At 71.5% G+C, this 56,792-nt stretch carries 50 protein-coding genes and 1 pseudogene (2 of these 51 cut by a window edge); 16 read left to right on the top strand and 35 right to left on the bottom strand.

Translation table 11 applies throughout. From position 1 onward, the window contains the following. The 3 genes from ABZ939_RS24835 to ABZ939_RS24845 form a co-directional block, all read right to left on the bottom strand. On the bottom strand, positions 1-1,758 hold the 5' portion of the coding sequence (locus ABZ939_RS24835) for a protein kinase (RefSeq protein WP_361859190.1). It extends 972 nt beyond the left edge of the window; only the first 1,758 of its 2,730 coding nucleotides appear in the window; the start codon lies at positions 1,756-1,758; its stop codon lies beyond the left edge, outside the window. Between the two features lie 145 nt (positions 1,759-1,903). After that, positions 1,904-4,150 (bottom strand): serine/threonine-protein kinase, encoded by a 2,247-nt coding sequence (locus tag ABZ939_RS24840; protein WP_361859193.1) that lies wholly within the window; start codon positions 4,148-4,150, stop codon positions 1,904-1,906. Between the two features lie 267 nt (positions 4,151-4,417). After that, positions 4,418-6,124 carry a glycerol-3-phosphate dehydrogenase/oxidase gene (locus tag ABZ939_RS24845; protein ID WP_361859196.1) on the bottom strand — a complete coding sequence of 569 codons (1,707 nt, stop codon included), beginning with the start codon at positions 6,122-6,124 and terminating at the stop codon, positions 4,418-4,420. Between the two features lie 224 nt (positions 6,125-6,348). Here ABZ939_RS24845 and ABZ939_RS24850 point away from each other — a divergent pair, with 224 nt between their 5' ends. Beyond that, positions 6,349-7,590, top strand: coding sequence for a nucleotide sugar dehydrogenase (locus tag ABZ939_RS24850; RefSeq protein WP_361859199.1), 1,242 nt, complete (start codon positions 6,349-6,351; stop codon positions 7,588-7,590). Positions 7,591-7,680: 90 nt separating this feature from the next. After that, complete coding sequence (locus ABZ939_RS24855) at positions 7,681-8,172, top strand: hypothetical protein (RefSeq protein WP_361859202.1); 492 nt, start codon at positions 7,681-7,683, stop codon at positions 8,170-8,172. A 92-nt stretch (positions 8,173-8,264) separates the two neighbouring features. On the opposite strand, the gene ABZ939_RS24860 is transcribed toward ABZ939_RS24855, so the two are convergent. From ABZ939_RS24860 to ABZ939_RS24875, 4 genes are all read right to left on the bottom strand, one after another. Then, on the bottom strand, positions 8,265-9,389 hold the full coding sequence (locus ABZ939_RS24860; protein ID WP_361859205.1) for a GuaB3 family IMP dehydrogenase-related protein: 1,125 nt from the start codon (positions 9,387-9,389) through the stop codon (positions 8,265-8,267). Positions 9,390-9,495: 106 nt separating this feature from the next. Further along, the gene (gene guaB, locus ABZ939_RS24865; RefSeq protein WP_361859208.1) at positions 9,496-10,998 is read right to left on the bottom strand and encodes an IMP dehydrogenase; all 1,503 of its coding nucleotides are present in this window, start codon (positions 10,996-10,998) and stop codon (positions 9,496-9,498) included. A gap of 140 nt (positions 10,999-11,138) precedes the next feature. Next, entirely contained in the window at positions 11,139-11,714 is a 576-nt protein-coding gene (locus ABZ939_RS24870) for a sigma-70 family RNA polymerase sigma factor (protein WP_137993884.1), read from the bottom strand. Between the two features lie 273 nt (positions 11,715-11,987). Continuing rightward, positions 11,988-12,599 carry a response regulator transcription factor gene (locus tag ABZ939_RS24875; protein ID WP_003948568.1) on the bottom strand — a complete coding sequence of 204 codons (612 nt, stop codon included), beginning with the start codon at positions 12,597-12,599 and terminating at the stop codon, positions 11,988-11,990. 451 nt (positions 12,600-13,050) lie between these two features. On the opposite strand from ABZ939_RS24875, the gene ABZ939_RS24880 reads away from it, so the two are divergent. Continuing rightward, positions 13,051-13,392, top strand: a complete 342-nt coding sequence (locus ABZ939_RS24880; protein WP_361859211.1) for a WhiB family transcriptional regulator — start codon at positions 13,051-13,053, stop codon at positions 13,390-13,392. Between the two features lie 174 nt (positions 13,393-13,566). Here ABZ939_RS24880 and ABZ939_RS24885 read toward each other — a convergent pair whose 3' ends face one another. Beyond that, complete coding sequence (locus ABZ939_RS24885; protein WP_361859214.1) at positions 13,567-14,460, bottom strand: LysR family transcriptional regulator; 894 nt, start codon at positions 14,458-14,460, stop codon at positions 13,567-13,569. Between the two features lie 79 nt (positions 14,461-14,539). Between ABZ939_RS24885 and ABZ939_RS24890 the strand changes: the two genes are divergently transcribed. From ABZ939_RS24890 to ABZ939_RS24900, 3 genes are all read left to right on the top strand, one after another. Next, on the top strand, positions 14,540-15,220 hold the full coding sequence (locus tag ABZ939_RS24890; RefSeq protein ID WP_361859216.1) for an MOSC domain-containing protein: 681 nt from the start codon (positions 14,540-14,542) through the stop codon (positions 15,218-15,220). Positions 15,221-15,338: 118 nt separating this feature from the next. Further along, on the top strand, positions 15,339-16,853 hold the full coding sequence (locus tag ABZ939_RS24895; protein ID WP_361859219.1) for a multicopper oxidase domain-containing protein: 1,515 nt from the start codon (positions 15,339-15,341) through the stop codon (positions 16,851-16,853). 11 nt (positions 16,854-16,864) lie between these two features. Further along, positions 16,865-17,638, top strand: a complete 774-nt coding sequence (locus ABZ939_RS24900; RefSeq protein ID WP_361859222.1) for an SDR family oxidoreductase — start codon at positions 16,865-16,867, stop codon at positions 17,636-17,638. Between the two features lie 13 nt (positions 17,639-17,651). On the opposite strand, the gene ABZ939_RS24905 is transcribed toward ABZ939_RS24900, so the two are convergent. Further along, positions 17,652-19,181: a right-handed parallel beta-helix repeat-containing protein gene (locus tag ABZ939_RS24905; RefSeq protein WP_361859225.1), complete on the bottom strand. Its 1,530-nt coding sequence runs from the start codon at positions 19,179-19,181 to the stop codon at positions 17,652-17,654. Beyond that, positions 19,178-20,995, bottom strand: coding sequence for a DUF2264 domain-containing protein (locus tag ABZ939_RS24910; RefSeq protein WP_361859228.1), 1,818 nt, complete (start codon positions 20,993-20,995; stop codon positions 19,178-19,180). The genes ABZ939_RS24905 and ABZ939_RS24910 overlap by 4 nt, the downstream gene beginning before the upstream one ends. Before the next feature lie 176 nt (positions 20,996-21,171). Between ABZ939_RS24910 and ABZ939_RS24915 the strand changes: the two genes are divergently transcribed. The 5 genes from ABZ939_RS24915 (at position 21,172) to ABZ939_RS24935 (ending at position 26,561) form a co-directional block, all read left to right on the top strand. Further along, entirely contained in the window at positions 21,172-22,290 is a 1,119-nt protein-coding gene (locus ABZ939_RS24915; RefSeq protein WP_361859231.1) for a substrate-binding domain-containing protein, read from the top strand. 132 nt (positions 22,291-22,422) lie between these two features. After that, entirely contained in the window at positions 22,423-23,739 is a 1,317-nt protein-coding gene (locus ABZ939_RS24920) for a sugar ABC transporter substrate-binding protein (protein ID WP_361859234.1), read from the top strand. Between the two features lie 4 nt (positions 23,740-23,743). Then, positions 23,744-24,634, top strand: coding sequence for a sugar ABC transporter permease (locus ABZ939_RS24925; protein ID WP_361859237.1), 891 nt, complete (start codon positions 23,744-23,746; stop codon positions 24,632-24,634). Then, positions 24,631-25,494: a carbohydrate ABC transporter permease gene (locus ABZ939_RS24930; protein ID WP_361859240.1), complete on the top strand. Its 864-nt coding sequence runs from the start codon at positions 24,631-24,633 to the stop codon at positions 25,492-25,494. Before ABZ939_RS24925 ends, ABZ939_RS24930 begins: the two co-directional genes overlap by 4 nt. Positions 25,495-25,520: 26 nt before the next feature. Then, positions 25,521-26,561 carry a hydroxyacid dehydrogenase gene (locus ABZ939_RS24935; RefSeq protein WP_361859243.1) on the top strand — a complete coding sequence of 347 codons (1,041 nt, stop codon included), beginning with the start codon at positions 25,521-25,523 and terminating at the stop codon, positions 26,559-26,561. On the opposite strand, the gene ABZ939_RS24940 is transcribed toward ABZ939_RS24935, so the two are convergent. After that, the gene (locus tag ABZ939_RS24940; protein WP_361859246.1) at positions 26,538-30,098 is read right to left on the bottom strand and encodes a hypothetical protein; all 3,561 of its coding nucleotides are present in this window, start codon (positions 30,096-30,098) and stop codon (positions 26,538-26,540) included. The two genes, ABZ939_RS24935 and ABZ939_RS24940, sit on opposite strands and share 24 nt — an antisense overlap. Positions 30,099-30,173: 75 nt before the next feature. On the opposite strand from ABZ939_RS24940, the gene ABZ939_RS24945 reads away from it, so the two are divergent. Continuing rightward, positions 30,174-30,872, top strand: coding sequence for an ester cyclase (locus ABZ939_RS24945; protein ID WP_361859249.1), 699 nt, complete (start codon positions 30,174-30,176; stop codon positions 30,870-30,872). A gap of 166 nt (positions 30,873-31,038) precedes the next feature. Here the strand turns inward: ABZ939_RS24945 and groL are convergent, their stop codons facing one another. The 3 genes from groL to ABZ939_RS24960 form a co-directional block, all read right to left on the bottom strand. Further along, entirely contained in the window at positions 31,039-32,667 is a 1,629-nt protein-coding gene (groL, locus tag ABZ939_RS24950; protein ID WP_361859252.1) for a chaperonin GroEL, read from the bottom strand. Positions 32,668-32,784: 117 nt separating this feature from the next. Next, entirely contained in the window at positions 32,785-33,093 is a 309-nt protein-coding gene (gene groES / locus ABZ939_RS24955) for a co-chaperone GroES (RefSeq protein WP_016434667.1), read from the bottom strand. 402 nt (positions 33,094-33,495) lie between these two features. Beyond that, the gene (locus ABZ939_RS24960; protein WP_361859255.1) at positions 33,496-34,410 is read right to left on the bottom strand and encodes a polysaccharide deacetylase family protein; all 915 of its coding nucleotides are present in this window, start codon (positions 34,408-34,410) and stop codon (positions 33,496-33,498) included. 109 nt (positions 34,411-34,519) lie between these two features. Between ABZ939_RS24960 and ABZ939_RS24965 the strand changes: the two genes are divergently transcribed. Further along, a complete protein-coding gene (locus tag ABZ939_RS24965; protein WP_361859389.1) occupies positions 34,520-35,704 on the top strand; it encodes a class I SAM-dependent methyltransferase in 1,185 nt (394 codons plus the stop codon). On the opposite strand, the gene ABZ939_RS24970 is transcribed toward ABZ939_RS24965, so the two are convergent. The 8 genes from ABZ939_RS24970 to tsaB all read right to left on the bottom strand — a co-directional run bounded on the left by ABZ939_RS24970 (position 35,649) and on the right by tsaB (position 41,556). Then, positions 35,649-36,311: a hypothetical protein gene (locus ABZ939_RS24970; RefSeq protein WP_361859258.1), complete on the bottom strand. Its 663-nt coding sequence runs from the start codon at positions 36,309-36,311 to the stop codon at positions 35,649-35,651. The genes ABZ939_RS24965 and ABZ939_RS24970 overlap by 56 nt on opposite strands. Before the next feature lie 21 nt (positions 36,312-36,332). Then, on the bottom strand, positions 36,333-37,586 hold the full coding sequence (locus ABZ939_RS24975; RefSeq protein ID WP_361859261.1) for a sigma-70 family RNA polymerase sigma factor: 1,254 nt from the start codon (positions 37,584-37,586) through the stop codon (positions 36,333-36,335). 42 nt (positions 37,587-37,628) lie between these two features. After that, the gene (locus ABZ939_RS24980; protein WP_361859264.1) at positions 37,629-37,988 is read right to left on the bottom strand and encodes a YciI family protein; all 360 of its coding nucleotides are present in this window, start codon (positions 37,986-37,988) and stop codon (positions 37,629-37,631) included. A gap of 134 nt (positions 37,989-38,122) precedes the next feature. Next, positions 38,123-38,986, bottom strand: a complete 864-nt coding sequence (locus ABZ939_RS24985) for a polysaccharide deacetylase family protein (RefSeq protein WP_361859267.1) — start codon at positions 38,984-38,986, stop codon at positions 38,123-38,125. A 57-nt stretch (positions 38,987-39,043) separates the two neighbouring features. Then, positions 39,044-39,304 (bottom strand): hypothetical protein, encoded by a 261-nt coding sequence (locus ABZ939_RS24990; RefSeq protein ID WP_361859392.1) that lies wholly within the window; start codon positions 39,302-39,304, stop codon positions 39,044-39,046. A 14-nt stretch (positions 39,305-39,318) separates the two neighbouring features. Further along, positions 39,319-40,422, bottom strand: coding sequence for a tRNA (adenosine(37)-N6)-threonylcarbamoyltransferase complex transferase subunit TsaD (gene tsaD / locus ABZ939_RS24995; RefSeq protein WP_361859269.1), 1,104 nt, complete (start codon positions 40,420-40,422; stop codon positions 39,319-39,321). Further along, entirely contained in the window at positions 40,412-40,906 is a 495-nt protein-coding gene (gene rimI, locus ABZ939_RS25000; RefSeq protein ID WP_361859272.1) for a ribosomal protein S18-alanine N-acetyltransferase, read from the bottom strand. Before rimI ends, tsaD begins: the two co-directional genes overlap by 11 nt. Then, a complete protein-coding gene (gene tsaB / locus ABZ939_RS25005) occupies positions 40,903-41,556 on the bottom strand; it encodes a tRNA (adenosine(37)-N6)-threonylcarbamoyltransferase complex dimerization subunit type 1 TsaB (protein WP_361859275.1) in 654 nt (217 codons plus the stop codon). The genes rimI and tsaB overlap by 4 nt, the downstream gene beginning before the upstream one ends. Positions 41,557-41,662: 106 nt before the next feature. Here tsaB and ABZ939_RS25010 point away from each other — a divergent pair, with 106 nt between their 5' ends. Then, positions 41,663-42,226: a hypothetical protein gene (locus tag ABZ939_RS25010; protein ID WP_361859278.1), complete on the top strand. Its 564-nt coding sequence runs from the start codon at positions 41,663-41,665 to the stop codon at positions 42,224-42,226. 58 nt (positions 42,227-42,284) lie between these two features. Here the strand turns inward: ABZ939_RS25010 and ABZ939_RS25015 are convergent, their stop codons facing one another. The 10 genes and pseudogenes from ABZ939_RS25015 to ABZ939_RS25060 all read right to left on the bottom strand — a co-directional run bounded on the left by ABZ939_RS25015 (position 42,285) and on the right by ABZ939_RS25060 (position 52,142). Then, on the bottom strand, positions 42,285-42,464 hold the full coding sequence (locus tag ABZ939_RS25015; protein ID WP_361859281.1) for a hypothetical protein: 180 nt from the start codon (positions 42,462-42,464) through the stop codon (positions 42,285-42,287). Between the two features lie 110 nt (positions 42,465-42,574). Then, on the bottom strand, positions 42,575-43,078 hold the full coding sequence (gene tsaE / locus ABZ939_RS25020) for a tRNA (adenosine(37)-N6)-threonylcarbamoyltransferase complex ATPase subunit type 1 TsaE (protein ID WP_361859284.1): 504 nt from the start codon (positions 43,076-43,078) through the stop codon (positions 42,575-42,577). A 10-nt stretch (positions 43,079-43,088) separates the two neighbouring features. After that, positions 43,089-44,261 (bottom strand): alpha/beta hydrolase, encoded by a 1,173-nt coding sequence (locus ABZ939_RS25025; RefSeq protein WP_361859287.1) that lies wholly within the window; start codon positions 44,259-44,261, stop codon positions 43,089-43,091. 25 nt (positions 44,262-44,286) lie between these two features. Beyond that, positions 44,287-45,435, bottom strand: a complete 1,149-nt coding sequence (gene alr, locus ABZ939_RS25030; RefSeq protein WP_361859289.1) for an alanine racemase — start codon at positions 45,433-45,435, stop codon at positions 44,287-44,289. Between the two features lie 36 nt (positions 45,436-45,471). Beyond that, positions 45,472-45,834: pseudogene (locus ABZ939_RS25035) on the bottom strand (zinc ribbon domain-containing protein); the annotation flags it as partial. A gap of 12 nt (positions 45,835-45,846) precedes the next feature. After that, positions 45,847-46,719: a L,D-transpeptidase family protein gene (locus ABZ939_RS25040; protein WP_361859292.1), complete on the bottom strand. Its 873-nt coding sequence runs from the start codon at positions 46,717-46,719 to the stop codon at positions 45,847-45,849. A gap of 471 nt (positions 46,720-47,190) precedes the next feature. Then, a complete protein-coding gene (locus ABZ939_RS25045) occupies positions 47,191-48,624 on the bottom strand; it encodes an NAD(P)H-hydrate dehydratase (protein ID WP_361859295.1) in 1,434 nt (477 codons plus the stop codon). A gap of 505 nt (positions 48,625-49,129) precedes the next feature. Next, a complete protein-coding gene (locus tag ABZ939_RS25050) occupies positions 49,130-49,498 on the bottom strand; it encodes a holo-ACP synthase (RefSeq protein WP_361859298.1) in 369 nt (122 codons plus the stop codon). A gap of 4 nt (positions 49,499-49,502) precedes the next feature. Continuing rightward, entirely contained in the window at positions 49,503-51,350 is a 1,848-nt protein-coding gene (gene glmS, locus ABZ939_RS25055; RefSeq protein WP_361859301.1) for a glutamine--fructose-6-phosphate transaminase (isomerizing), read from the bottom strand. A 39-nt stretch (positions 51,351-51,389) separates the two neighbouring features. Continuing rightward, on the bottom strand, positions 51,390-52,142 hold the full coding sequence (locus ABZ939_RS25060; RefSeq protein WP_361859304.1) for a hypothetical protein: 753 nt from the start codon (positions 52,140-52,142) through the stop codon (positions 51,390-51,392). Between the two features lie 172 nt (positions 52,143-52,314). Here ABZ939_RS25060 and coaA point away from each other — a divergent pair, with 172 nt between their 5' ends. Both coaA and ABZ939_RS25070 read left to right on the top strand, forming a co-directional pair. Next, on the top strand, positions 52,315-53,319 hold the full coding sequence (gene coaA / locus ABZ939_RS25065) for a type I pantothenate kinase (RefSeq protein WP_361859307.1): 1,005 nt from the start codon (positions 52,315-52,317) through the stop codon (positions 53,317-53,319). 19 nt (positions 53,320-53,338) lie between these two features. After that, complete coding sequence (locus tag ABZ939_RS25070; protein WP_361859310.1) at positions 53,339-54,313, top strand: DUF389 domain-containing protein; 975 nt, start codon at positions 53,339-53,341, stop codon at positions 54,311-54,313. Here the strand turns inward: ABZ939_RS25070 and glmM are convergent. The 3 genes from glmM to rplM all read right to left on the bottom strand — a co-directional run. Further along, on the bottom strand, positions 54,310-55,668 hold the full coding sequence (gene glmM / locus ABZ939_RS25075) for a phosphoglucosamine mutase (RefSeq protein WP_361859313.1): 1,359 nt from the start codon (positions 55,666-55,668) through the stop codon (positions 54,310-54,312). The two genes, ABZ939_RS25070 and glmM, sit on opposite strands and share 4 nt — an antisense overlap. Before the next feature lie 163 nt (positions 55,669-55,831). Then, positions 55,832-56,350, bottom strand: a complete 519-nt coding sequence (gene rpsI, locus ABZ939_RS25080; protein WP_361859316.1) for a 30S ribosomal protein S9 — start codon at positions 56,348-56,350, stop codon at positions 55,832-55,834. 44 nt (positions 56,351-56,394) lie between these two features. Beyond that, positions 56,395-56,792, bottom strand: the 3' portion of a protein-coding gene (rplM, locus tag ABZ939_RS25085; RefSeq protein WP_225802478.1) for a 50S ribosomal protein L13. It continues 46 nt past the right edge of the window; the window shows 398 of its 444 coding nt (coding positions 47-444); its start codon lies off the right edge, out of view — the gene reads right to left on this strand; the stop codon is at positions 56,395-56,397.

A 56,792-nucleotide genomic window follows, 5' to 3' on the forward strand; every position in this document is an offset into this window, starting at 1 on the left:
GGCGGGCAGCGGCACGATTCCGAGGCCGGCCTCGGGCTCCGGGGCGGACCGGACGAGGGAGCGCAGCCAGCCGCGTACTTCCTCGAAGTCGGGGCGCTCGGTGGGGTCCTGACGCAGCAGGGACTCGACGACCGGGCGCAGCGGTCCGCACTCCTCGGCGAAGGCGGGGGGTTCGGCGCAGACGAGCTGGACGAGCTCGGCGGCGTTGTCCTCGGGGTACGGGGCGTGGCCCTGGACCGCGCGGTAAAGCAGCGCGCCGAGCGCCCAGAGGTCGGTGACGGGGCCGATGGGCGGGGCGAGCCGCCAGTTCTCATGAACCGGGCCGGCCTGTTCGGGTGCCCAGCGTTCGGTGACGGCGCCGACGACCGCGATACGGGCCTGGCGGGCACGCTCGCCCGCGAGTCGGGTGGCGGGGCCGCGGTAGACGCTCGCGGGGCCGCTTCCCTCCGCGGGATCGCCCCAGCCTCCGGAGGCGGGTACAGGTACCGGCACGGGCTCGGGGGTGGGCGGCGGGGCGGGCGCGGGGGTGTAGCCGGCCGGGAGGGCGGGCAGCGCCCGGCCGGGAGCGGAGCCGCCGCCCGCCGGGATGGGGCCGGAGCCGTCGCGCGAGGCATGGGGGCCGTCACTCCAGGATCCGGCGAGCAACGCGCGGGGCGGCCCGCCGTCTTCGTTCCCGTACCCCATGTTCCCGTACCCCTTCCGGTACTCGGCCGGGTACTCGTCGTCGGCGTCGTCCTCGTCCTCGTCGTCCGCGGCCTGGGACCACCAGTGCGGCTCGGGGCCGAGGCCCTGCGCGGGCGTGGACGGAGCGGGCACGGGCAGCGGGGGGCGCGGAAGAGAGCGGTCGGGTGCGGAGCCGGGCTCGGCTGTGTGCTCGGCCTCGGGGTCCGGGGTCGCGCGCTGCACCGGGACGGCCCCCGTGTCGCCGATCCGCGCCGCGGCGCGCGCTCCCGCCCGGTAGGCGGCGATGGCGCCCGCACGGGCCGCCCGTACGTCCGCGGCCGGGCTCGCCGCCGGCGCGCCGGGCGTGCCGCCCGCTCCCGGCAGTTCGGGCCGGGTACCCGCCTCGATCTCCGTACGCCCGCGCGGGCCCGGCACGGCCGGACCCGACCCGGATTCCTCCTCGACGGAGGCCCCGGCCGTGTGCCGTCGCTCGTCCTCCTCGGCGAACGGCACCGGTGCGTAGCCGCACAGGGCCTCCTCCGCCGCACCCGCCGCGAGGCCGGTCAGCACCACGCGACCGTCGTCGCAGACGAGCACGGTGCGGGTGGTGATGTTCCGGTGGGTCCAGCCGTGCGCGTGCAGGGCGCGCAGGGCGGTCAGGACGTCGGAGCCGATCTCGGCCGCGCGGTACGGGCTGAGCGGGCGCTCGTCGAGGAGCGCGGCCAGCGGCCTGGCCGCGATCAGTTCACTCACTATCCACAGCGAACCGGCCTCCGCGAACACGTCGAAGACCTGGTCGAGGCGCGGGTGGTCCGGGATCTGCGCGGCGGCCTGGGCCGCCTCGACGGCGCGCCGGACGGCGGGGTCGGTCGGCCTGCGGGTCGCCCCGCCCTGGCCTCGGTCCGGCCGGTAGCCGGACCCGTCGGCGTCGAGGAACTCGGCGTCGACCACCTCGGGCAACGGCACCTGCCGGACGCGGACTTCCTGCCCGCTGTAGGTGTCGAAGGCCCGCGTCTCCACGACCTCGTGCGCGTCCGAGGGAGGCAGGGGCAGGCGATAGCGGTCGGCGAGCACCCTTCCCGCGTAATCGTCCACGACGCCTCCCCACCGAGCGCGCTGTCCCCCGAGTCCCACCGACCCCATGGATCGTGCGAAACCGTCAATTCCGGTCCGGTCCCGTACAGTTAACGGCTCTTTCGGCTGCGTACGGTCCCGGACCTCTCACGATACGTGGCGCCGGTCAGTCCTTGGGGCTGAACGTGGCGAACGCCGTGTCCCGCAGCGTCTTGCACGCCGGGGCGTCCCACTCGCCCGCCTTGCAGCTGATCATGATCGAGTAGCCGTGTGTGGCGTCCACCTTGAAGCCGCGGTTCAGTATCCGGATCCGCATGCCCTTCTCGGTGCGCTCGAACTCCCAGTCGGCGACGGTCGGATATCCCTTGTACGAGACGGGCCTGATGCCGATGTGCCGGTAGTTGTTGCTGGTGGCGGCGACTCCGACCATGGCCGCGTTCCATGCGCTGGCCGCGTCGTCCTTGGGGCTGCTGTTGTAGTCGACCTGGACGCGGGGGTAGCCGCCGTCGGCGTTGAATATCCCGCCCGAGTTCCGGCCCGCGATGCCGTCGAGCCGGAAGGAGGCCGGCATCGCCATGGCGAAGTGGAACCGGGCGTTGGTCACCATCGTGTAGCCGGCGGGCAGCTGCGTGCCGCCCGCTCCGGGCGTCGCGGTGCCCGGCGCGCCGGAGGGGGTACCGCTCTGCTCGCCCGAACCGGAACCCGAGCCGCTGGGCTGCTGCTCGCCGCCTTGCTGACCGGGGTTGCTCGGCGGCGTGTCCTGGTCCTGGCTGCCGCCGTTCCCGGCTGTGGCACCGGCCGACGTCACCTTGTCCCCGCTGCCCTTGCCGCCGCCCTTGTTGTTCGTGTCGTCCCCTCCGCCGTTCAGCGCGACGGCCAGGATCGTGCCGAGGAGGGCCAGGACCACGACCGCGGCGATGATCACCAGGGTTCGGCGCGGCACCACGTCGGTGAGCGAGGCCCGCGGCTGCGCCGGCCTGTTCCCGCCCTGCAGCGGGTCGGGCTTCGGCTTCGGCTTCTGCTCGGGCCTCACCGCGGCAGCCGCGTTCCGTACGGACTTCAGCGCCCCGCGCACGCGTTCGGCGGCCACGTCGGTGGCCTTCTCCTTCGCGGAGGAGGACGGGGAGGCGAGCGGCGGCGTGGGCGGCACCGGCGGCAGCGGCACGACCCGGGTGGCCTCCGGCGACGGCTCGGGCTCGATCACCGGGGCGGGTGCGTCGAGCACGGCCCTGAGCAGCACCCGGGCGCCCGCGTCGTCGAGCCGCTGGCCGGGGTCCTTGGCGAGCAGGCCGTAGATGACCTTCTCCAGGAGGGGCCCCGCGTTCTTCGGCGGGTCGACGGGCTCGGTCATCACGGCGGTGAGCGTCGCGATCGCGGAGCCCTTGTCGTACGGCGGGCTGCCCTCGACGCTCGCGTAGATCAGTCCGCCCAGCGACCACATGTCGGCGGCGGGGCCCGGCTTGTGGCCGCGGGCCCGCTCGGGCGAGATGTACGAGGGCGCGCCGACGAGCATTCCGGTGGAAGTGATCGACGGGTCGCCCTCCACCTGGGCGATGCCGAAGTCGGTGAGGACGACCCGGCCGTCCTCGGCGATCAGCACGTTGGACGGCTTCACGTCGCGGTGCAGGATGCCCTCGCGGTGCGCGGAGCGCAGCACGTCGAGGATCGCGAGGCCGACCTCGGCGGCACGGTGCGGCGTGAGCGTGCCGTCCTCGCGCACGGCGTCGGCGAGGGACTTGCCCTCGACGAGCTCCATGACGATCCACGGCCTGTCGTCCTCGTCGACGACGTCGTAGACGGTCACGGCGCCGTTGTTACGGATCCGGGCGATGGCCTTCGCCTCGCGCAGGGTCCGGGTGATGAGGCGTCGCTTCTCGTCCTCGTCGATGCTGTTGGGGAACCGCAGCTCCTTGACCGCGACGGTCCGCCCGAGGGTCTCGTCGACCGCGCGCCACACCGTGCCCATGCCGCCGCGTCCGAGCACCCCGCCCAGCCGGTACCGGCCGGCGAGCAGACGCCCCTCGGCCGTCGCCGCCGCGCTCGCGGGCTTCTTGAGCTCCGGCGTCCGCCCCCTGGGCTTCGAGGCGGGCTCGGCCGCGGCCGGTGCCGCATCGGCCGGTTCAGCGTCCGCCGGTGCCGCGTCGGCCGACGATTCGGCGCCCGACGGCTTCTCGCCCTTGGGCACCTCGGCCTTGGCCGCCTCGGCCTTGGGCTTCGGGGCAGCCTCCGCCCCGGCCGTGCCATCGGTCCCGGTGGCGTCGGCCGCCGTGGCCGATTCCTTACCGGACTTCACCCCCGGCTCCGCCTCACGCGCCGCTGGAACCACACCTCGGTCGCCGTCGGTTCCGGCACCCGCTGCGGCGTCCCGCCGAGGGTCCCGCGCCGTGTCCCGCGACTGCTCCGCCTCCGACATGCGTCCCCTCTGCGATCCCTGATCTCCGCCCGCGTCCGCCGTTTCCCGCGCGATGCGGTAACCCGCCCTGGAAGAGAGCTCATTGTCTCTCACCCGGGGACCGATACCGATCCCGGGTCCGCACTCCGAGAGGACGGCCCCGGAGGAAAGCGCTCCCACCATGGCACCCGACGCCGAGGCAGCCCTCTCGGGTTCCCGGTCCGTACGAACAGGATGCCGCAACCCTCCCCCAACAGGCCCGGTAGGAGAACCACTTCCACCGGCGCGTCAGATCGGGACGATGTCCGGCGCTCCGAGCCGGGCCGCGTCCGCCGTCAGGTCGTCCGGCTGCCGCTGCGACTCGCGCTCCGCCTCCACCCGCTTCTCGTAGTGCTCCACCTCCTTCTCGACCTGGTTCTCGTCCCAGCCCAGCACCGGCGCCATCAGCTCCGCGCACTCGCGGGCGCAGCGCGTCCCCCGGTCGAAGGTCTCGATCGAGATCCGGGTGCGCCGGGTCAGTACGTCGTCCAGGTGCCGGGCCCCCTCGTGCGAGGCCGCGTAGACGATCTCGGCGCGCAGATAGTCGTCCGCCCCCGTCAGCGGTTCGGCGAGACCCGGGTCGGCGGCGATGAGTTCCAGGATCTCCTCCGTCAGCGACCCGTACCGGTTGAGCAGATGCTCGATGCGCACGACATGGAGACCGGTCCGGGCGGCGATCCTGGCCCGCGCGTTCCACAGCGCCTTGTAGCCCTCGGCGCCCAGCAGGGGGATGTCCTCCGTGACACAGGTCGCGACCCGCTGGTCGAGGGCGTGCACGGCCTCGTCCACGGCGTCCTTGGCCATCACGCGGTAGGTGGTGTACTTGCCGCCGGCCACGACGACGAGGCCGGGGACCGGGTGCGCGACGATGTGCTCGCGCGAGAGCTTGCTCGTGGCGTCCGACTCGCCGGCCAGCAGGGGCCGCAGCCCCGCGTACACCCCCTGGACGTCGTCCCTGGTGAGCGGCACCGCCAGCACGCTGTTCACATGTTCGAGCAGATAGTCGAGGTCGGCGCTGGACGCGGCCGGATGGGCCTTGTCCAGGTCCCAGTCGGTGTCCGTGGTGCCCACGATCCAGTGCCGCCCCCACGGGATCACGAACAGCACGGACTTCTCGGTCCGCAGGATCAGTCCGGTATTCGAGTGAATCCGGTCCTTGGGCACCACCAGATGGATGCCCTTCGACGCCCGTACATGGAACTGCCCCCGCTCCCCGATGAGCGCCTGGGTGTCGTCCGTCCACACCCCGGTCGCGTTCACGATCTGCTTGGCGCGGACCTCGTACTCCCCGCCCGCCTCCACGTCCTGGACACGCGCGCCGACGACCCGTTCGCCCTCGCGCAGGAAGCCGACGACCCGCGCGCGGCTGGCGACGTTCGCGCCGTAGCTCGCCGCGGTCCGTACCAGCGTGGCGACGAAGCGGGCGTCGTCCATCTGGGCGTCGTAGTACTGCAACGCCCCGACCAGGGCGTCCTTCTTCAGGCAGGGAGCCACCCGCAGCGCGTTGCGCCGCGAGAGATGCCGGTGGACCGGCAGGCCGCGGCCGTGGCCCGAGGAGACCGACATCGCGTCGTACAGCGCGACGCCCGAGCCCGCATAGAGACGCTCCCAGCCCTTGTGCTGCAGGGGATAGAGGAAGGGCACCGGCTTCACCAGATGGGGTGCGAGCCGCTCCAGGAGCAGTCCACGCTCCTTCAGCGCCTCCCGGACCAGCGCGAAGTCCAGCATCTCGAGATACCGCAGGCCGCCGTGGATCAGCTTGCTCGAACGACTGGAGGTGCCGGACGCCCAGTCCCGAGCCTCCACGAGGCCGGTGGACAGCCCTCTCGTGGCCGCGTCGAGGGCGGTCCCGGCGCCGACCACTCCGGCGCCCACGACGAACACGTCCAGTTCACGCTCGGCCATCGCCGCAAGCGCCTCGGTGCGCTCGGCGGGTCCCAGTGTCGCTGTCCTCACCGCTGCCTCCCGTCGTCCCCCGCGTGGTCGGGCTCACAGACTCGATTCTGTCCCGCCCCTCCGACTTCAGCCACCGCCTGTGGATAACACTCGGCGACCTTCGACCCCACAATGCGACATATCGGTCATATTTACGCCTAGTCTGACATTGCGCTCGACCCGTTCTGTCCACCGGGCTTGCGCGTCTCGTCCCCTCCGGCTACTGGGAAGGACGGCCCACCTTCATGCCCGCTGATCTCGCCGTCATCGGCCTCGGCCACCTCGGACTCCCGCTCGCCCAGGCCGCCGTCGCCACCGGCATCGACACCATCGGCTACGACACCGATCCACGCCCCGTCGCCGAACTCGCCGCCGGCCGCCCGCCCGTCGACGGCTCGCTGACCGCGTCGGAGATCCGCCGGATGCTCTCGGGGGGCTTCCGGCCGACCACCAACCCGGTCGAACTCGGCCGGGTCCGTACGGCGGTCATCTGCGCCCCGACCCCGCTCGGCCCCGACCGCACGCTCGACCTGACCGCCGTCGTCGACGCCGCCCGCGCACTCGCCGCCAAGCTGCGCCCCCACACCACGGTCCTGCTGGAGTCGCCCGTCCACCCCGGCACGACCGAAGGTGTGCTGCGCGACCTCCTCGAGGAGGGCTCGGGGCTGCGCGCGGGACGCGACTTCCACCTCGCGTACTCCCCGGGCCGCCTCGACCCCGGCAACCGCGCGCACGGCTTCGCCGGCACCCCCAAGGTCATCGGCGGACTCACCTCCGCCTGCACCGAGTCCGCCGCCGCCTTCTACGGCCGGCTCACCGACAAGGTGGTACGCGCGCGTGGCCCGCGCGAAGCCGAGACGGTCAAGCTGCTGGAGACCAACTTCCGGCACGTCAACATCGCCCTCGTCAACGAGATGGCGGTGCTGTGCCACGAACTCGGCGTCGACCTGTGGGACGTCATCCGGTGCGCCGAGACCAAGCCCTTCGGCTTCCAGGCCTTCCGCCCCGGCCCGGGCGTGGGCGGCCACGGCGTCCCCGTCGACACCATCGGCCCCCACCGGCCGCTCCGCATGGTCGAACTGGCCGGTCAGGTCAACGAACGGATGCCGCAGTACGTCGTCCAGCGCTGCGCGACCCTCCTCAACGAGCACGGCAAGTCGGCCCGCGGCGCCCGGGTTCTTCTGCTCGGCATCACGTACAAACCCGACCTCGCCGACCGCGAGAGCTCGCCCGCCGACGAGATCGCCCGCCGTCTGATGGACCTGGGCGCGGTGGTCAGCTACCACGACCCCCACGTCCTCGACTGGCGCGTCCGCGACCTCCCGGTCCCGCGCGCGGACTCCCTCTACGAGGCCGCCGCCCACGCCGATCTGACGGTTCTTCTGCAACACCACCGCACCTACGACCTCCAGGGCCTCGCGGTGAAAGCCCAGTTGCTCCTGGACACCCGTGGCGCGACGCCCGCGGGAGCGGCCCACCGCCTGTGAATATGCCCGGCGGGTGTCGGAGCGGACTGCTAGTCTCCGGGCTCTTCGATCGCACATCCGTGCGCACGTGTCCCTGGGGGGATCAGCAGCATGTCTCAGTCCGTTCCGCCGCCCGGCAACCCCTTCGCCGACGGCGCCGCGCCCACCCCGTACCCGCCGGCCCCGGCGCCCGCGCCGGCCCGCGACAACGTGGGTCTGGGCCTGGTGGCCGCGCTGGTCGCCGCTCTCGTCGCCGCCGGCGCCTACGGCGGGATCGCCGGAGCCATCGAGCGCGAGATCGGCTGGGCGGCCATCGGCGTCGGCTTCCTCGTCGGCTTCGCCGCCGCCAAGGTCGGCGGCCGGAACGCGGCCCTGCCCGTGGTCAGCGCCGTACTCTCCCTCGGCGCCGTCTACCTCGGCCAGATCATCGGCATCGCGATCATCGGCGGCAAGGAGCTGGACGTCCCGGCGACGGAGATGTTCTTCGAGCACTTCGACCTGCTGACGGAGGCCTGGGGCGAGGGCAAGGACTTCATGACGTTCGTGTTCCTCGCGGTGGCCGCCGTGGCCGCGTTCGCCGGAGCCAGGAAGGCCTCCCGCTAAGGCCCGCACACGTACAGAGGGGCCCCGCACCACCCGGTGCGGGGCCCCTCTTCGTACGAGACGGCGAAACGTTCGTACGGGACGGCGAAACGTCAGCGCTTGTGCTGCGCGTCCGCGACCGTGACCTCGACGCGCTGGAACTCCTTGAGCTCGCTGTAGCCCGTCGTCGCCATCGCCCGGCGCAGGGCGCCGAAGAAGTTCATCGAGCCGTCCGGGGTGTGCGACGGACCCGTCAGGATCTCCTCGGTCGTGCCGACGATGCCCAGGTCGACGAGCTTGCCGCGCGGCACGTCCTCGTGGACGGCCTCCATGCCCCAGTGGTGGCCCTTGCCCGGCGCGTCCGTCGCGCGGGCCAGCGGGGAGCCGATCATGACCGAGTCGGCACCGCAGGCGATCGCCTTCGGCAGGTCGCCCGACCAGCCCACGCCGCCGTCGGCGATGACGTGCACGTACCGGCCGCCGGACTCGTCCATGTAGTCGCGGCGGGCCGCGGCCACGTCGGCGACCGCGGTCGCCATCGGGACCTGGATGCCGAGCACGTTGCGCGTGGTGTGCGCCGCGCCGCCGCCGAAGCCGACCAGGACACCCGCGGCGCCGGTGCGCATCAGGTGCAGCGCCGCGGTGTACGTGGCGCAGCCGCCGACGATGACCGGGACGTCGAGCTCGTAGATGAACTGCTTGAGGTTCAGCGGCTCGGCCGCGCCCGAGACGTGCTCGGCGGAGACCGTGGTGCCGCGGATGACGAAGATGTCCACGCCGGCGTCGACCACGGCCTTGGAGAACTGCGCGGTGCGCTGCGGGGAGAGCGCGGCGGCGGTGACCACACCGGAGTCGCGCACCTCCTTGATGCGCTGCCCGATCAGCTCCTCCTTGATCGGAGCGGCGTAGATCTCCTGCAGACGGCGGGTCGCGGTCGCCTCGTCCAGCTCGCCGATCTCGTCGAGCAGCGGCTGCGGGTCCTCGTACCGGGTCCACAGGCCCTCGAGGTTCAGCACGCCGAGGCCGCCCAGCTCGCCGATGCGAATGGCGGTCTGCGGCGATACGACCGAGTCCATGGGGGCGGCCAGGAAGGGGAGCTCGAAGCGGTAGGCGTCGATCTGCCAGGCGATCGAGACCTCCTTCGGGTCCCGGGTGCGCCGGCTCGGTACGACGGCGATGTCGTCGAACGCGTACGCCCTGCGGCCGCGCTTGCCGCGCCCGATCTCGATCTCAGTCACGATGTGTGGCCTTTCCCTCTACGTCTGCGCCTACCAGTATCCCCGACACAAGCGTGAGGGGCGGTTCCGGCCACATGCCGGAACCGCCCCCACGCGTCGCGCTCTGTTACTTCCTGCTGTAGTTCGGCGCCTCGACGGTCATCTGGATGTCGTGCGGGTGGCTCTCCTTGAGTCCCGCGGACGTGATCCGGACGAAGCGGCCCTTGCTCTCCATCTCCTCGATGGTGGCGGCGCCCACGTAGCCCATGGTCTGGCGCAGACCGCCGACGAGCTGGTGCAGGACGTTGGCCAGCGGGCCACGGTAGGGCACCTGGCCCTCGATGCCCTCGGGGACGAGCTTGTCGTCCGAGGCCACTTCGGCCTGGAAGTAGCGGTCCTTGGAGTACGACCGGCCCTGGCCGCGGGACTGCATCGCGCCGAGCGAGCCCATGCCCCGGTACGACTTGAACTGCTTGCCGTTGATGAACTGCAGCTCGCCCGGGGACTCCTCGCACCCGGCGAGCAGGCTGCCCAGCATGACCGTGTCGGCACCGGCGGCGAGCGCCTTGCCGATGTCGCCGGAGTACTGCAGACCGCCGTCGCCGATGACCGGGACGCCGGCCGCACGGGCGGCGAGCGCGGCCTCGTAGATGGCGGTGACCTGCGGGACACCGATACCGGCGACCACGCGCGTGGTGCAGATGGAGCCGGGGCCCACGCCGACCTTGACGCCGTCGACACCGGCGTCGATCAGGGCCTGCGCGCCGTCACGCGTCGCGACGTTGCCGCCGATGACGTCGACGCCGACGCTGGACTTGATCTTCGCCATCCAGTTCAGGGCATTGCTGTTGTGGCCGTGGGACGTGTCGACGATCAGGAAGTCGACGCCCGCCTCGGCCAGGCCCTGGGAGCGCTCCAGCGCCTCGGGGCTGGCGCCGACGGCCGCGCCGACGAGCAGCCGGCCTTCCTTGTCCTTGGCGGCGTTCGGGTACTTCTCGGCCTTGACGAAGTCCTTGACCGTGATGAGGCCCTTGAGGATGCCCGCGTCGTCGACCAGCGGCAGCTTCTCGATCTTGTGGCGGCGAAGCAGCTCCATGGCGTCCACGCCGGAGATGCCGACCTTGCCGGTGACCAGCGGCATCGGGGTCATGACCTCGCGCACCTGGCGGCTGCGGTCCGACTCGAACGCCATGTCGCGGTTGGTGACGATGCCGAGCAGCTTGCCGGCCGGGTCGGTCACCGGGACGCCGCTGATGCGGAACTTGGCACAGAGCGCGTCGGCCTCGGCCAGCGTCGCGTCCGGGTGGACGGTGATCGGGTCGGTCACCATGCCGGACTCGGAGCGCTTCACGAGGTCGACCTGGTTGACCTGGTCCTCGATCGACAGGTTGCGGTGCAGTACGCCCACGCCACCCTGCCGCGCCATGGCGATGGCCATGCGGGACTCGGTGACCTTGTCCATCGCCGCCGAGAGCAGCGGGATGTTCACGCGCACGTTGCGGGAGATGCGGGACGAGGTGTCGACCGCGTTCGGGAGGACCTCGGACGCGCCCGGCAGGAGCAGCACGTCGTCGTAGGTCAGCCCGAGTGTCGCGAATTTCTCGGGCACTCCGTCGACGTAGACAGTCATGACACCTTCCCCAAATGGCCTTGATCGGTGCGGATGTCCATGCTAACGGGCCTCGACGGTGTCTCATTCCACGATCAAGATCAGAGAGCAGCTTTGGACGTTCGTACGTGTACGTGAGGGCTACCCGCCCTCGTCGACCCTTACTGCTCGGCCAGTGCGCGCAGCCGGCTGAGCGCGCGGTGCTGCGCCACCCGTACCGCTCCCGGGGACATCCCGAGCATCTGGCCGGTCTCCTCGGCGGTGAGCCCGACCGCCACCCGCAGCACCAGCAGCTCCCGCTGGTTCTCCGGCAGATTGGCGAGGAGCTTCTTGGCCCATTCGGCATCGTCGCTGAGCAGCGCGCGTTCCTCCGGGCCCAGGGAGTCGTCCGGCCGCTCCGGCATCTCGTCGGAGGGCACGGCCGTCGAGCCCGGGTGCCGCATCGCGGCCCGCTGCAGATCGGCGACCTTGTGGCCGGCGATGGCGAAGACGAAGGCCTCGAACGGCCTGCCGGTGTCCTTGTAGCGCGGCAGCGCCATCAGGACGGCGACGCAGACCTCCTGCGCGAGGTCCTCGACGAAGTGGCGAGCATCACCGGGCAGCCGGTTCAGTCGCGTACGGCAATAGCGCAGGGCGAGAGGGTGCACGCGCGCCAGAAGGTCGTGCGTGGCCTGTTCGTCGCCCTCGACGGCACGGTGAACGAGTGCACCGATCACCGTGGTCTCGTCGTCGCGCATCGCTCCATGGTGCCTTGACGCCTGAGGATTCGCGGCACCGCGTCCGTTGTTGTGCACTGAAGCGTTATGAGCAGGTGCGCCGGAACTCATCTCCTGCGCCCTCCCCTTCCGCTCGATCGACTCGTCCCCGAGGAACTCCACACCCTCAAGGATGCGGCATCCCGCGCGGAAGTGACACAAGCTGCTCCGCAGCGGGCACACGAGCTGCTCCCGCCGCGGGGCCACACAGCGCTGCCGCAGCGGGAACACGAGGGCCGCCGCGGCAGGGTTCGGCTAGCGGACCAGGCCCCAGCGGAAGCCGAGGGCGACCGCGTGCGCCCGGTCCGATGCGCCCAGCTTCTTGAACAGGCGCCGGGCGTGGGTCTTGACGGTGTCCTCGGAGAGGAAGAGCTCGCGCCCGATCTCCGCGTTCGACCGGCCGTGGCTCATGCCCTCGAGCACCTGGATCTCGCGCGCGGTGAGCGTCGGCGCCGCGCCCATCTCGGCCGACCGCAGCCGGCGCGGGGCGAGCCGCCAGGTCGGGTCGGCGAGGGCCTGGGTGACCGTGGCCCGCAGCTCGGCGCGCGAGGCGTCCTTGTGCAGGTAGCCACGAGCACCCGCGGCGACCGCGAGCGCGACGCCGTCCAGGTCCTCGGCGACGGTGAGCATGATGATGCGGGCGCCGGGGTCCGCGGACAGCAGCCGGCGGACGGTCTCCACGCCGCCCAGACCGGGCATGCGTACGTCCATCAGAATCAGGTCCGAGCGGTCCGCGCCCCAGCGGCGGAGGACTTCCTCGCCGTTGGCCGCGGTGGTCACGCGCTCCACGCCGGGCACGGTCGCGACCGCGCGGCGAAGCGCCTCTCGGGCAAGCGGGGAGTCGTCGCAGACGAGGACGGATGTCATGGCCGCCCTCCGCAGCTGATGCGCGTCACCTTGAGCCTCCAGGGCTGGTACGTATCGTCACCTGTGCGGTTGACGCCCTCGGACACCTGCCCGAGCGCTTCTTCCTTCAACCGCCTCGGCACTCTCAACGATGGTCACTCGAAAGAGTTACGGGTCGGACGGCCCCCTTCGGCACTCTACGTGAGGGCGCGTGCGCGGAGCAGAGCGACGCAGGTCATCCGCCCTTCACCGGAAGCTATGCCCCATTTAGCGGGTTTTCTTCCCTTTTTGCGGTGTCTGTGGCTAGATTCGCAATGAGTCATATTTACATCTACTTAGACAGGAGTTGTACGGTCGGGTCGAACCCGCGAGAGCGGGTACGCGAGACCCATGGGGGGCGAAGGGCCCCCGGTCCATCAGCCATCAACCCGCCCACCTATCCGTTCGACACGGTTTCAAGGGGACAAGCGCAATGGCAGATTTCTCCCGCCTTCCCGGACCCAACGCCGATCTGTGGGACTGGCAACTCCTCGCGGCCTGCCGCGGAGTGGACAGCTCCCTGTTCTTCCACCCCGAGGGAGAGCGCGGCGCGGCACGGAGTGCGCGTGAGAACTCGGCGAAAGAGGTCTGCATGCGGTGCCCGGTACGCGCGGAGTGCGCGGCACACGCACTCGCCGTGCGGGAGCCCTACGGCGTCTGGGGCGGCCTCACCGAGGACGAACGCGAAGAGCTCATGGGACGAGCCCGCAACCGCCTGATCACGGCAACGGCTACAGCATCGGCATCGAGTTCGGCAGGCGTGGGGCGCGCCTGAAGGTCTGAAGGAACGTTTCTGCACGTACAGGGAACGGGGCCGGGTCCGCACCCCACCCGGCCCCGACGGACCGTGCCGCACGCGGCCCGGGGGCGTGCGGCACGGAAGGATCGCCGCGCGTTCGCGGTACGACCGGCGTGTGGCCGCGAGAACGCCGCGGTACGTCCGCGGGAGCTACGCGCGCGTGGCCGCGCGGGTCAGTTCGTCCAGCGTGGCCGCGACGGCCGGGACATGGGCCAGGTCGGGCAGTGTGAGGGCGACGATCTCACGCTCCACGGCCGGCTCCACCGCCACGGTCCGCGCCCCCTTGGGGCGTACGGACTCGATGGCGAGCGCCGGCAGGACCGCGACGCCCAGGCCGGCACCGACCAGCCCCACGACGGCCGGGTAGTCGTCGGTCGCGAAGTCGATGCGGGGAGTGAACCCCGCCTCCTCGCAGACGTCCACGAGCTGGCGGCGACAGCGCGGGCAGCCCGCGATCCAGGACTCCTCGGCCAGTTCGGCGATGCCCACCGACTCGGCGCCGGCGAGCCGGTGCGCGTCGGGCACCAGGCCGACCAGGCGGTCGGCGAGCAGGGGCCGGACGACGAGGTCGTCCCACTCGTCCGGGCCCGCGCCGTAGCGGAAGGCCAGGGCCACGTCGCAGTCGCCGTCCCTGAGCATCTCCACCGAGCGCGGCGGCTCGGCCTCCACCAGCGAGACGCGGGTGCCCGGGTGCGCCGCGCGCAGGGCGGCGAGGGCGGTGGGGACCAGGGTGGAGCTGCCACTGGGGAAGGAGACCAGGCGGACCCGGCCGGCGCGCAGCCCCGCGATGGCGGCCACCTCCTCCTCGGCCGCCGTGAGGCCCGCGAGGATGCCCGAGGCGTGCCGGACCAGGGCCTCCCCCGCCTGAGTGAGCCGCATCTCGCGGCCGGTCCGGATCAGCAGGGGTGTTCCCGCGGAGGATTCGAGGGCCTTCATCTGCTGGCTCACCGCGGGCTGGGTGCAGCCGAGTTCGCGCGCGGCGGCGGAGAAGGAGCCGGTCGCGGCGACGGCGCGCAGGACGCGGAGATGGCGGGCCTCGATCATGAGTCGAGCATAAGCGAGACTTGGGCCTCGCGGCGAATATTCATTCCTGCCTTTGAGGAAGGTCGCCTAGGGTGCCCGTATGAAGCTGTTGAGTGTGAATGCCGGCCGGGCCAGGGCCGTGGGGTACACCGACTCCGCGTCGGGGACGACGGGGATCGACAAGCGTCCGGTCGAGGGGCCGGTAAGGGTCCAGGCGCCGGGGCCGCGCGGTGTCGGTGCCAGCGGGGTCGCCGGGGACGCGGTGTGCGACCTGCGGTTCCACGGCGGCGACGACCGGGCCGTCTACGCCTTCGCCCGTGAGGACATGGACCTCTGGGAGGGCGAGCTGGGCCGGCCGCTGGCCAACGGCTCCTTCGGTGAGAACCTCACCACGCTCGGGCTCGATGTGAACGGCGCTCTGATCGGCGAGCGTTGGCGGGTCGGGCCGGACGTGGTCCTGGAGGTGACGGGCGGCCGTATCCCCTGCCGTACGTTCGCCGGCTTCGTCGAGGAGAACGGGTGGGTCCGCCGCTTCACCCAGTCGACCGCCGGTCCGGGCGCGCTGCTGCGGGTGATCGTGCCGGGCGAGCTCAGGGCCGGGGACCCGGTGGAGGTCCTCCACCGTCCTGACCACGACATCACGGTCTCGGTGCTGCACCGGGCCGCCACCACCGAGCGCGCGCTGCTGCCGAGCACGCTGGTCGCGGCCGAGTGGATGGAGTCGGGCCTGCTCGAACTCGCCCGCACGTACGCGGAGAAGTACGCCACCGGCCCGTCGTAGCCCCAGCGCCGGAGCCCGGTATCGGGGACGCCCCTGAGGGGGAATCAGGGGCGGTTCGGGGGCGGCCCAGGGGCCGTCCCCGATGTGTGCGCCGGGGGCGGAACGCGACGCTGTTCGCATGTCTCGCCTCAAGCGCGTTCTCATCGTTCTCGGGTCGGTCGCCGCGGTACTGGTCTCGGCGATCGGCGGTGGTTTCCTGTGGCTCTACACGGACGCGAAGACGTCCACCGTCGGCTCGACGGAGTTCACCCGGGAACTGGAGATACCGCCGCTCGCGCCGTCGACCGTGCGCGCGGACGGGACGCGGGTCTTCGACCTGACGATGCGGGCGGGGCAGAAGGAGTTCCAGCCCGGGAGACGGACGCCCACCTGGGGCTTCAACGGGGACTACCTGGGGCCGACACTGCGCGCCGAGCGCGGGGAGAAGGTCGCGGTCCGGATCAGGAACACGCTCGACGAGGCGTCGACCGTGCACTGGCACGGGATGCACCTGCCCGCGAAGATGGACGGCGGTCCGCACCAGATGGTGGCACCGGGCGGGAGCTGGACCCCGAACTGGACGGTGGACCAGCCCGCTGCCACGCTCTGGTACCACCCGCATCCGCACGGGGCGACGGAGAAGCACGTGCAGCGGGGCCTCGCCGGGATGTTCCTCCTGGACGACGCACGCTCGAGGAAGCTCGCTCTTCCGAAGACCTACGGTTTCGACGACCTGCCGGTCGTCGTCCAGGACGTGACGTTCGACGGAGCGGCCTTCGACCACGGGCACGCGCTGATGGCGAGCGTCGGCTTCCTCGGTGACCGGACGATGGTCAACGGCACGCTCGCGCCGTACAAGGACGTCGGGGACGAGCGGATACGACTGCGCCTTCTCAACGCCTCCACCGCCCGGATCTACACCTTCGGCTTCGCCGACGACCGGCGGTTCGCGCTGGTCGGGACCGATGGTGGGCTGCTCGAACAGCCGGCGTCCATGGACCGTCTTCAGCTCTCGCCCGGTGAGCGGGCCGAGATCGTGGTGACGATGAGGCCCGGCGAGAGGACCGTGCTGCGCTCCTACCCCCTGGACGCGGGGCTGGACTTCTGGAACCAACGGTTCGGCGGCGGTGACGACTCCTTCGACGTGCTGCAGCTGAGGGCGGCGAAGATACTGCGGCCTTCGCCACAGGTCCCGGCGCGGCTCGGGGCGCTGGAGGTGCCGGACGGCTCGGACTCGGTCCGCGGGCGCCACTTCGATCTGCGGCTCTCCGGGATCAACGGGCGGTCGATGGAGATGGACCGAATAGACGAGACCGTCACCCGGGGAACGTCGGAGACCTGGACGGTGCGCAACGAGGACGGAATGCCCCACAACTTCCACGTGCACGACGTGCAGTTCCGGATTCTCGAGGTGAACGGCGAGCGGCCGCGACCGCATCTGCGCGGGGCCAAGGACACGGTGTTCGTGCCCTCGGGGACGACGGTGAAGCTGGCGATGCGGTTCGACGGGCCGGCCGATCCGAACACTCCGTACATGTACCACTGCCATCTGCTGTACCACGAGGACGCGGGGATGATGGGGCAGTTCGTGGTCGTGGAGAAGGGGCAGGGGCCCGGGAAGGTCCCTACGTCGCACGCTCACGCGGGGCACTAACGTTGCCGCGTATGACGACTGCACTGATTACGGGCGCGACGGCGGGGATCGGGGCCGCCTTCGCGCGAAAGCTGGCGGCGGACGGCCACGACGTGGTGCTCGTGGCGCGCGATGTGAAGAGACTGCGGGACCAGGCGACCGAGCTGCACGACCGGCACGGGATCGAGGCCGAGGTACTGGCGGCGGATCTGTCCGAGGAGAAGGGGATCGCGGCCGTGGAGGCCCGGCTCTCCGATGCGAGACAGCCGGTGGACCTGCTGGTGAACAACGCCGGATTCGGCAACAAGGGCCGGTTCCTGGAAGTGTCCATGGCCGACGAGTTGAAGATGCTGACGGTCCACTGCGAGGCGGTGTTGCGGCTGACGTCGGCGGCGGCCGAGTCCATGCGGACGCGCGGCCGGGGCGGGGTGGTGAACGTGGCCTCGGTGGCGGCGTTCGTTCCGCGTGGCACGTACGGGGCGTCGAAGGCGTGGGTCGTGCAGTTCACCCAGGGCGCGGCGCGGGATCTCGCGGGCTCGGGGGTGCGGCTGATGGCGCTCTGCCCGGGGTTCGTCCGGACGGAGTTCCACGAGCGGGCCGGGATGGGGACGGACAACATCCCGGGTTGGATGTGGCTCGACGCGGACAAGCTGGTGGCCACGGCGCTGAGCGATCTGGCGCGGGGCAAGACGCTGTCCATCCCGGATCCCCGTTACAAGGCGCTGATGGGTGTGGTGAAGCTGGCGCCTCGCGGCCTGCTCGGAGGGGTGTCCTCCAAGGCAGGCCGCAAGTACGGACCCAAGTGACGGGTGTCCGGGGTCAGCCGACCCCGGGTCCCTCGTAGGCCCCGATGTTGGGAACCGACGTCGCCGACACGTCGTTTCCGAACCAGTCCTTGCCGCCGTTGTCCGTGATCAGGGCCCCGGCGGACAGGGCCGGGGAGCCGGCGGAGAGCCTGAGGTCGGGCTGGAGCAGCGGGTCGGCGTGGATGCCGCCGGGGTTGGGGCGGGTGATGTCCACACCGTGGAAGAGGTTGTGGGAGAAGGAGAGCCCGGGGGTCGGGTTCTTGAACGCGTACCCGCCGCTCTGGCCCTGGTTGACGAAGATGTTGTTACGGATGGACAGCTCGTGCCGGGTGGTGGCGGGGCTGCCGGCGTCGTCCTGGACGAGGTAGCCGGGGACCGTGGTCCGGTTGACGAATGTGTTGTTGTAGATCTGAGTGTTGAGGATCGGGCCCCAGCAGTTCTGGACGAGGCGGGCGCCGTCGTCGCGGCTGATGTTGTAGCGGACGACGGTGTCCAGCGTCTTGGCCCCGCTGTAGGGGCAGATGAGCAGGAAGCCACCGGTGTTGTCGTGGCTGTAGTTGTACTGGAAGACGGTTCCCTTGGACGCTCCGTCCGCGTCGAAGGACATGCCGTCCTTGGTGTTGCCGCCGCCCGAGACCTCGTTGTACTCGATGACGGTGTCGTCGGTGTTGAAGGTCCAGATGCCGGCGTTCGCCGCCTTGGAGCGGAGCTGGAAGCCGTCGAGGCGGTTGTGGTCGATCCGGGCGCCACGGGTGGTGTCGATCTTGATGCCGTCGCCGGCGAGGGACGTCAGGCTGTTGTGGTGGATACGGACGTTCAGGCTGGGCGTCCAGGTGCCGGGGTAGGCGTTCGGGTCCTGCTGGTTGCCCACCAGGTCCCGTTTGGAGAAGCGGGACTTGAAGTAGATGCCCTCGCGGTCGACGTCCCTGATGTCGTTGTGGTGGATGTCCAGGCCGTCGTACCAGCTGGGAACGGTGGTGCCTTCGACGGCGATGTGGATGGCGCTGGATCCCGTGAGGGTCTTGAAGTCCCCGCCGCGCACGTCGTGGATCGAGAGGTGGTCGAGGGTGATGCCCTTCGCGGCGCCGTGGTCGGCGAGCCTCAGCCGGACGCCGTTGCGTTCGGTGCCGGGGGCGGCCGCGTTGGTGATCTCCAGTCGGGTGAGGCGGATGTACTGGGGGTTGGCGAGGAGGACGGCGTCGTGGGCGCCGTTGCCGTCGATCACGGCGCGACCGGCCGCGTCACCGTAGTCGGCGATGGTGAAGGGGTCCGTGGCGGAGCCGGCGCCCTGCGGCTCGAGGGTTCCGGTGCAGGTGGTGCCCCGCTTGAACAGGAGCCGGTCACCGGGGCCGTAGGGGTGCGCGTTGGCCTCGGCGAGGGTGGTCCAGGGGCGTAGGGCGGTGCCGTCGCCGGGTGTGGTGGCGGAGCAGTCGACGTAGTGGCGGTCCCCGGGCGGGGCCGCGGCCTGCGCGGGGGCGAGGGGGAGAAACGGGAGCGCCAGGGCCGCCGTGAGGACGAGGGCATGCGTACTGCGCTGGGTCACAGATCCTCCGGATCGAGGGTGAGGTGGGAGGTGGTTCCGTTCTTCCAGGTCACCTGGAGCGTGCGGCCGGTGACCTGGACGGTCGCGAGGGTGGTGACGGGCGCCGGGTCCGGTTCGGCGGTGAGGGAGGCGAGGGCCACGAAGAGGGTCTCGGGGCCGCTGGTGGCGCCGTGCAGGGCGGCGGTGCGGGTGTCCGGGCCGCCCTGGAGGGTGGCGCCGGTGGCGAGTTCGACGGGCTCGGTGGCCTGCGGATAGCCGTGGACGGGGTGGAGCTGGGCCGTGGGGCCTCCGGGGGTGGTGGCCCAGCCGGTCTGGCGTACGGGAGTTCCGTCGGGTGCTCCGAGGACGAGGTGGGCGCGGACCTCGGCGCGGCCGTGGGCCAGGGTCGCGGAGAGGATTCGGATGCCGGGGAGTGGGGTCTGGAGGGAGGCGGCCCGGTCGGGGCCGGTGCCCAGGGGTGTCGCGGGCCCGCGCCGGGTGACCCGGCCTTCGACGACCAGGGCGAAGTGGTTGTCGGGCTGGTCGGGCGGGGTGGTCGGGCCGGTGCGGGTGGAGTAGGCGTAGCGGGCGTAGCCGGAGTCGTCGTCGCCGGCCGGGTCGCTGCTCACGTGGTTGCTGCCGTGGTTGTGGAGGCGGACGAGTCCGTCGGCGGCGGTGGACTGGATGAGCAGGGCGGCCGGCGCGACGGGGCGCACGGTGTCGGCGCGCTCGGCGGGGAGGGGTTCTTCGGGGTCGGTCCAGGCCGGATGGTCGGCGGGGAGGAGGAGGCCGAGGAAGCCCTTGGCGGCCCAGTAGGGGGAGGCGGGTCCGGAGTAGCTCTGCACGGCCGGCTCGTACGGGCCGTGCCAGCCGAGGGTGAGAAGGCCGCGTTCGTCGGTGGCGCCCCGGTCGAGGAAGTACCGGACGGTGCCGGAGGCGAGGCGGCGGGTGGCTCCGGGGGTGAGCGGGGTGTGCCCGGTGAGGGCGCCGAGCCAGGGGGCGGCAGCGGCGGCGAAGCGGTAGGTGAGGGAGCGGCCGTACGGGAGGGGGGCGCCGTCGGCGTCGAAGAGGTGGACGTGGTCGTCGAGCTGGCGCCGCAGTCGCGGGCCGTAGCGGTCCAGGAGGTCCTGGTCGCCGGAGAGGTGGGCGTGCAGGACGGGGTAGAAGTGCAGGGCCCAGGCGTTGTAGTGGTCGAAGGCGCGGTTGTCGCCGTCGCTGTACCAGCCGTCGCCGAGGTACCACTTCTCGATGCGGTCGAGCGAGCGGCCGATCGTGACGGCGGCGCGGTCGGTCTCGATGCCCGCGTCCTGGAGGAAGCCGGCGACGGTGAGGCCGAAGAGCCACCAGTTGTTGTCGACCGGGGAGGGTTCGAGGGCGGGCAGCAGCCAGTCGACGGCGCGTTGCCGGGTGCGGTCGTCGAGGGTGTCCCAGAGCCAGGGGCGGGTCAGGCGCAGCCCGAGGGCGACGGAGGCGGATTCGACGACGGCCTGGCGTACGTCGGTGAGGAGGGGCCAGGAGTCGGGTCCGGCCGCGCCGGGCTCCTCGGTGCCGGCGGCGAGCCCCTCGGCGTATCGGGGCAGGTGGCCGTGCGGGTCCTCCCCTCGGGCGCCCGCCACGCGCAGCGCGGCGAGGAGGAACGTACGGGCATGGCCTTCGAGGCCGTCGGAGCGTGCGCCGGACCAGCTGGGGCGGGGGCCCGGCAGGTCGACGAGTCCGTGGCGGGGCGAGGCGTACGGCCGTACGGCGAGGAGGAGACGGTCGGCGGTGTCCTCCCAGTGGGCGCGGGTCCAGCCGGTGAACGGGCTGAGCTCACGGTTCTCGGGCGGCGTGGGCATGATGCTCCCTGAGGCGGACGTCTGCGTCGCCGGGAATCATCAACGCGCCTCGATCGAACGTCAATGGATCGGACCGAATGATCGAAACACCTTCGATTCGATCATTCGGCATGAGAAGGTCTGACCAGAAGGCCGGCGGACCGCCGGACCACCACACCGCAAGGGGGAGAACCGCCGTGCGCGAGAGTGCCGCCGAACGACACGACCGACTGCTGGCCCTGGTGCGCGAGCGCGGTACGGCCCGGGTCGCCGACCTGGCCACGCTGCTGGGGGTCTCCCCCGTCACCGCCCGCCGCGACGTCGAGGCCCTTGCCGCCAAGGGCCTGCTCGACCGGGTGCACGGCCAGGTCTCCTGGCCGGAACGGCCGGAACGGCCGGAACGCCAGGGCGACCCGGGAGCCCGGCGCTCTGGCGAGGGTCTCGTGCTCGGACTGCTCGCACCCTCCGCCACGTACTACTTCGCCGAGGTCATCCGGGGTGCGCACGAGGCTGCGGCGCGCGCGGGGGCCCGGCTCGTGCTGCGGATCTCGGACTACCGCCCGGAGGAGGACCGCGCGCGCACCGAGGGCCTGCTCGCGGCGGGCGCCGAGGGCGTGCTCGTCGCGCCCAGCTGGCGGGGGCCCGAGGACCGGCTCGGGTACGGGGACTGGCTTGCCGAACTGCCCGTGCCCGCCGTGCTCCTGGAGCGCCGGGCCGACCCCGGCACGCCCCTCGACGCCCTGGACCAGGTGGTCTCCGACCACGGCCACGGCGTCCTGCTCGCCCTGCGTCACCTGCTGGAACTGGGACACGGCACCCCGCTGCTCGTGGCCCGCGGCGACAGCCCGACGGCGCTCGCGGTGCGTGCCGGATACGCCGAGGCCCTGGGCACCCTGGGCCTGGAGGCGCCCGGCCCGGTGATCGATTCCGTACCGGCCGACCAGAACCCGGAGGGTTTCGAGCGAGCGGTACGGGCCCTGCACGAGGCGGTGACCTCCGGCCGGGTGAGCGCGGCCCTGGTCCACAACGACGTGGACGCGATCGAGATCGTCCAGCGGCTGGCGGACCTGGGAGTGAAGGTGCCGGAGGACCTGGCCCTGATCGCGTACGACGACGAGGTCGCCGCGCTTGCCGACACCCCGCTCACGGCGGTCGCCCCGCCCAAGCGCCAGGTGGGGCGCCATGCCACGGAGTTGCTGGTGGAGCGGCTGACGGAGGCCCAGGACGAGGAGGCCGCGCGGCGCCATCTGAGCCTGTTGCCGCGGCTGCGGGTGCGGTCCTCCTGCGGCGCTCCCCGAGGAGTCCACCACGCCTGAGAGGCACCCGCCTCACTCTGATCGATTCGATCTTTTTTCGATCAATCAATCTTTCGCTCTTGACTTCGGTCATGAACGGTCACAGGATCACGGCCACACACCCCCCGTGCCGCCGTCCTCAGGAGCTGTGCCGTGAGCCGCAGTTGGAGCAGAACATCCCGTGTCATAGCCGGAACCGCCACCGCCCTCGCCGTCCTCACGGCCTGCGGCGGCGGTGAAGGCGGTACCGACGCCGCGTCGAACGAGCCCGTGACCATCACCTTCTGGGGCTGGGCCAAGGGCTCCAAGGACGTGGTGGACGCGTTCAACGCCTCCCACAAGAACATCCAGGTGAAGTTCGAGGAGATCCCGTCCGGCACCGCCGGCGGCTACGCCAAGATCTCCAACGCCGTGAAGGCGGGCAACGCGCCCGACCTGGTCTCCATCGAGTACGCCTCGCTCCCCGAGTTCGTCAGCTCCGGCGCCCTCCAGGACATCGGCGGCGAGTTCACGGAGGCCGACCGGGGCAAGCTGCTGCCGCAGACGGTGGAACTCACCACCCTCGGCGGCAAGACCTGGGCCGTGCCCTTCGACGCCGCCCCGCAGGCCTTCTTCTACCGCAAGGACCTCTTCGCGAAGTACGGCGTCGAGGTACCGGCCACCTGGGACGCGTTCAAGGCCGCGGCGGAGAAGGTGAAGAAGGCCGACGCCAAGGCCAGGATCGCCACCTTCTTCCCCGACGACCCGACCACCTTCGAGGCGATGACGTGGCAGGCCGGCGCCCAGTGGTTCAAGGCCGAGAACGACACCTGGAAGATCAACACCACGGACGCGGCCACCACCAAGGTCGCCGCCTACTGGCAGGGCCTCGTCGACGCCGACCTCGTCCACAAGAACGCCTCGTTCAGCCCCGAGTGGACCGGGTCGCTCAAGAACAGCACGACCATCGGCTACCTCGGCGCGTCCTGGGGCGCGGGCGTCCTCAAGGGCACCCTCCCCGAGCAGAGCGGCAAGTGGGCCGTGGCGCCCATGCCGAGCTGGGACGGCAAGCCCGCCAGCGGCATGCTCGGCGGCACCTCCTTCGCCGTGACCAAGGACAGCAGGAAGAAGGCGGCGGCCGTCGAGTTCGCCGAGTGGATGTCCACCACCGAGGCCGGCGTCAAGGCCCGTATCGCCTCCGGCACCTCCAGCGCCTTCCCCGCAGCGAGCGCGCTGCGCCCCGTCGCCAAGGCCGCCTTCGACGCGAGCTACTACGGCGGCCAGGACATCTACGCCCTCTTCGAGCAGGCCGGCACCTCCATCAACCAGAACTGGGCCTGGGGCCCCACCACCGGCACCACCAACACGGCCATCAAGGACCAGTTCGGCAAGATCACCAAGGGTGGCCCGACGATCACCGACGCGATCAGGACCGGGCACGAAGCGACCGTCACCGAGCTGACCAAGCGCGGTCTGAAGGTCGAGGGCTGACCTGATGAAGGCCCGCACCCGTGCCGCAGCGTTCCTGCTGACCCCCTTCTTCGCCCTGTTCCTCGCGGTGATGGTGGTGCCGATCGGATACGCGGTCTGGCTCAGCCTGTTCACCGAGAAGCAGTCGGGGCTGGGCTTCGGCGGCACCGAGACCGTCTTCACCGGACTCGACAACTACACCGCGGCACTGGGTGACCGGGCCTTCCGCGAGGGCTTCGGCGTACTGCTCGGATACTGCCTGTTCTACATTCCGCTGCTGCTCGGCGGGGCCCTCGGCCTCGCCCTGCTGCTCGACTCGGCGCTCGCCCGCGCCCGCCGCTTCTTCCAGCTCGCGCTCTTCCTGCCGCACGCCGTCCCCGGCATCATCGCCGCGCTGATCTGGGTCTACCTCTACACGCCCCAACTCAGCCCGGTCGTCCAGGCCATGGAGGCCGGCGGCATCGGCTTCGACTTCTTCTCGCCCGAGGGAGCCCTGCCCTCCGTGGTCAACATCGCGCTGTGGGAGTGGCTCGGCTACAACATGGTGATCTTCTACGCCGCCCTGCAGGCGATCGACCGCTCCGTCCTGGAGGCGGCCACCGTCGACGGCGCCGGCTCCTGGCGCATCGCGTTCAGCATCAAGGTCCCGCTGATCCGCGCCTCGCTCGTGATGGTCGGCCTCTTCACGGTCATCGGCTCCCTGCAGCTGTTCACCGAGCCGCTGATCCTCAACAAGGGAACGGGCTCGGCCGTCACCTCGACCTGGACGCCGAACATGTACGCGTACACCGCGGCCTTCGACCGCAACGACTACGGACTGGCCGCGGCCGCGTCCGTCCTGCTGGCCCTGACGGCGGCGCTGCTCTCCTTCGCCGTCACCCGACTGACCGGCCGCCGGAAGGGGAAGACGGCATGAGCAAGCCCCGCAGCCCCCGCACACCATCCGTCTGGCTCTCGAAGACCGCGGTCAACGGAGCGCTCGTCCTCGCCGTCGTCTACATGCTCTTCCCGCTCGTCTGGCTGCTGACCGCCGCCACCAAGGACGCGGGCGGCCTGCTGGCCGGCAACGCCTTCTCCTTCGAGGGCTTCGACCTCGGCGGGAACCTCTCGCGCCTCGCCGCGTACAACGACGGCATCTACTTCCACTGGTACGCCAACAGCCTCCTGTACGCGGGTCTTGGCGCCCTCGCCTGCTCGCTGATCAGCGTCGCCGCGGGCTACGCCTTCGACAAATACCACTTCCGGGGCAAGGAGAAGCTCTTCGGCCTGGTGCTCCTGGGCGTGCTCGTCCCCACCACGGCGCTCGCCCTGCCCATGTACCTCCTCGCCAGCGAGGTTGGCATCGTCAACTCGTACTGGGCTGTGCTGATCCCCGTCCTGGTGAACCCCTTCGGGGTGTACCTCTCCCGGGTCTTCAGCGCCGGCTACATCCCGGACGAGGCGCTGGAGGCCGCCCGTATCGACGGCGCGGGCGAGCTCCGCACGTTCTGGTCGATCGGTCTGCGCATGATCATGCCGGGCTTCGTGACCGTCTTCCTCTTCCAGTTCACCGCGATCTGGAACAATTTCTTCCTCCCCCTGGTGATGCTCTCCGACCAGAAGCTCTTCCCGCTGAGCCTCGGTCTGTACGCGTGGAACAGCAACGCCCACGCGGAACCCGACTTCTACCCCCTCGTCGTCAGCGGGTCCCTGCTCGCCGTCGTCCCCCTCGTCGTCGCCTTCGTCTCCCTGCAACGCCACTGGAAGGCCGGTCTGACCGCCGGCAGCGTCAAGTGAGGAGCCCGGGTCCCACGATGTCCACGATGGACCGATCCCCCGAGAACACCGACAACGCCCGCCCGACCCTCCTTCTCTCCATGGGCCCCGGCATCGCCGAGCGCCTGCTCACGGACTCCCACCGCGCCCGCCTCGCCGCCCTGACCCGCACCGACCCCCGCCTCGTCGCCCACGACCTCGACGCGCCCGGCCCCCGGGTCGCCGCCGCCCTCGCCGAGGCGGAGATCCTCCTCACCTGCTGGGGCGCGCCACCCCTGACCGCCTCCGTCCTGGACCGCGCCCCGCGTCTGCGGGCCGTCGTCCACGCGGCCGGCTCGGTCAAACACCATGTCACCGAGGCCTGCTGGGACCGCGGCCTCGCCGTCACCTCGGCCGCGGCGGCCAACGCGCTGCCCGTCGCCGAGTACACGCTCGCCGCGATCCTCTTCGCGGGCAAGCGGATCCTCCCCTCGGCCCTGCGCTACGGAAAGGTCCGCGCCGACGACGCGTGGACGGCGGAGTCGGCGGCCTGGGGCAACTACCGGCGCACGGTCGGCCTGATCGGCGCCTCCCGGATCGGCCGCCGGGTCATCGAGCTGCTGCGGCCCTTCGACTTCGAGGTGCTGCTGTACGACCCGTACGTGACGGCTCCCGAGGCGCGCGCGCTCGGCGTGGAACCGGTGTGCCTCGACGATCTGTGCGCCCGCAGCACGATCGTCTCCGTGCACGCCCCCCAACTCCCCGCCACGCACCGGATGATCGGAGCGGCGCAGCTGGCGCTGATGCCGGACGACGCCACCCTCGTCAACACCTCACGAGGCTCCCTGATCGACGAGACCGCACTCCTCCCCCACGTGACCTCGGGCCGCCTCCACGCGGTCCTCGACGTCACGGACCCGGAACTCCCCTCCCCGGACTCCCCGCTCTGGTCCCTCCCGAACGTCCTCCTCACCCCCCATGTGGCGGGATCCCTGGGCAACGAACTCCACCGGATGGCGGACCAGGCCCTGGAGGAGGTGGCGCGGTACGGGCGGGGGGAGCCGTTCGCGGACCCGGTACGGCCGTCAGACCTGACGCGCTCGGCGTAGGGCGTCGAGGACGACGGGGAGGGCACGGGGTTCGAGGCGCAAGAGGGCGGGAAGCGCGTCCAGCAGGTCCATGTGCTGGAGCCGCCGCGCGAGGTGGACTCGACCGGCCTTGGACTCGACCGCCAGAGCGGCGGCGGGCCAGATCGAGTTCAAGCCACGGTCGCCGTCGCCGACGGCCTCCCGCTCCACCGCGATCCGTGCCTCAGCGGCAGCCCGGCCGCCCTCCCCGGCATCGAGGAGGTCTCTGATGAGCCCGTTCCTGAGCCCGGAGGAATGGTGTCCTTGGCCGTCCGTTCGGGCGACCAGGCGCTGAGCGCGGTCGTACTCGCCCACCTGCACCAGCGCGCTCACGAGCGCACTGGCATACCAGGGGGGTGAATCCCTGACCAGCTCGTCGAGCGCCTCGTCACCCTCGGCGTGCCTGCCGAGCAGGAAGAAGAACCGGATCACGTCGGAGAAGACCTCCAAGGAGGCACCCGCGTCCGGCACGTCCTGCGAGACGGCGTGCGCGAAGGCCGCCTCCGCATCTTCCCGGTGACCCGCCCTCGCCCGCTCCGCGGCGATCCGGCCCCACGCCGCGGCGCGGAACTCCGGCATCCCGACACGGTTCACGCAGGACTCCGCGGTCTCCCAGTCACCGGCGTCCGCCGCGGCCGAGACCAGCGTGCGCCACAGGTCGTCGCGTCCTTCCGGCCGTGTGTCCTCGATCACCGTGAGAGCCGACTCGAACAGCCCCGCGTGGCCGAGCCGCTCGACGATCGCCAGCCGTGCCATGTACGACGGTGGGTCGAAGCTCAGCCTTCGCGCCAGGGCCAGAGCGCGGTCGAACTCGCCCACCCAGGCCAAGGCTTCGACCGCGAAGTTCGCCCTGACCTGCCACCCTGTGGACTCGAACACCCCGAGCGGTGCCCCATCGGCCGGCCCGACCTCCGCCTCCACGTCCTTCAGCAGCTCCCGCGCCTGCTCCAGGTATCCCAGCTCGGCAAGAATCTTGGCGGTGTGTACGGGATCGAGCGTGCCGCCCCGGCCAGACGCGCGGACTTCGGCCTCCACCTCGGCGACCAGTTCGGCAGCCCGCTCGCGCACGTCACCTGCCGTTTCGGCACCAGCCTCCTCCGCCGCTGCCACCGCGCCCCGGACGAGGGCGAATCCGCCGTCGTCGCGAGCGACCGTCTGCGCGAGCGCCCGCCCGCGCGGGAAGTCCCCCGCCCGGGCCAGCGCCTCGACCACGAACTCCACCGGATCTTTGGCGATCGCCTCGTGCGCACAGCCGCGCGCCAGTCGCTCCGCCCGGTCGGTCTCCCCGGCTTGGACCAGGGCCACGACCACTCTGTTCAGTGCCAGTTCGCGGCACCTCTGGTCGTCGATCGCCCGGGCGATTTCCTCCGCCCGCGCATACGAGCCGCTGTTCGCCACGCCCGTCACGACGGAGATCATCGCCGAAGCCCGCGCCCGGGCGTCCTCGAGCCGGGCCGCCAGCTCCTGCGCCCTCCGGCATTCACCTCGATCCGCCAGCTCCTGGACGACGCGGCGCAGGGCCCAGTCCGACGCCTCTGGGTCCGCGTGGAGTCGGGCGGCTGACTCCGCCCGCTCGTACTCACCCGCTTCCGCGAGAGCCTCGACCACATCCGGCAGCAGGGGCGAGGCGCCCAGCAGCGTGTCCACTCGGAGGAGCATCTCGGCCGCGGCAGTCCGGCGCCCCGCGCCCAACAGCTCCCCGGCGACCCTTGCCAGTCCGAGACACCGACCTCCCGTCCCCTCCGTCTCGACCAGCCTCAGGGCTCGCCCCAGGTCGCCCTCGGCAGCGCGGGCACCTGCCACGGCCGCGATGCCCAACGCCCGTACCCGTTCGTCCCGTTCACGCAGGCACAGCGCCTCGGCCCGGTCGACGTCCCCGTCTCGCGCCCACGCTTCAGCCAGCACGGGCACCAGCAGCACCCGCACGTCGGCATCCTCGACGGCTTCGGCCACGCGCTCCGCTCGGCCGAGGTGGCCGGCGTCCGCCCAGGCCCTGCTCACCTCCGCGAGGGCTCTGTCACGCTCGTGGGCCACGACGTAGGGGTCCCGAAGGGCCGCCTCCTCCGCGTCCTCCAGGAGGCGTACGGCGTGCTCCCCGTCGCCCCGCGCGAAGAGCCGTTCGGCAACGTCGACCAGAGCGAGGGCCCTCCAGTCCAGGCTCGGGATGCTGCGGGCGAGCGCCTCCGCCCGGCCGATGCGGCCGAGGGCGGCCCAGGCCCAGGGCAGCGTCCTCGGGATCCGGTCGTTGCGTCCGACCAGCTCCTCGCGCTGGATCACCAACCGGATCAGATCCACGAGGCCCGGCACACCCGCGCCGACGTACGCCTCCTCCGTCACCCGTATCTCGTCCAGCGCCAGAACGTCCCCGCCCGTCTCTTCCAGCATCCGGTCGTGCCGCGCGTCGTCCAGCGCGCACGCCACCATCCGTTCCAGCTCACCGGCCGCCCGCAGCATCGGGAAGTACCCCCGCAGCAGGTAGCCCGGCGTCGCCTCCGGCCACCCCCGCCCCCGCCACTCCTCCGCCCACGCGTGCAGCCGCCCGCGCCACCGGTCCACTTCGCGTGCCCTGAGCATCTCCTCGGCCTGGACCTGGAGTTCCTCGTGGGCGAGGAGGTAGGCGCCGGACCGTACCGCGAACGTCCGGCCCGGGCCCGTGCGCAGGATGTCGCGGACGCGGTACGGGACCTCGTCCGTCAGCTCCGCCAGGTCGTCCGCCGTCAGGCCGCCGCCCGCCGCGAGGAGCAGGGCCAGCAGGTCGTACGCCACACCGCCCGCCTCCACCAGGTGCTTCAGCTCGCGTTCCGCCTCGGCGCGGATCGCGCGGGCGGACTCGGAGGGCTCCAGGATCCGTACGATCGCGGGGTCGTGGAGCGGGTGACCGGGCGGGACGTCCACCGGGAGCGGGGGGTTCAGGCGGCCGGAGACGATCACCCGCAGCGAGTCCGGCAGCAGGCTCGCGATCGAGTGGGCCTCCGGGCCCGTGGTCACGCCCCGGTCCTCGTCGAGGCCGTCGACGAGCAGGATCAGACGCTCGCCGCGGGCGGCGCACGCCTCGGCCGCCACCCGGTACAGACGGAGCAGGTGCGCCTCGCGGGTGGCCGCGGTGAGAAGGGCTGGCAGGCCCTCCCCCGCCAGCTCCGCCAGCTGCTCCAGCACCACGTCCACGAACGCGACCGCGTCGTTCTGCGCGCCCAGACGCGCGGTGATGAAGAACGGTACGATCCGCACCCCCGGCGGCGGGTTCAGTGCGAACCAGGACAGCAGCGCCGTCTTCCCCGCCCAGGCCTCCGCGCGCCACCAGGCGTACGCCGGGCCGGAGTCCGCGCGGCAGAAGGCCGCGAGTGAGGCCAACTCCTCCTCCCGGTCGACCAGTTCCGCCGGGGCGATCCGGCGGACCTGTTCCCAGTACGCCGAGCGGACGGCCGTTCCCGGGTGCTCGATCCGGTTGTGGTCGCCGGTCACCACGATCCCCGCGTCGCCCCCGACCGCGACCGACCGCTTCCCCCGTGCGTGCTGCATGCGCCCCATGCTGCCAGGGCGACCGCAGGCCCTGGACCTAAACTGGAAGGGTCCCGTCCCGGTCCGGGAGGCGTCATGACATTCGTACAGATAATCGATTGCAAGACCAGTCGGTTCGATGATCTGAACCGGCTCATGGACAAGTGGGTCGAACAGACCAAGGGCAAGCGCACGGCCACCCACAGTGTCATCGGCAAGGACCGCTCCGATTCGGACCATCTCGTGGAGATCGTGGAGTTCCCCTCCTACGAGGTGGCGATGACCAACTCGCAGCTTCCCGAGACGGATCGCATCTTCCGGGAAATGGTCGCCCTCTGTGACGAGATGCCGACCTTCACGGACCTGGACATCGTGCGGGACATCCAGCTGTACAAGGCCAACTCCCGCCGGTTCTTCGAGCTCATCTCCTCCAAGGGCGAGCTCCCGCCGCTCGACGAGGTCCTCGCGGAGGGTTATCACGACCACGATCCGACCAACGAGCAGGACGTCATCGGCATGGACGCGGTCCGCCGCGAGGCGGAGATGTGGCGGGGTGGGTTCGACTTCGGCGTCACCATCCACGACCAGATCGCCGAGGGCGACCGGGTGTGCACGCGGTGGACCTGGGTGGGGACGCACACCGGCGACTTCATGGGGCTCCCGCCCACCGGCATGAGGGTCTCCATGACCGGCACGACCATCCACCAGTTCCGTCAGGACGGCAAGATCTCGGAAGGGTGGTGGCAGTACGACCTGCTCGGGCTCATGGGGCAGCTCGGCGCCGTGCAGGCGTAGGACTCCGGAGAGCCCTGGAGTCCCGGAGACTTCCGGAGAGCCCGTCCCGGAGACCACGAGCCCGGGAGCCCCGGAGCCCGGAGACCCTGGGAGTCCGCAGAAAGACACCGAGGCCCGGTGTCCCCGCGACGGGGACACCGGGCCTCAGCGATCAGCTACGAGCGCGTCAGTGCGAGTGGCCGTGACCGTGGCCGTGGCCCGCGTCCGCCGGCTCCTCTTCCTTCTTCTCCACCACGAGGGTCTCGGTGGTGAGGAGGAGGGAGGCGATCGAGGCGGCGTTCTCCAGCGCGGAGCGCGTCACCTTCACCGGGTCGATGACGCCGGCCTTGACCAGGTCGCCGTACTCGCCGGTCGCGGCGTTGAAGCCCTGGCCCTTGTCGAGCTCCGCCACCTTCGAGGTGATGACGTAGCCCTCGAGGCCGGCGTTCTCGGCGATCCAGCGCAGCGGCTCGACGGCGGCGCGGCGCACGACCGCGACACCGGTGGCCTCGTCGCCGGTCTTGTCGAGGTTGCCCTCGAGGACCTTGACGGCGTGGACCAGAGCGGAGCCACCACCGGAGACGATGCCCTCCTCGACCGCGGCGCGGGTCGCGGAGATGGCGTCCTCCAGACGGTGCTTCTTCTCCTTCAGCTCCACCTCGGTGGCGGCGCCGACCTTGATCACGCACACGCCGCCGGCCAGCTTCGCGAGGCGCTCCTGGAGCTTCTCGCGGTCCCAGTCGGAGTCGGTGGACTCGATCTCGGCCTTGATCTGGTTGACGCGGCCCGTGACGTCCTCGGAGTTGCCGCCACCGTCGACGATGGTGGTGTCGTCCTTGGTGATCGTCACGCGGCGGGCGGTGCCCAGCACGTCCAGACCGGCCTGGTCGAGCTTGAGGCCGACCTCCTCGGCGATGACGGTGGCACCGGTGAGGGTGGCCATGTCGCCGAGCATCGCCTTGCGGCGGTCGCCGAAGCCCGGGGCCTTGACGGCCACGGCGTTGAACGTGCCGCGGATCTTGTTGACGACCAGGGTCGACAGGGCCTCGCCCTCGACGTCCTCGGCGATGATCAGCAGCGGCTTGGAGGAGCCGGCCTGGATGACCTTCTCGAGGAGCGGGAGCAGGTCCTGAATCGAGGAGATCTTGCCCTGGTGGATCAGGATGTACGGGTCGTCGAGGACGGCCTCCATACGCTCCTGGTCGGTGACCATGTAGGGGGACAGGTAGCCCTTGTCGAAGGCCATGCCCTCGGTGAAGTCGAGCTCCAGGCCGAAGGTGTTGGACTCCTCGACGGTGATGACACCGTCCTTGCCGACCTTGTCCATCGCCTCGGCGATGAGCTCGCCGACCTGCTGGTCCTGCGCGGAGAGCGCGGCCACGGCGGCGATGTCGGACTTGTCCTCGATCGGACGGGCGGTCGCGAGGAGCTCGTCGGAGACGGCCTTGACCGCGGCGTCGATGCCCTTCTTCAGGGCGGCCGGAGATGCGCCGGCGGCGACGTTGCGCAGGCCCTCGCGGACGAGCGCCTGGGCGAGCACGGTGGCGGTGGTGGTGCCGTCACCCGCGATGTCGTTGGTCTTGGTCGCCACCTCCTTCACCAGCTGGGCGCCGAGGTTCTCGTACGGGTCCTCGATCTCGACCTCGCGGGCGATCGTGACACCGTCGTTGGTGATGGTGGGGGCGCCGAACTTCTTGTCGATGACGACGTTGCGGCCCTTGGGGCCGATCGTCACCTTCACCGTGTCGGCAAGCTTGTTGACGCCGCGCTCAAGGGCGCGACGGGCGTCCTCGTCGAACTTCAGGATCTTCGCCATGGGAGCGATTCAGCCCTCTCGGATTTCGTGGTGTAACTGGTGAAACGAACTGCGCCCCGGACGCCCGGTGCGGGGTCAGGGGCGCAGCTCAAAGCATCGCTTCAGTACTTCGGTGAATTACTTCTCGACGATCGCGAGCACGTCGCGAGCCGAGAGGACGAGGTACTCCTCGCCGTTGTACTTCACCTCGGTGCCGCCGTACTTGCTGTACAGCACGATGTCGCCGGTCTTCACGTCGAGCGGCAGGCGCTCGCCGTTCTCGAAGCGGCCCGGGCCCACGGCGAGGACGACGCCCTCCTGGGGCTTCTCCTTCGCAGTGTCCGGGATGACCAGGCCAGAGGCCGTGGTCTGCTCGGCGTCGAGCGGCTGGACCACAATGCGGTCCTCGAGCGGCTTGATGGCAACCTTGGAGCTGGCGGTCGTCACGATCCGACCTCCCCCTTCGGAGATCTCACGGGGTTAACTGTCTGAGGTGGCGACCAGGTCGATCCGTCGTCGCGGGTGCCGGACCTGCCCGTCGCTGTGTTGGCACTCTCCAGTGGGGAGTGCCAGAGCCGAGACTATGACCGCGATTAGCACTCGGTCAAGCGGAGTGCCAATTCCGTGCGGTGTGGCGCTTCGGCGACGGTACGAGAACGGCACCGCGGACCGGATCGTTCCGGGCCGCCTTCCGCAGATTCCCCAGATCCGGCAGGTCCCCGAGGTCCCGCAGCTCTCCCGCCGCCTTCCGCCCCAGGCGTTCGATCGGATCCATCGACGACGCGCACCCCGACACCCCCAGGAGCGCGCCGGCAAGCGCGAGGCCGGCCACCAGCCGGCGCGCCCGGATCACACGTAGTCCTCGAGCTTCGCGACCGCGTACCCCTTGGCCGTGATCGTCTTCATCACCCGCCGGATCATGTCCGGCATGGTGCCCTTCCACTCCCCCTTGCCGCGGAAGTGCGTGAGCACGATGTCGCCGGGGTGCAGGTCCCGGTCCCACTCGCGCCACTCCATCCGGTCGGGGAACGCCTCGGAGGCCCAGAGCGGGACCGCCTTGACCCCGCACGACCTGGCCGCGCGCAGGGTGTTCTCGTTGTAGTTGCCGTAGGGCGGCCGGAAGAGCGGCGGCCGCTTCCCGTACTGCTTCTCGATGGTGTCCTGCATCCCGCAGATCTCCCGCTTCTGCGCGGCGTACGAAAGCCCCGGCAGATAGCGGTGATTCAGGGTGTGGTTGTGCAGGGCGACGCCGGCGTCCTGCATCTTCCTGAAGTAGCCGTAGTCCTCCTTGACGAGGTAGTCGCTCAGGAAGGCGCTGTACGGGATCTGCAGCTCGCTCATCATCCGCAGCAGCTGAGGATCCTTCTCCGCGCCGTCGTCGATCGTCAGGAAGACGACCTTCTCCTTGGTCGGCACGGTGGTGAAGACGGGCGGCAGACCCTCCCCGTCGGTCTCGAACCCCTTCCGGGTGGTGATCTTCGGTTTCACGGCGGGCGGGGCCGGGGCGTCCAGCGGCGGCCGGTCGAGCCCCCACTTCTTGGCGGCGAGCGCGCGGGCGGCCCGCTGCTTGCGGATCTTCTCGACGTATGCGGTGAGGGCGCCGGAAGCGCCCTGCGCCTTGGGCTGTCCGGCGGCGGGGCTCGCGGGCCCCTTGCGCGCACCCTCCGCCTCGTCCGAGGGGGCCGCGCAGGCGGACCCGAGGGCGGCGACGAGCAGGACCACTCCCACCGACCGCCGCAGGCGCACCATGCGCTTTGCTGGCATTTTTTCCATTTGTCGTACTAGCTGCATGGCGCCGCATCCTGTCAGCGACGGGCCCCGCACGGCCGCCGACACCGCCACCCGGCGCCCACCATCCCCCGGCTGGCCCACAATGGGACGGGTGACCGACCTCGCCGCCTTCACGGCCCTGCTCACCCCCGAGGGCCAGACCCTGCTCGCCGCCCTGCGCGACTACGACCCCGCCCAGGAACTGGCCGTCGCCTCACGGCTGCGCCGCGAGCACCCCGCCGAGCTGGTCTCGGCCGCCATCGGACAGGCCCGGCTGCGTCAGCGCGCGGTGGCGAAGTTCGGCGCCGAGGACGCGCACCGGATGTACTTCACGCCCAACGGTGTCGAGCAGTCGACCCGGGCGACGGTCGGGGCCTACCGCGCGGAGCGCTTCCGGGCGCTCGGCGTGCGGAGCGTGGCCGACCTGTGCGGCGGGATCGGCGGGGACGCGATCGCGTTCGCGCGGGCCGGGATCTCCGTCCTGGCCGTGGACCGCGATCCGCTGACGGCCGAGGCCGCCCGCGCCAACGCGGCGGCCCTCGGGCTCGACGGGCTGATCGAGGTCCGGTGCGCCGACGTCACGGAGATCGACACGAGCCCGTACGACGCCGTCTTCGTGGACCCGGCGCGGCGCGGCGGCCGGGGCAGGATCTTCGACCCGGAGGCGTACTCCCCGCCGCTCTCCTGGGCGGTCGAGGCCGCCCGCAAGGCCCCGCACGCGGCCCTCAAGATCGCCCCCGGCGTCCCGCACGAGGCGGTCCCCGAGGAAGCGGAGGCCGAATGGATCTCGGACGGCGGTGACGTGAAGGAGGCCGTGCTGTGGTTCGGCACCGCCCCCGGCACCCGCCGCGCCACCCTCCTGCCCGCCGGCGCGAGCCTGACCGGCCGCGGCCTGCCCGACCCCGCGCCGCGCCCGGTCGGCCGCTACCTCTACGAGCCGGACGGCGCGGTCATCCGCGCCCATCTGGTCGCCGAGGTCGCCGAGGAGCTGGACGGCGGCCTGATCGACGAGACGATCGCGTACGTCACGGCGGACGCCCTCACCTCCACCCCCTACGCCACCGCGTACGAGATCACCGACGAACTCCCCTTCAACCTCAAGAAGTTGAAGGCGCTGCTGCGCGAACGCGAGGTCGGCACGCTGACGGTGAAGAAGCGCGGCTCGGCCGTCGAACCCGAGGAGATCCGGCGCAGGGTCAAGCCGAAGGGCCCGAACGCCGCCACGGTCTTCCTCACTCGGGTCGCGGGTGCCCCGACGATGCTGATCGGGGCCCCGGCCGGCCGGTGAGCCGGACCGCGAAGCGGTAGTGACCCACGGCCTTCGTCAGCCCGACGAGGCCCGTGATCCACAGGATGAGGCCGATGCCCATCCCGTACGCGACGAACCCGTAGCCGCCGTCCTCGCGGCTCGTCCCGGCCGGGACGGCGAAGGAGATCCACAGTCCGACGGCGCACATCGCGAAGGAGAGCAGCAGCCAGCACAGCCCCAGCGTCGGCGCGCGCAGCCGGGCGTCGGTGGCGGGGTGGCTGTCCAGGGCCGCCCACTGGGCGAGCCGCTCGCGGGCCACCCGGTCGCGGAGGATCCCGCGGACGGTCATCCACACCGCCGGGACCAGGATCGCGAGCCCGACGCACGTCGAGAACATCACGAGCATCAGCGTGATCGGATCGATCTGGCCGTGGTCGAAGGCGGTCAGGGCGACGCCGACGAAGGACCAGCCGAGCTCCAGGAGCACGAACCACACGAGGAAGAGCGTCAGACGCCGCCCGCCCAGCAGCCGGCGGCCGAGTTCGTCCATCGCCAGCGCCCGGTCGACGAGCCGCGCCTCGCGGTCGGGCCAGCTCTGTATCTCGGCGGGCGGAGGAGGCGGCGGCAGCGGGATACGGCGGGACATGCGACCGAGACTACCGAGCCGTCATTTCGACACCCGCCGGGCCCGGTCCCGCAGCAGATCACGCTCCCGCTCGTTACGGGTCAGCGAGGCCGCCCGCTCGAACTCCGCCCGGGCCTCCCCCGTCCGCCCCAGCCGGGCCAGCAGATCGCCCCGTACGCTCGGCAGCAAGTGGTAGCCCGCCAGCGCGGGTTCGCCGGCCAGGGCGTCGACGAGCGCGAGGCCCGCCTCCGGGCCCTCCGCCATCGAGACGGCGACCGCGCGGTTCAGCTCGACCACCGGGGAGGGCGCGACGGCGGCCAGCCGGCCGTACAGGGCGGCGATGGTCCGCCAGTCCGTCTCCTCGTACGTCAGCGCCTTCGCGTGGCAGGCGGCGATGGCGGCCTGCAGCGCGTACGGGCCGTACGTTCCGCCCTCACCGGCCCGTTGCAGCGAGGCGAAACCGCGCCGGATGAGCAACCGGTTCCAGCGGCTCCGGTTCTGGTCGGCGAGGAGGACCGGCTGCCCGTCCGGTCCGGTCCGGGTCGCGATCCGGGACGCCTGGATCTCCAAGAGGGCGGCCAGACCGTGGACTTCGCCCTCCTTCGGCATCAGCCCGGCGAGCACCCTGGCCAGCCGCAGCGCGTCCTCGCACAGCGCCGGCCGCAGCAGGTCGTCGCCCGCCGTGGCCGAGTAACCCTCGTTGAAGATCAGGTAGATGACCTCCAGGACGGAACCGAGCCGGGCCGCCCGCTCCTCCCCGTACGGCACCTCGAACTCCACACCGGCCTTCGCCAGCGACCGCTTCGCCCGCACGATCCGCTGCGCGACCGTCGGCTCCGGTACGAGAAAGGCGCGGGCGATCTCGTCCGTGCGCAGCCCGCCGAGCAGCCGCAGGGTCAGCGCGGTCCGCGCCTCGGCGGAGAGCACCGGGTGGCAGGCGGTGAAGATCAGCCGCAGCAGATCGTCGTCGATGTCGTCGGGGCCGGACGGCTCGGGGTCGTACGTCTCCTCGGTGAGCTCGCGGCCCACCTCGGCGAGCTTGCGCGCGTACGTCTCACGGCGCCGTACGAGATCGACGGCGCGGTTCTTGGCGGCGGCCGTCAGCCAGGCGCCCGGCCGGTCAGGAACACCCGTCCTCGGCCACTGCTCCAGGGCGGCGACGAGCGCGTCCTGGGCGATCTCCTCGGCGATGCCGACATCGCGGACGATCCTCGCCGCGGCGGCGATGATCCGCGGCGACTCCATCCGGAAGACCGTCTCCACCGCACGGCGGGTGCTGGGCGCGGGTGCTGTCACGGTTCCCCATGACAGCACACCCGCCCTGACGTCACATCTCCGTCAGCCCATCTCCTCGATCTCGCGGACCTCGCAGGTGACCTTCCACTCGGCCGGGTGGACCTCCAGGAAGCGCTTGGACCACTCGATCGCCTCGGCCATGTCCCGGCACTGGGTGATGGAGTAGCCGCCGACGACCTCCTTGGTCTCGGTGAACGGGCCGTCGGTGTAGCCGAGCTTGCCGCCCTCCCACGTGATGCGGACGGACTCGGAGGTCGGCTTCAGCCCGGCCGTCTCCAGCATGACCCCGGCCTTGGTGATCTCCTCGAACAGCGCCCCCATGCGGGCCTCGAACCCGGCGTCGGCGTCCTCCAGACGGAAGGCACCCTCTTCGATGCGGACCATCGTCAGATAGCGCGGCATGGTCTGTCTCCTTGCGTGGCGGGCGGGGCGGTTCCCCGCCTTTCACTCATACGTCGAACGGGCTCGGCCCGTATCGACACCACGCAGAGAGAAATCCCGGGAAATCCGAGAACTCTTCGGAGCGCGCGAACTTCTCAGACGTAGTCCTCGAGGCGGGCCACCGTGAACCCCTGCTCCTGTATGTGACGCAGCATGTTGGCCGTCATCCGGGTCATCGTGGTGCCCTTGAGCTCGGACGGGCCGCGGAAGTGGGCCAGGATGATGTCGCCCGGGTGCAGCTTCTTGTCGCCACGCTGGTACTGCATGTTCTTGATCTGCATCGACTCGCGCCACAGCACGATCGCGTCCACCCCGCACGTGCCTGCGGCGGCGCGGGTGTCCTCGTTCCAGTTGCCGTACGGCGGGCGGAAGAGCCGCGGGCTCGTGCCGTACCGCTCCGCCAGCTTCGTCTGCTGGCCGCAGATCTCCCGGCGCTGGGCGGCCGGGCCGAGGGTGCGCAGGTTCGGGTGGGTGAGGGTGTGGTTGGCGACGCCGTTGCCGAGGGCGGCGAGCGGCTTGAAGTAGCCGTAGTCGGTGCGTATGGCGGAGTCGGTGAGGAACATCGTCACCGGGACCTTGAGGTCCTCCATCATCTTCAGGAACTCCGGGTCCTTCTCGGCCCCGTCGTCGATGGTGATGAAGACGATCTTGTCCTGCGTGGGTATCTCGCTGATGACGGGGACGGGCCCGCCCGGCTGCCGTTTCACCGGCTTGGTCCTCGGCGGGGCGGGCGGGGCGGCGAAGGGCTTCAGGCCCCACTTCCGGTACGCGGCCGCGGCTTCTGCCGCCCGGTCCGGGGCCTCCGGCGCCTTGTCCCCGGCCGACGGCGCCGCCGAGGGGGTGGTGGACGCCGTCGTCCGCGGACTGGCGTCCGCACCCGCCGTGCAGCCGGTCACGAGCAGAGCGGCGGCGGTCAGCGCCGCCCACGCCACGATCTTCTTGTCCACGCCGAGTCTCACGACGTGTTTGATGCGGGATCGCGCCGGGAGGTTGCTCCCGCCGGGAGGTCTCTCCCGCTAGAAGGCCGCTCCCCCGTCCACGGAGACCGACTCGAAGCGCCAGCGGTGCACCGGGCGCGTGATCAGCCCCGCGTCCGGCTCGGGCAGCTCCGGCAGCTCGGCGTCGGCGCTCGCCGCCTCCCACCAGGTCAGGACGAGCACCCGGTCCTGGGTGGCGCGGAAGGTCTCACGCCGCAGCGGCTCGTACGGCAGCTCCTGCGCCCGCGCCCACTCCAGGAGTTCGGCGCCGCGGCCCTGGACGGCCCGCGCCTCCCACATCAGGGTCACGGTCGTCACGGGTACAGGTTCTCCTTGCTGATCTCGTGCACGTGATCGTGGTCGTGGTCGTGGTTGCCCGGCACGTGCGGGTCGGTGACCGGCAGGGAGGAGTCCGCCGACAGCTCCAGGTCGGAGGCCGGCCGGTTGCGCGCCACCATCTCCGCGCCCAGGGCCGCCACCATGGCGCCGTTGTCCGTGCAGAGCCCCGGCCGCGGCACCCGCAGCCGGATCCCCGCCCGCTCGCACCGCTCCTCGGCCAGCGCCCGCAGCCGCGAGTTGGCCGCCACGCCGCCACCGATCATCAGGTGGTCGACGCCCTCGTCCTTGCAGGCGCGGACGGCCTTGCGGGTCAGCACGTCGACGACCGCCTCCTGGAAGGAGGCCGCCACGTCCCGTACCGGCACCTCCTCGCCCGCCGCCCGCTTGGCCTCGATCCAGCGGGCCACGGCGGTCTTGAGGCCGGAGAAGGAGAAGTCGTACGCGGGGTCCTTCGCTCCGCTCAGACCGCGCGGGAACGCGATCGCGTTCGGGTCTCCCTCGCGGGCGAGCCGGTCGATGACCGGGCCGCCGGGGAAGCCGAGGTCGAGGACGCGCGCGATCTTGTCGAAGGCCTCGCCGGCCGCGTCGTCGATGGTGGCGCCCATCGGCCGGACGTCGGCGGTGATGTCGGGCGCGAGCAGCAGCGAGGAGTGGCCGCCGGAGACGAGCAGCGCCATCGTCGGCTCGGGCAGCGGGCCGTGCTCCAGCTGGTCGACACAGATGTGCGAGGCGAGGTGGTTCACGCCGTACAGCGGCTTGCCGAGCGCGTACGCGTACGCCTTCGCCGCCGAGACGCCGACCAGCAGGGCGCCCGCGAGGCCGGGTCCGGCCGTCACGGCGATGCCGTCGAGGTCGCGGGCGGAGATCCCGGCGTCCTTCAGGGCGCGCTCGATCGTCGGGACCATCGCCTCCAGATGGGCGCGGGAGGCGATCTCGGGCACGACTCCGCCGAAGCGGGCGTGGGTGTCCACGCTGGAGGCGACCGCGTCCGCGAGCAGGGTCGTGCCGCGGACGATGCCGACCCCGGTCTCGTCGCAGGAGGTCTCGATACCGAGTACGAGCGGTTCGTCAGCAGCCATCAGAATCAGTCTCTGTTCCTTGAACGGTCAGTCGCATCACGAGCGCGTCCACGTTGCCCGGCTGGTAGTAGCCGCGCCGGAAGCCGATGGGCTCGAAGCCGAAGCGCTCGTACAGCTTCTGGGCCCGGGTGTTGTCCACCCGCACCTCCAGCAGCACCTCGTCGCACTCGAAGGCGGTGGCGTGCTGGAGCAGATCGGTGAGCAGCCGGGCGCCGAGCCCGGTCCCCCACTGGTCGCGGGCGACGGCGATCGTCTGGACGTCGCCGAGGCCGCCGGCGGCGGCGAGTCCGGCGTAGCCGACGAGCTTCCCGCCGGCGGCCTCGGCGACGATGTACCGGCGGGTGGCCCGGGGCCCGCGGGCGTGGGCCAGTTCGGACCAGAACATCCCCTCGGACCAGGCGTCCTCGGGGAACAGCTCGTGTTCGAGGACGAGCACGGGCTCGATGTCCCACCAGCGCATCTCGCGCAGGTTCACGCCGCTCACTTGGGCGTGACCACCTTGTAGTTCTTCGGCACCTGGGCGTCGGGCCGGCGCAGGTACATCGGCAGCGGGTCGAGGAAGTCGGCGCCCGCCGCGAGCCGTTCCGCCGCAAGGGCGGCCAGGGCGCCCGCCGACTGGTGCTCGGGGTCACGGGCGTCCGGGAAGACCTCGGGGTAGAGGCGCGCGCCGGCGCCGACGGCCGGGAGCCCGGCGACCTGTCCGGCGATCTCGGCCGGCCGGTCGACGGCCGCGTCGGTCACGCGCGTACGGGAGTTCTCGTACCGCGCCCAGTAGACCTCCTTGCGGCGCGCGTCCGTCGCGACGACGAACGGCTCCTCGATCCCGGAGGCGTACGCGAGCCCGTCCAGCGTGCACAGGCCGTGCACGGGTACGCCGAGCACGGAGGAGAAGGTCGCGGCGGTCACCAGACCCACGCGCAGTCCGGTGTACGGCCCCGGTCCGACGCCGACCACGACGCCGGTGACCGCGTCGAGGGTCAGCCCGGCCTCCTTGAGGACCCGGTCGACGGCGGGCAGCAGCAGCTCCCCGTGGCGGCGGGCGTCGACCTGCCGCGACTCGGCGACGACGGCTTCGCCGTCGTGGAGAGCGACGGTGACGGCGGGGGTGGCGGTATCCATGGCGAGCAAGAGCACGCAAACAGCCTACGGCTCCCGCGCCCGAGGCACGGCGCCCCATGGCACCGGCGCCCGGCTGCTACCGTCACCACCGATACGTACGTACGGAAAGGTGGGCGACACGGTGGCACGGAGCAGCTCGGGATTCGTGGCCGGGCTCACCGCGGCGGCGGTCGCGGCGGTCGCCTTCCTCGCCTACCAGGCGTCGGCGAACGCGCCCGCCGATGTCTCGGCCAAGCCGAGGAACACGGCGTCGGCCCCGGCGGCCACCACCCCCGGCAGCCCCGAGAAGCCCGCCAAGGACCCCCTCGCCGTCCCGGCGAACTCGGGCAGCGGTGCGCGCGTGGTGTACGCGCTGGCCGAGCGCCGGGTTTGGCTGGTCGACCAGAAGGGCCAGGCCACGCACACCTTCTCGGTGATGCCGAGCACGGTCCACCCGGCGCCGGGGACGTACACCGTGACCTCGCGCTCGGGCACGGTCCGCGGCTCGGACGGCGTGAAGATCGAGCACGTGGTGCGGTTCACGACCGTGCAGGACGTCTCGATCGGTTTCAGCGCCGCCGTCGACGGCACGCTGCCGACGCCGGACCCGTCGCGGAAGACGGGCGGCATCCGGATGAAGCGGGCGGACGGCGACGCGATGTGGACGTTCGCGGCGATCGGCGCGAAGGTCGTCGTCGTCGCCTGACGCCCCTCGGCCCTGCCCTCCACCGGCCTGGGCGGGCCCGGCACTTCGCTCGTACGGGTTACGCGGCCTCGCGCCGGGCCGTGCTCTCCCGTTCGGCGTCCTCGTCGGTCCCGTGGGCAAGGGCCTCCGCATCGGACGTGCGCGGGGGTGTCGACACCGCGTTCGCCGCGGCACAGGACGCCAGCAGCTCACTCATCGAGATGCGCTCTTCCGCGCGCTCGCGCTCTGGCGTCGCCATGCATGCCTCCCGTAGGTTAGGTACACCTAACCAGCTCGTGCATCCATGTCACCACGGCTCGTACGACCGATGCAACATCTTCCCGACACCTTGTCGGAACCTACGTACGTTCAGCTCAGCGCGAGGTTCTCGTCGGCCCACCGCGCGCCGATCCCGTGCAGCACGACGCTGCGCCGGTCGTCGTCCGTGTCGCCGACGACCCGGTGGATCAGTACGTGCAGCCGGTCGTCCGTCAGATCCTCGACCTTGCCGTCGCCCCACTCCACGACGACCACCGAATCGGGCAGCGAGACGTCCAGGTCGAGGTCCTCCATCTCGTCGAGGCCGCCGCCGAGGCGGTACGCGTCGACGTGGACCAGCGCGGGTCCGCCGACCAGGGACGGATGGACGCGGGCGATCACGAAGGTCGGGGAGGTGACGGCGCCGCGCACGCCCAGGCCCTCTCCCAGGCCGCGGGTCAGCGTCGTCTTCCCGGCGCCGAGCTCACCGGTGAGCATGACGAGGTCGCCCGGGCGGAGCAGCTTGGCCAGGCGGCGGCCGATCTCCTGCATCTCCTCCGGGGAGTCGATGTCGAGGGTGGCGGTGGAGTGCGATTCGGAGTGCGGTGCTTCCATACGAGCCAACCTAACTGCTACCGGAACCCGACTTCGCCGCCTCCGCGGGGACCGCCCCGACCTTCGCCAACAGGTCGGCCAGCCGGTCCGTCACCGCTTCGGGGTGCTCCAGCATCACCAGATGGCCGCCGTCGCCCACGATGACCAGCTCCGCCTCCGGCAGCAGATCGGCGATGGCCTCGGTGTGCGCGCTGGGGGTGACCAGATCGCGGTCACCGGCGAGCGCGAGCACCGGGATCTCGGCGAAGATCTGGAGCGCCGCCGCCTTGTCGTGCTCCGAGAAGGCCGGATAGAACTCCGCGACCACGTCGATCGGCGTCGACTCGATCATCCGCTCGGCGAACCGGGCGATCGCCGGGTCCACGTCCCGGGACGAGAAGGAGTACTTCTTGATCAGCCCGGCGAACAGGTCGGCCGTGGCCCGGCGGCCCCGCTCGACGAGTTCCGCCTGCGAGCCGAGCGCCTTCAGCACCCCCGGCAGCACCCGCCGCACCGCGTTGACCCCGGCCACCGGCAGTCCGTAGTTGACCTCGCCGAGCCGGCCCGCCGACGTGCCGACGAAGGCCACACCGACGACCCGTTCACGGATCAGCTCCGGGTACCGGTCGGCGAGCGCCATGATCGTCATGCCGCCCATCGAGTGCCCGACGAGGACCAGCGGGCCCTCGGGCGCGGCCGCGTCGATGACGGCCCTGAGGTCCCGGCCGAGCTGGTCGATGGAGACCGGGACGCCGTCGGGCCCGGACTGGGCGACCCCGCGGGCCGAGCGTCCGTGGCTGCGCTGGTCCCAGTAGACGGTACGGATCAGTCCGCGCAGCGCCGCCCGCTGGAAGTGCCAGGAGTCCTGGGAGAGGCAGTAGCCGTGGCTGAACACGACGGTGACCGGCGCGGGCGCCTTGCGGCCGAAGAGCCGCCGGCGGCGCGGAGCCGGCGGGTCCGGCTCGACCTCGTCGATCTCGTAGTACAGCGCGGTGCCGTCGTCGGCGAGCGCCTTGCCGGAGGTGCCGCGCAGGGAGCCGTAGGGAGCGGAGGCGTCGAGGGCGAGCCGGGCCTTCTGCCGCATCCCGCGACCGACGGTGAGCCGCTCGAGGGCGACCCCGGCCGCCGCACCGGCGGCGAGAACGCCTATCGCGGCGCCGGCGAACCCGGCACGCCGCCAGTTGTCGGTGCTGGACTCGCTCACTTCCGCTCCCCTGTTCGGTAGGTGCTTACCCGTTCACATAGACGCGCGGGATGCGTGCCCCGATGCGGGTGACGATCTCGTACGCGATGGTGTCGGCGGCCTCGGCCCAGTCCTGGGCGGTGGGCTCGCCCCGGTCGCCGGGTCCGAAGAGCACCGCTTCCGTGCCCGGTTCGATCCTGTCCCCCGCCAGGTCGACGACGAACTGGTCCATGGCGACCCGGCCGGCGGCGGTACGGACCTTGCCGCCGACCAGGACGGGGCCGCGGCCCGAGGCGTGGCGCGGGATGCCGTCGGCGTACCCGAGCGGGATCAGCCCGAGGGTGGTCTCGCCCTGGGTGACGTAGTGGTGTCCGTAACTGACCCCGTGCCCGCCCGGGACCTGCTTGACGAGCGCGACGCTTCCGATCAGGGACATCACGGGCCGCAGGCCGAAGTCGGCGGAGGTGCCGAGCTCCGGGCTGGGCGAGACGCCGTACATCGCGATGCCGGGCCGTACGAGGTCGAAGTGGGACTCGGGCAGGGTGAGGGTGGCCGGCGAGTTGGCGATGTGCCGGACCTCGGGCTCGACGCCGGCCTTCTCGGCGTAGTCGAGCATCGAACGGAAGACGTCGAGCTGGGAGGCGATGGAGGGGTGGCCGGGCTCGTCGGCGCAGGCGAAGTGCGACCAGAGCCCGGTGATCTTCAGCAGGCCCTGGCTCTCTGCCTTGAGGGCCTCGCCGACGAGCTCGGGCCAGTCGGCGGGCTGGCAGCCGTTGCGGCCGAGGCCGGTGTCGCCCTTGAGCTGGACACGGGCCCGCTTCCCCGTCTCGCGCGCCGCTGCGAGAAGCTCCTCCAGGGCCCACATCCCACTGACGGTCATGTCGAGCCCGGCCTCGATACCCTCGGCCCACGGGTCGCCGGGGGTCCAGAGCCAGCACAGGATCCGCGCGTCCGTGATCCCCGCGGCGCGCAGGGCGAGCGCCTCGTGCGGGGTCGCGGTGCCGAGCCAGTCGGCACCCGTGTCGAGGGCGGCGCGGGCACAGCGGATCGCGCCGTGTCCGTACGCGTCCGCCTTGACCACGGCCATCACCTGGACGTGGGGCGCGACGCGGGCGCGCAGCGTGCGGACGTTCGCACGCAGCGCACCGAGGTCGATCTCGGCGCGGGCTCTGCGGGGCGGCGGTGTCTCAGTCATCGCGCCCAGTCTCTCAGGTTTGACGTGCGCCCCGTCCTAACGGACGGGGGTTCCTGCCGCGGCCGGTCGGCCGCCTCGGTGGCTTCCTGCTTCAACGCGCTGTGCCGGGACTCTCGCCCCGGTCTTACCTGCGCTCGGCGAGGCGTTTCGTGTCTCCGCCCGTCCGGCGGCGACGATGCGTCGTCCTTCGAAAAGGACGTTCCGGCCTGCGTTGTGGTCGCGGTCGTGCACAGTGCCGCACTGGCCACACGTCCACTCCCGAACGTGGAGCGGCTTGGGCCCGTCTCTGTACCCGCAGGTCGAGCAGATCTGGGAGGACGGAAACGCCCGGTCGACCTGGGCGAAGGTGCGACCATGTTTGACGGCCTTGTATTCCAGCATGCGGACGAATTGAGACCACGAGAGCGAAAGTCACCCGCCGGGCCGCTTTCCCCAGATGTAGACCCGGTCACCCTTGCGCAGGACGTCCCAGAGTTTCTTGGCGTGGGCGTGGCTGAGATTGACGCAGCCGCGGCTTCCGGTGGGCGTGGCGAGCTGGCCGTACACGGCGTGGAAGGCCTGCCCGCCGTCGAAGAACTGGGCGTAGGGCATGGGCGTGTTGTAGATCGACGACCAGTGGTTCTTGTTGCGCCAGTAGATCGTCTTCCAGCCGGTACGGGTGCGGTAGCCGGGTCGTCCGCTGCGGATGTTGACGACGGCGAACGTCACCTTCTTGTCCTTCTGGACCCACATGACCTCGCGGTTCAGGTCGACGCAAGCGACGGTGTACTTCTTGACCGGGCACTTTCCGGCGGCGTTGGGGTTCTTGCGGGCGGCGAGGAGTTCGGCGCGGGCCCAGGTGACGGGGCCGGCGTAGCCCTGGGCGGGCTTGATCTTCTCCTTCAGCTGGAACGCGCGGATGACCTTGCAGTCGGCAGCGGACTGCTTGCCGTCGACCTTGAGCTTGAGCAGCTGCTCGACCCGGCGCTGGTGGGGCCCGGTCAGCGTGGTGCAGGCCGCTGCGCCGGCGCTGCGCGGCAGGTACTCGACCAGTTCGTCGACGGGTGCCTCAGGCTCGGGAACGGGGATCCCCTCGCCCTCCTGCTGGAGCGGCGGCAGCACCTGGTCGGGCGTGTCCATGGGGTACTCGGCCTCCCCGGCGCCGGGCAGGCCGGGCACGAGGACGTCGGAGTCGGCCGCGGGCGGCGCGGGCTCGGCGAGCGCGGGGCCGGGGGCCAGCGGGAGGGCGGCTGCGGCCACGAGCAGCAGCGTCACGGCAGGGGAGGGCGCGGTCCATCTGATCACCCACCCAGCCAACCCGCCCGACCCTCACCCCGCCCGCCCAACCCCACGCCTGGTCCAACGGGTTCGCCCAACCGGGGGTGGGGCGGCGAGGGGGTGGTGGGGGCGGGGCTCGCGGGGCGGGGCTCGCGAGGCGGGGCTCGCGAGGCGGGGCTCGCGAGGCGGGGTTCGCGAGGCGGGGGCCGCACTGCGGCACAGGACGCCGCCGCACTTCACGGGGGCCGTACCGGGGCACGAAGTCACCATGCGTCGCGGGGCCACACCGCGGCTCTGACGCGCAGCCGTCGGCGTCCACTGCCCGCTCGCAACACTCAGACCACCCGCCGTCCCGGCGCGCAGCAGCCTCTCCCCCCTCGCGGCGCGAACCTGCCGCGCCCCCGGGGCCGGGGGCCGAAGGCCCCCCGATTCATCAACCCCACCCCCCCCGGCCCCCGGCAGGGTTTCGGGAAGGGGCGGGGTGGGGGCTCACCGCTCTTACGACATCACGTCACGCCACGCGCCCGGCAGGGCCGACGCCACATCGCCCGCCGCGACCGGCGCGCCCCCCGACGCGCGGCGCGCGGCCAGGCCGTGGAGGTACGCGGCCGCCGACCCGGCGTCCAGGGCCCGAAGGCCCGCGGCCAGCAGGGAACCCGCGAGGCCCGACAGGACGTCCCCGCTGCCCGCCGTCGCCAGCCACGACGTGCCCGTGGGATTCACCCGGACCGGCCCGCCGCCCCCCGCGTCCGCGACCAACGTTGTCGAGCCCTTCAGCAGCACCGTCGCCCCGTAGCGTGCCGCCAGCTCCCGTACCGCCCCCAGGCGTTCCGACTCCACCGCCTCCCGGGAGACGCCGAGCAGTGCCGCCGCCTCCCCGGCGTGGGGGGTGAGCAGCGTCGGGGCCGTACGTCCCCGCACCACCGACGCGTCCAGGTCCCGCAGGCCGTCCGCGTCCACCAGGACCGGTACGTCCGAGGCCAGGACGTCCGCGACCCCCGGCCCGTCGCCGAGCCCCGGCCCCACCACCCACGCCTGTACCCGCCCCGCCTTCGCCGGCGGCCCCGTGTGCACCAGCGTCTCCGGGTAGCGCGCGATCACCGCGTCACCGGCCGGCCCCACGTACCGCACCGCCCCCGCCCCGCCCCGCAGCGCGCCCGCCACCGCCAGTACCGCCGCCCCCGGATAGCGCGCCGAGCCGGCGACCACGCCCACGACACCCCGCCGGTACTTGTCGCTCTCCGCGCCCGGCACCGGCAACATGTCTGCCACGTCCTCGTGTTGGAGCGCCTGGAGCTCCGGCACGGACGGCAGGAAGTCCCCGAGGCCGATGTCCACGAGCCGCAGCGCCCCCGCGTACTCCCGCGCCGGGTCGATGAGCAGTCCCGGCTTGTACGCCCCGAACGTCACCGTCGCGTCCGCCCGCAGCGCCTCCCCCGCGATCTCCCCCGAGTCCGCGTCCACACCGCTCGGCAGGTCGACGGCGACCACGACCGCGTCCGAGCCGCGCGCCGCCCGCGCGACGGGGACGGCGTCCGGCCTCAGTCCGCCGCGCCCGCCGATCCCGGTGATCCCGTCGAGGACGAGATCGGCCACGGCGAGCGGCTCGAAGGGGTCCTCGGCCACCCGTCCACCGGCCGCCCGCAGCGCCGCCAGGCCCCGCTCATGGGCCCGCGACCCCAGCAGGACGGCCGTCACACCCGCCCCGCGCCGGGCGAGCCGCGCGCCCGCATAGAGGGCGTCGCCCCCGTTGTCGCCGCTGCCGACGAGCAGCACGACCCTCGACCCGTACACATGGCCGCGACCGAGGAGCGAGAAACAGGCGGCGGCGAGCCCCGCCGCCGCCCGTTGCATGAGGGCGTCCTGGGGCAGCGTCGCCATCAGTTCGGCCTCGGCGGCCCGTACGGTCTCCACGCGGTAAGCGGTACGCATGTCCCGCAGTCTGCCGCACACCTCAAGCCCCCGCCCGGAGGCAAGGGCTGACGCCCTCTCACCGCCCCGGGCAGGGAAGCGGAAGGCGCCCAGGAAGCCACAGCCCCGGACCGCGCCGGGGCGGGGGCGTCGGGCCGGGGGCCGCCGCGCCGGGAGGGGCATCGGGCCGAGGACCATGCCGGGAGAGGCGTCGGGCCGAGGGGCGGCGCAGGGGGCGGGGGCATCGGGCCAGGGGCCACGCCATGCCCGGGCAGGGGCGTCGAGCCAGTGGGGGCCGCCGCGCCGGGAGGGGCATCGGGCCGGGGGGGGCGTCGGGCCCAGGGGCGGCGCCGGGGCGGGAGCGTCGGGCCGGAGGCCACGCCGGGAGGGGCATCAAGCCGGGGGCCACGCCACTTGAGGCGTCGGGCCGGGGGCCGCCGCCCCGCACCCCTCCGCGATCACCACCCGGCGAGACCGCCGCCCCACTACCTCTCCGCGCCCCCACCCGGCGAAGGCCGCCGCCCCACTACCCCTCCGCGATCACCACCGCCGACGCCACGCCCGCGTCGTGGCTCAGCGACACATGCCAGTGCCGTACACCCAGCTCCGTCGCCCGCGCCGCCACCGTGCCGCGCACGCGGAGACGGGGCTGGCCGCTGTCCTCCACGTACACCTCCGCGTCCGTCCAGTGCAGCCCGCCCGGCGCGCCGAGCGCCTTGGCCACCGCCTCCTTCGCGGCGAACCGCACGGCGAGGGAGGCCGTCCCGCGCCGGTCGCCGCTCGGGAGCAGCAGCTCCCGCTCGACGAAGAGGCGCTGCAGCAGCCCCGGCGTCCGTTCGATCGACGCGGCGAAGCGGTCGATCTCCGCCACGTCGATCCCCACCCCGATGATCATTCGCTCACTCCACGGTCACAGATTTCGCCAGGTTGCGCGGCTGGTCCACCTCGTTGCCGCGCGCCGTCGCCAGTTCGCAGGCGAAGACCTGCAGCGGCACGGTGGAGACCAGCGGCTGGAGCAGCGTAGGCGTTGCCGGGATACGGATGAGATGGTCGGCGTACGGGACGACGGCCTCGTCGCCCTCCTCCGCGATCACGATCGTCCGCGCCCCGCGCGCCCGGATCTCCTGGATGTTGGAGACGATCTTGTCGTGCAGGACGGACCGCCCGCGCGGTGACGGTACGACCACCACCACCGGCAGGTCCTCCTCGATGAGGGCGATCGGCCCGTGCTTCAGCTCACCCGCGGCGAAGCCCTCGGCGTGCATGTACGCGAGTTCCTTCAGCTTCAGCGCGCCCTCCAGGGCCACCGGGTAGCCGACGTGCCGACCGAGGAAGAGCACCGTGTTCTTGTCGGCGAGCGAGCGGGCCAGCGCGCGCACCGGCTCCATGGTCTCCAGGACCCGGTCGACCTCGTCGGCGATCCGGGCGAGTTCGCGGATCACGGCGTGGATCTCGTCGCCCCACTTCGTGCCGCGTACCTGCCCCAGGTACAGCGCCAGCAGATAGCAGGCGACGAGCTGGGTCAGGAACGCCTTGGTGGAGGCGACGGCGACTTCCGGCCCGGCGTGCGTGTAGAGAACCGCGTCGGACTCCCGCGGAATCGTCGACCCGTTCGTATTGCACACGGCGAGAACCTTCGCGCCCTGTTCGCGCGCGTGCCGCAGCGCCATGAGGGTGTCCATGGTCTCGCCGGACTGGGAGATCGCGATGACCAGCGTCCGCTGGCCGAGGATCGGGTCCCGGTAGCGGAACTCGCTGGCGAGCTCGACCTCGCAGGGGATCCTCGTCCAGTGCTCGATGGCGTACTTCGCGATCATTCCGGCATGGAAGGCCGTGCCGCACGCGATGATGACGATCTTGTCGGCCTCGCGCAGCACCGCGTCCGGGATGCGTACCTCGTCGAGCCTGAGGTGGCCCTCGGCGTCGATCCGGCCGAGGAGGGTGTCGGCGACGGCCTTGGGCTGCTCGGCGATCTCCTTGAGCATGAAGTAGTCGTAGCCGCCCTTCTCGGCGGCCGAGGCGTCCCAGTCCACGTGGTACGCCCGTACGTCGGCGGGCGTGCCGGCGAAGTCGGTCACCTCGACGCCCTCCCGGGAGAGCTTTACGACCTGGTCCTGCCCCAGCTCGATCGCGGACCGGGTGTGCGCGATGAAGGCGGACACGTCCGAGGCGAGGAAGAACTCCCCCTCGCCGACGCCCACCACGAGGGGCGAGTTCCGCCGGGCGCCGACCACGACGTCGGGCTCGTCGGCGTGCACGGCGACCAGCGTGAACGCCCCGTCGAGCCGCCGGCACACCAGCCGCATCGCCTCGGCCAGGTCGCCGGAGGAGGAGAACTCCTCGGCGAGCAGATGGGCCACGACCTCGGTGTCCGTCTCGGACGCGAGGTCGTGCCCACGCTCTTCCAGTTCGGCGCGCAGGCCGGCGAAGTTCTCGATGATCCCGTTGTGGACGACGGCCACGCGCCCCGCGTTGTCGAGATGCGGATGCGCGTTGACGTCGGTCGGCCCGCCGTGGGTGGCCCAGCGGGTGTGTCCGATGCCGGTGGAGCCGCTGGACAGCGGCCGGTCCACCAGCTCCTTCTCCAGGTTGACGAGCTTGCCCGCCTTCTTCGCCGCGGCCAGTCCCCCATCGGAGAGCACCGCGACGCCGGCCGAGTCGTAGCCCCGGTACTCGAGCCGCTTCAGGCCCGCGATCACCACATCAAGCGCCGACTGCCCGCCGACGTATCCCACGATTCCGCACATGGCGGCAGCCTACGACCGAACCCGCCCCATGGCCCGGACTCAGCCGAGCTTGGCGGCCTGCGCGTCGATGACGGCCGTCGGCAGTTCCTTGACCACGCCGGCGAGGCTGATGACGGAGAAGGAGGCCAGGGTGTTGCCCTTGCGGAAGGCCACGACCTTGCTGATGAACGGCTTGCCGTCCATGTCGGTGGTGACGGTGAAGGCCACCGCCTCCTCACCGGCGGTGACGGTCTCCGGAGCGACCTTGCCGATCTTCGTCTGCTCGCCGCCGCCGTTCAGCGTGAAGCCGCCCGCGCACTCCGCGCCGGCCTTCTTCAGCGAGGCGAGCGCGTCCTGCGCGCCGCTGCCGTCGTACGAGCCGAGCGTCACGGCCGTCACCGGGGCACCGAGCGCGCCCATGATGTCGTCCGGCGACGCCGTCGCGCCGCCGGCCTTCGGCTCGGCGATCGCCTTGCGCTGCACGCTGGCGCCGGGGTTGCCGGTCGCGATGAACGACATGGCGTCGGCGAGCGGCTTGCAGGCGGGCTTGTCCGTGGTGACGTCACTGGACTTCACCACGTCCGTGGGCTCGGCCTTCTGCACCTGGTAGCCCTTGACGTCGGCCTGCTCGACGATCAGCTTCTCCAGCTCGGCGGCGGACAGCGCCTTGGCATCGGGCGCTGCGGAGGCGGACGCCTTGGGGGCGTCCTTACCCTTGTCCTCGCTCTTGCCGTCCCCGCCGCAGGCGGTGAGCAGCAGCGCGAGCGAGGCGGCGGTGGCAGTGGCGGCGGCGGTTCGCACGGACGTACGCATATGGATGTGACCTTCTGTTCGCTTGTGCCGCCCCTGGGCGGCGTCCCCCCGCGTGAAGTCCACAGCCACGCGGCAACCTGCATGATCACGGTAGGGCACGGGTCGGACAACGGGTTTTCCGCGTGACCGAGCCCACGACCCACAACGGCCCCGGACCCACGACAATGGCGGGGTGATCACTTCGCCGCCACGAAGCGCCAACGGGAACGGCAACGGCGCCGGGCCCCGACGGGGGCCGGACGCCACGCCGTATGTCGACCTCACCAGGGCCGAGTGGAGCGCGCTGCGCGACAAGACGCCGCTGCCGCTCTCCGCCGACGAGGTGGAGCGGCTGCGGGGCCTCGGGGACGTCATCGACCTCGACGAGGTGCGGGACATCTATCTGCCGCTGTCCCGGCTGCTCAATCTGTACGTCCAGGCCACCAGCGGCCTGCGCGGCGCGCTGAACACGTTCCTCGGGGAGCGGGCCGAGCAGCGCGGCACCCCCTTCGTCATAGGGGTCGCCGGCTCCGTCGCCGTCGGCAAGTCCACCGTGGCCCGCCTCCTCCAGGCGCTGCTCGCCCGCTGGCCGGAGCACCCGCGCGTCGAGCTGGTCACCACCGACGGCTTCCTCTACCCGATGGAGGAGCTGAAGGCGCGCGGGCTGACGTCCCGCAAGGGCTTCCCCGAGTCGTACGACCGCCGGGCGCTGACCCGGTTCGTCGCCGACATCAAGGCGGGCAAGGAGGAGGTCACCGCCCCGGTCTACTCCCACCTGATCTACGACATCGTGCCGGGCGAGCGGCTCGTGGTGCGCCGCCCCGACATCCTGATCGTCGAGGGGCTCAACGTCCTGCAGCCGGCGCTGCCCGGCAAGGACGGCCGGACGCGGGTCGGTCTCGCCGACTACTTCGACTTCTCTGTGTACGTGGACGCGCGGCCCGAGGACATCGAGCGCTGGTATCTCAACCGCTTCCGCAAGCTGCGCGAGACGGCGTTCCAGAACCCGTTCTCGTACTTCCAGCGCTACACCCAGGTCTCCGAGGAGGAGGCCCTGGAGTATGCCCGCACGATGTGGCGGACCATCAACAAGGTGAACCTGCTGGAGAATGTGGCGCCGACGCGCGGCCGGGCGACTCTCGTCGTCCGCAAGGGACCGGACCACAAGGTGCAGAAGCTGTCGCTGCGGAAGCTCTGATTCCCGTTAAGGTGCGGCCATGCTGCACCTGCGGATGATCACCCCGTCGGATCGCACGGACGCCGTTCTCGAGCTGATCGGCAAGACCGTGGGTACCACCCATCTGGTCGTGCTCACGGGCGCCGCCCGTGATCCCGCCGGTGACATCGTGACGTGCGACGTGGCCCGCGAGGCCGGCGACGAACTCCTTCACGGACTGAGGGAGTTGGGTATCGACAAGGACGGTTCGATCGCCGTCGAGAACATCGATCTGTCGCTCTCCCGGCGCGCCGATCAGGCGGAGGAGGAGGCGCCGGGCGAGGCCGCGGACGCAGTGATCTGGGAGCAGCTGGCAGGGGCGACCCAGGAGGAGTCCACCCTCACCATCACGTACGCCGCCCTGATGATCGTGGCGACGATGATCGCGGCCTGCGGTGTGGCGCTGGACAACGCGATCCTGATCGTGGGGGCCATGGCGGTCGGCCCGGAGTTCGGCCCGCTCGCCGGGGTCAGCATCGGCCTGGTGCAGCGCACGCCGAGGCTGGCCGGTCGCTCGCTGGTCGCGCTGCTTGTGGGATTCGCCGCGGCGATCGTGGCGACGACCGTGTTCAGCCTGGTGATGGACGCTCTGGGCCAGTTCCACCCGGGGATGCTCGACAGGCCGCGCCCGAACACGGGCTTCATCTACCAGCCCGACCCGTTCTCCTTCATCGTCGCCCTCCTCGCGGGCGTGGCGGGCGTGCTCTCGCTGACCTCCGCCAAGGCCGGAACGCTGGTGGGCGTGGCGATCTCCGTGACCACCGTCCCGGCCGGCGCGAACGCCGCCCTGGCCCTCAGCTACGGCGAGTTCAGCCAGATGTGGGGCTCCGCCGAGCAGCTGCTGCTGAATCTGGGCGGCATCATCCTCGCCGGCGTCCTCACACTCATCGGCTGGAAACTGCTGTGGCGCACCCAGCAGGGACGGATGATCCGCCCGCCGGGTGCGCCACGACTCCCCAAGCCCGAACAGCCTTAGCCGAGCGCGGACTTCACCACATCGGCCAGACGACCGGCCACGGATCGCGCCTGCTCGATGTCCGCGGCCTCGACCATGACCCGTACGAGCGGCTCGGTGCCCGAGGGGCGAAGCAACACCCGGCCGGTGGAGCCGAGTTCGCGCTCGGCGTCGCCGACCGCCGCGGCCAGCTCGCCGGAGGTCTTCACCCGGGACTTGTCCACGTCGGGCACGTTGATGAGGACCTGCGGCAGCCGCTCCATGACGGAGGCGAGCTCCGCGAGCGACTTGCCGGTGGCCGCGACCCGCGCCGCCAGCATCAGGCCGGTCAGCGTGCCGTCGCCGGTGGTGGCGTGGTCGAGCACGATGACGTGCCCGGACTGCTCGCCGCCGAGGGCGTAGTCGTGCTCCTTCATGGACTCCAGGACGTACCGGTCACCGACCGCCGTCTGCACCAACTGAAGCCCCTCGCGCTCCATGGCGATCTTGAAGCCCAGGTTGGACATCACGGTCGCGACGACGGTGTCGCCCCGCAGTGTCCCGGCCTCGCGCATGGCGAGCGCCAGCACCGCGAGGATCTGGTCGCCGTCGACCTCGTTGCCCTCGCCGTCCACGGCCAGGCAGCGGTCCGCGTCGCCGTCGTGGGCGATGCCGAAGTCCGCGCCGTGCTCGACGACGGCGGCCTTCAGCAGGCCGAGGTGGGTGGAGCCGCAGCCGTCGTTGATGTTGAGGCCGTCCGGGGCCGCGCCGATCGTGACGACCTGGGCGCCGGCCCGCGTGAACGCCTCGGGCGACACCTGCGAGGCCGCGCCGTGCGCCTCGTCGAGGACGACCTTCAGCCCGTCGAGCCGGTTCGGCAGGACCGAGAGGAGGTGGGCGACGTACTTGTCGAAGCCCTCGTCGTAGTCACGGACCCGGCCGACGCCGGCGCCGGTCGGCCGCTCCCACGGGGCGCCGGTGCGGTGCTCCTCGTAGACGGACTCGATCCGGTCCTCCAGCTCGTCGGCGAGCTTGTGACCGCCGCGGGCGAAGAACTTGATGCCGTTGTCGGGCATCGCGTTGTGGCTGGCCGAGAGCATCACACCGAGGTCGGCGCCGAGCGCTCCGGTGAGATACGCCACGGCCGGGGTGGGCAGCACACCGACGCGCAGGACGTCCACGCCCGCGCTCGCGAGGCCCGCCACGACGGCGGCCTCCAGGAACTCTCCCGAGGCACGCGGGTCACGCCCGACCACCGCGGTCGGCCGATGGCCCTCGAAGGTCCCCGCCTCGGCGAGCACGTGCGCCGCGGCGACCGAAAGGCCGAGCGCCAGCTCCGCCGTCAGATCCGCGTTGGCAACACCGCGCACACCGTCCGTGCCGAAGAGTCGTCCCACAGCTGTCCTCCGAAACTGCTCCGAAAATGCGATCCCCTGAGCACTTGATGCCCGTTATTACGTCACAGCTGCCCAGAAAGGCCCAGGGAGAGGAAAAGACGTACGCCCCGGCAGCACGGGCAGTGCCGCCGGGGCGTACGTGCAAAGCAGACCGAGCAGGCGATTAACGCTTGCTGTACTGCGGGGCCTTACGGGCCTTCTTGAGACCGGCCTTCTTGCGCTCGACCGCACGGTCGTCGCGGGAGAGGAAGCCGGCCTTCTTCAGCGCCGGGCGGTTGTTCTCGACATCCGCCTCGTTCAGCGCACGGGCCACACCGAGGCGCAGGGCGCCGGCCTGGCCGGAGACGCCGCCACCCGAGATGCGGGCGATGACGTCGTAGCGGTTGTCGAGCTCGAGCACCTTGAAGGGCTCGTTGACTTCCTGCTGGTGCACCTTGTTCGGGAAGTAGTCCTCGAGGGTGCGACCGTTGATCTTCCACTTGCCGGTGCCCGGAACGATCCGGACGCGGGCGATGGCGTTCTTGCGACGGCCCAGGCCGGCGGCCGGCTGCGGGTCACCGAAGCGGGACGCCAGGGACTCCGAGGTGTACTCACCCTCGACGGGGACCTCGGACTCGAAGGTGGTGACCTCGGCGTAGGTCTCCTCGCCCTCGATGGGGTTCTCAACAGTGGTCTCGGCCACGATTCTCCTCAGATTTCTTTCGTTCTTAGGGGGTGTGGCCGGAACTACTGCGCGACCTGGGTGATCTCGAACGGGACCGGCTGCTGGGCAGCGTGCGGGTGGTTCTCACCCGCGTAGACCTTCAGCTTCGAGAGCATCTGACGGCCGAGGGAGTTCTTGGGGATCATGCCCTTGATGGCCTTCTCGACGGCCTTCTCGGGGTTCTTGTCCAGCAGCTCGTCGTAACGGACGGAGCGGAGACCACCCGGGAACCCGGAGTGGCGGTACGCCATCTTCTGGGTCTTCTTGTTGCCGGACAGGTGCACCTTGTCAGCGTTGATGATGATGACAAAGTCGCCCATGTCCATGTGGGGCGCGTAGACGGGCTTGTGCTTACCCCGGAGGAGGTTCGCAGCCGTCGTCGCCAGACGGCCCAGGACAACGTCCTGCGCGTCGATGATGT

The sequence above is a fragment of the Streptomyces sp. NPDC046712 genome, from assembly GCF_040645695.1.
Classification (GTDB): Bacteria; Actinomycetota; Actinomycetes; order Streptomycetales; family Streptomycetaceae; genus Streptomyces.

Excerpts from the sequence above, each read along its gene's own strand:
- ABZ939_RS24840 (WP_361859193.1), bottom strand. The coding sequence starts at position 4,150 with ATGTCGGAGGCGGAGCAGTCGCGGGACACGGCGCGGGACCCTCGGCGG.
- ABZ939_RS24850 (WP_361859199.1), top strand. The coding sequence starts at position 6,349 with ATGCCCGCTGATCTCGCCGTCATCGGCCTCGGCCACCTCGGACTCCCG.
- ABZ939_RS24855 (WP_361859202.1), top strand. The coding sequence starts at position 7,681 with ATGTCTCAGTCCGTTCCGCCGCCCGGCAACCCCTTCGCCGACGGCGCC.
- guaB (WP_361859208.1), bottom strand. The coding sequence starts at position 10,998 with ATGACTGTCTACGTCGACGGAGTGCCCGAGAAATTCGCGACACTCGGG.
- ABZ939_RS24870 (WP_137993884.1), bottom strand. The coding sequence starts at position 11,714 with ATGCGCGACGACGAGACCACGGTGATCGGTGCACTCGTTCACCGTGCC.
- ABZ939_RS24875 (WP_003948568.1), bottom strand. The coding sequence starts at position 12,599 with ATGACATCCGTCCTCGTCTGCGACGACTCCCCGCTTGCCCGAGAGGCG.
- ABZ939_RS24880 (WP_361859211.1), top strand. The coding sequence starts at position 13,051 with ATGGCAGATTTCTCCCGCCTTCCCGGACCCAACGCCGATCTGTGGGAC.
- ABZ939_RS24885 (WP_361859214.1), bottom strand. The coding sequence starts at position 14,460 with ATGATCGAGGCCCGCCATCTCCGCGTCCTGCGCGCCGTCGCCGCGACC.
- ABZ939_RS24890 (WP_361859216.1), top strand. The coding sequence starts at position 14,540 with ATGAAGCTGTTGAGTGTGAATGCCGGCCGGGCCAGGGCCGTGGGGTAC.
- ABZ939_RS24895 (WP_361859219.1), top strand. The coding sequence starts at position 15,339 with ATGTCTCGCCTCAAGCGCGTTCTCATCGTTCTCGGGTCGGTCGCCGCG.
- ABZ939_RS24900 (WP_361859222.1), top strand. The coding sequence starts at position 16,865 with ATGACGACTGCACTGATTACGGGCGCGACGGCGGGGATCGGGGCCGCC.
- ABZ939_RS24910 (WP_361859228.1), bottom strand. The coding sequence starts at position 20,995 with ATGCCCACGCCGCCCGAGAACCGTGAGCTCAGCCCGTTCACCGGCTGG.
- ABZ939_RS24925 (WP_361859237.1), top strand. The coding sequence starts at position 23,744 with ATGAAGGCCCGCACCCGTGCCGCAGCGTTCCTGCTGACCCCCTTCTTC.
- ABZ939_RS24930 (WP_361859240.1), top strand. The coding sequence starts at position 24,631 with ATGAGCAAGCCCCGCAGCCCCCGCACACCATCCGTCTGGCTCTCGAAG.
- ABZ939_RS24935 (WP_361859243.1), top strand. The coding sequence starts at position 25,521 with ATGGACCGATCCCCCGAGAACACCGACAACGCCCGCCCGACCCTCCTT.
- ABZ939_RS24940 (WP_361859246.1), bottom strand. The coding sequence starts at position 30,098 with ATGCAGCACGCACGGGGGAAGCGGTCGGTCGCGGTCGGGGGCGACGCG.
- ABZ939_RS24945 (WP_361859249.1), top strand. The coding sequence starts at position 30,174 with ATGACATTCGTACAGATAATCGATTGCAAGACCAGTCGGTTCGATGAT.
- groL (WP_361859252.1), bottom strand. The coding sequence starts at position 32,667 with ATGGCGAAGATCCTGAAGTTCGACGAGGACGCCCGTCGCGCCCTTGAG.
- ABZ939_RS24960 (WP_361859255.1), bottom strand. The coding sequence starts at position 34,410 with ATGCCAGCAAAGCGCATGGTGCGCCTGCGGCGGTCGGTGGGAGTGGTC.
- ABZ939_RS24965 (WP_361859389.1), top strand. The coding sequence starts at position 34,520 with ATGGGACGGGTGACCGACCTCGCCGCCTTCACGGCCCTGCTCACCCCC.
- ABZ939_RS24970 (WP_361859258.1), bottom strand. The coding sequence starts at position 36,311 with ATGTCCCGCCGTATCCCGCTGCCGCCGCCTCCTCCGCCCGCCGAGATA.
- ABZ939_RS24980 (WP_361859264.1), bottom strand. The coding sequence starts at position 37,988 with ATGCCGCGCTATCTGACGATGGTCCGCATCGAAGAGGGTGCCTTCCGT.
- ABZ939_RS24990 (WP_361859392.1), bottom strand. The coding sequence starts at position 39,304 with ATGTGGGAGGCGCGGGCCGTCCAGGGCCGCGGCGCCGAACTCCTGGAG.
- tsaD (WP_361859269.1), bottom strand. The coding sequence starts at position 40,422 with ATGGCTGCTGACGAACCGCTCGTACTCGGTATCGAGACCTCCTGCGAC.
- ABZ939_RS25015 (WP_361859281.1), bottom strand. The coding sequence starts at position 42,464 with ATGGCGACGCCAGAGCGCGAGCGCGCGGAAGAGCGCATCTCGATGAGT.
- tsaE (WP_361859284.1), bottom strand. The coding sequence starts at position 43,078 with ATGGAAGCACCGCACTCCGAATCGCACTCCACCGCCACCCTCGACATC.
- alr (WP_361859289.1), bottom strand. The coding sequence starts at position 45,435 with ATGACTGAGACACCGCCGCCCCGCAGAGCCCGCGCCGAGATCGACCTC.
- ABZ939_RS25045 (WP_361859295.1), bottom strand. The coding sequence starts at position 48,624 with ATGCGTACCGCTTACCGCGTGGAGACCGTACGGGCCGCCGAGGCCGAA.
- ABZ939_RS25050 (WP_361859298.1), bottom strand. The coding sequence starts at position 49,498 with ATGATCATCGGGGTGGGGATCGACGTGGCGGAGATCGACCGCTTCGCC.
- glmS (WP_361859301.1), bottom strand. The coding sequence starts at position 51,350 with ATGTGCGGAATCGTGGGATACGTCGGCGGGCAGTCGGCGCTTGATGTG.
- ABZ939_RS25060 (WP_361859304.1), bottom strand. The coding sequence starts at position 52,142 with ATGCGTACGTCCGTGCGAACCGCCGCCGCCACTGCCACCGCCGCCTCG.
- ABZ939_RS25070 (WP_361859310.1), top strand. The coding sequence starts at position 53,339 with ATGCTGCACCTGCGGATGATCACCCCGTCGGATCGCACGGACGCCGTT.